Below are 50,166 nucleotides of genomic sequence, written 5' to 3'. Positions count from 1 at the left end.
CCGACACGAAGTGCGGGGGGAGAGGGTAGGGAGAGGGGCGGCCGGGCGTGAGGGTTCACGCCGGGGGTCGGGCGGGGGTCAACGAGGGCGCTGGCGGAAGCGTACGGGTGGCGGGAGCTCGGAGCCGCCCCTCTCCCTACCTCTCCCCCCGGGCTGCGCCTCGGGGGAGAGGAGGGTCTAGACGTCGAAGTCGAGGCCGACGTCGCCGTAGAATTCGCGCTTGTCGGCCCAGCGTTCGTCGACCTGGACGTGCAGGAAGAGGTGGACCGGGCGGTCGAGGATGACGGTGAGCTCCTCGCGGGCCTTCTGGCCAATCCATTTCAGGGTCTGGCCGTTCTTGCCGAGGATGATCGGGCGCTGGCTCTCGCGCTCGACGTAGATGGTCTGCTCGATGCGGAGCGAGCCGTCCTTGCGGTCCTCGAACTTGGTGGTCTCCACGGCCGCCGAATAGGGCAGCTCCTCGTGGACGCGGAGGTAGAGCTTCTCGCGGGTGATCTCGGCGGCCAGCAGGCGGGCCGGCAGGTCGGCGGTCTGGTCCTCGGGGTAGAACCAGGGGTTCTCCGGCATCAGCCCGGCCAGGCGGGCCCGCAGGTCCTCGACGCCGGAGCCGGAGGTCGCGGAGATCATGAAGACCTCGTCGTAGACCCCGGTCTCGAACAGCTTCTGCGACAGGGCCAGCAGGTTCTCGCGCTTCACCTGGTCGATCTTGTTGAGCGCCAGGATCGCCTTGCGGCCGGACTTCTTCAGACCCTCGACGATCGACTCCACGTCCTGGGCGGCCTTGCGGTCGGCGCCCTTGGCCCCCGGCTCGCCGGCGGCGATCTCGGCGGCGGCGTCGACCAGGTGGACGATGACGTCGGCGTCCTCGGCCCCGCCCCAGGCGGCGCGGACCATCGCCCGGTCGAGCCGCCGTCTGGGCTGGAAGATGCCGGGGGTGTCGACGAGCACGATCTGGGCGTCGCCGGCCATGGCCACGCCGCGCACCGGGAAGCGCGTGGTCTGCACCTTCTGGGTGACGATGGAGACCTTGGCGCCCACCAGGCGGTTGGTGAGGGTGGACTTGCCCGCATTGGGCGCGCCGATGATGGCGCAGAAGCCGGCGCGGCTCATTCGTCGTCTACCTGTGGCTCGGGGCCTTCGCGACGCAGCAGCATCTGCTGGGCGGCGGCCTTCTCGGCGTCCTGGCGGGAGCGGCCCTGCGCCTGTTCGGGCGGATAGCCTTCCACCTCTACCGAAACGGTGAAGGAGGGCGCGTGATCCGGGCCCTCGCGGGAAATGATCTCATAGACCGGCAGCGGCAGCCCCTGCCCCTGCGCCCATTCCTGGAGCTGGGTCTTCGGGTCCTTGGAGCGCGGCTCGTCGAGGCGGGCGAACTCCTCCTGCCAGAACTTCAGGAAGAAGGCGCGGGCGCATTCCAGCCCGCCGTCGACGTAGAGGGCGGCGATCAGGGCCTCGCAGGCGTCGCCGAGCACGGCGTCGGACTGGCGCGCGCCGACCTTGGTGGCCGAGGCGCTCATGCGCATGGCTTCCGGCAGGCCCGCCCGCTTCGCCGCCCGGGCGCAGGCGTGGTAGTTCACGAGGGACGCCAGGAGCCGGCTCATCTCGCCCTCGCGGGCGTCGGGGTCGAGCGCCATCAGCCGCTCGGCGGCGCAGAGGTTCAGCACCCGGTCGCCGAGGAACTCCAGCCGCTCGTTATGGCGCACGGTCCTGGCCCCGTCGCCGACGCTGGCGTGGGTCAGCGCCCGCTCCAGCAGGTCGCGGTCGTGGAAGACATAGCCGATGCGCCGTTCGAGCTCGGCGACGGCGGCCTCTCGCGCGTTCATCGACTACTTCAGGGGGTGGAAGAAGCGGCTGGGCCGGGCGTCCATGACCCAGGTCCAGGGCTTGAAGATTGAGGCGCCCGGGTGCCAGGACAGCAGGATGATCTGCGCCTTGCCGACCAGGTTCTCGGCCGGGACGTAGCCGACGCCGCCGACCGCGCCGGAGACGCGGCTGTCCAGGGAGTTGTCCCGGTTGTCGCCCATCATGAAGTAGTGGCCCTCGGGGACCACATAGACTTCGGTGTCGTCGAGGTCGTGCTCGGGCCCGAAGTCGTCGGTCAGGAAGGCGCGGCCGCCGGGCAGGATCTCGCGATAGCGGGTCACGTCGCGCTCGCCGCCGTACTCCGACACGTGCCGGCTGGTCCCCAGGTTCTCGCGCCGCACCTGCTCGCCGTTGAGGTAGAGCAGGCCGTCGCGCATCTGGATGCGGTCGCCCGGCAGGCCGATCAGGCGCTTCACATAGTCGGTGTGGCCGTCGCGGGGCAGCTTGAAGACCACCACGTCGCCGCGCTGCGGCGCGCGGGCCATGATCCGGCCCTCGAAGACCGGCGGGCTGAACGGGATGGAGTGGCGCGAGTAGCCGTAGGCGTACTTCGAGACGATGATGTAGTCGCCCTCGTAGAGGTTCGGCTCCATCGAGGCCGACGGGATGGTGAAGGGCTGGAAGAACAGCACCCGCAGGAAGAGCGCGATCAGGAGCGCGTAGACCACCGTCTTGATGATCTCCACGACCTCGCTCATCGCGCCGGACTTTTCGGGGGTCTGCGCGGCCTGCACGTTCTCGCTCATGGTGGTTCCCGGGTAGGTCCGGCGGCGGACGAAGGCCCGTCGTTACGCGCTGGGCTGCGCCGGGGCAAGTTCGGGCGGCGAACCCCCTCCTCTCCCCCGACATGAAGTGCGGGGGGCAGAGGGTAGGGAGAGGGGCGGCTGGGCGGCCGGGTTCTTGTCGACGAGGGGGCGAGGATCAGCGGGTCGGTGCGTCCTGGCTGAAACGTCGGAGCAACGGGACATCTGAGCCGCCCCTCTCCCTACCCTCTCCCCTCGGGCTGCGCCTCGGGGGAGAGGAGGCTAGCCGAGCGGCTTGGCGATGCGGTCGAGGTTGAGGTTGAGCCAGGTCCAGGGCTTGAGGATCGAGGCGCCCGGCTTCCAGGAGACCAGGACCAGGCGGGCGCGGCCGACGAGGTTCTCCTCAGGGAGGTAGCCCACGCCGCCCGCCCCGACCGGCACCCGGCTGTCGGAGGAGTTGTCGCGGTTGTCGCCCATCATGAAGTAGTGACCCTCGGGGACCACATAGACGTCGGTGTCGTCGAGCCCGCCGTCGGGGCCGTAGTCCTGGGTCAGGTAGCTGCGGCCGCCCGGCAGGGTCTCGCGGTAGATCTCGCCCATGGCGCGCGGGTCGGTGGCCGCGCCGGGGACGGGCATGCGGACCACCCGCTCGCCGTTCAGCCAAAGCTCGCTGTTCCGCACCTGGATACGGTCGCCGGGCAGGCCGATCAGGCGCTTGACGAGGTCGGTTCGGTTGTCGAGCGGGGTCTTGAAGACGATGACGTCGCCGCGCGCCGGCGCCCGGGCCAGCAGCCGGCCCTCGAACAGCGGCGGGCTGAACGGGGCCGAGTGGCGCGAATAGCCGTAGCTCCACTTGGTGACCACGATGTAGTCGCCCTCGTAGAGGTTCGGCTCCATGGAGGCCGAGGGGATGGTGTAGGGCTGGACCAGGACGACCCTCAGCACGAGCGCGATCAAGAGCGCCCAGAACAGGGTCTTGATGATCTCCCAGGTCTCGTTCGCACCCTCGCCGGCGCCCGCGCCCGCCTTCCGCCTGCCCCGAACCAAACCGGCCATCCTCTTCGCTTCGGCGGCGCGCGGGCCGCGATTCAGGTCCCTGATCTACGACAGACTTGGGGCCGGCGCCCATGAACTCCTGCTCATGTGGCGACGCGCCGCCCTCGCCGCGGTGATCGACAAACCGCGCGACCGTGGCCATACCGCGGCGATGACCCGGACCGCCCTCACCCCGCTGCACGCCCTCCTCGCGCTGGCGGTGGTGGCGGTATGGGGGACCAACTTCGTGGTCATCCGCTGGGGCCTGGACGACCTGCCGCCGCTGACCTTCGCGGCGCTCAGGTTCACCTTCGCGGTGCTGCCGGCGGTGTTCTTCCTCAAGCGCCCGGCCGTGCCGCTGTGGAACCTGGCGGCCTACGGCCTGCTGATCGGGGCCGGCCAGTTCGGCGTGCTCTACATCGCCATGACGCAGTGGATCTCGCCCGGGCTGGCCTCGCTGGTGGTGCAGACCCAGGCCTTCTTCACCATCGGCTTCGCCATGCTGCTGACAGGGGAGCGGGTGAAGCGGTTCCAGCTCGTGGCGCTGGCGCTGGCCGCCGCGGGCCTGGCCTGGCTGATGACCCACTCGAACGCCGACGCCCGGCCGCTGGGCATCGCGCTGGTGCTGGTCGCGGCGCTCTCCTGGGCGGCGGGCAACACCGTGGCGCGCACGGCCGGTCCGGTGAACATGCTGGCCTACGTCGTCTGGTCGAGCATCTTCGCCGCCCCGCCGCTGATGATCCTGGCGGTGACGGTCGAGGGCTGGCCGGCGGTGAGCGGGGCGATCGCAAAGGCCGACGCCGGCGCCTGGGCCGCGGTGCTCTGGCAGTCGGTGGGCAACACCATCTTCGGCTACAGCGCCTGGTCGTGGCTGCTGGCCCGCTATCCGACCGCGACGGTGGCGCCGCTGTCGCTGCTGGTGCCGGTGTTCGGCATGGGCGCCTCGGCGATCCTGCTGGCCGAGCCGCTGACGCCGGCCAAGCTGACGGCGGCCGGGCTGGTGCTGGGCGGGCTGGCGCTCAACACCCTGTGGCCGGCCTGGACCCGGCGGACGGCGGCGCAGGCGCAGGAGCCGGCCTGATTTCGGGCCGGGCGGAACCCGGCTTGCCGATGTGAATGCGCGGCGGCGCGCGGGGGCGTAGACCGCCGCCCATGCTGCCGCGCGCGTTCTGCATGGCCAAGGCGCTCGAATGCGAGCTGAACGCGGGTCAGGTCGCGGACCCGACGACTGCGCGCGAGTGGCTGCGGATGGCCAACGAGTGGCGGCTGGCCGCCGTGGGCGCGCCGTCAGCCGCCGACGGGGGCGAGCACGCGCCGGACGTGACGCACGAGATCCAGCGGCAGGAAGGGCTTGGGCAGGACCGTTGAGCCGGCGACGCCGTGGCGCGGCACGTCGGCCTCCGAGTCGCCGGTGACGTAGACCACCGCCAGCCCCTGATGAACCGCCCGGGCCCGCCGGGCGAAGTCGAAACCCCAGCCGCGGACGCCGACGTTCACGTCGGTGATCAGGAGTCCGTAGCTGTCCAGGTCGGCGAGCGCCGCCTCGGCTTCCTCGGCGCACAGGCAGTCGGTCACCGCGAAGCCCGCGTCGACCAGGGTCTCGGCGAGCAGCACGCAGATCGCCGCCTCATCCTCGACGAGCAGGATGCGGGCCACGCCCGTCAGCCCCGCGGCTCGACGGCCGACAGCTCCGCGCCTTCGCGGGCGCGGAAGTCGAGGATGAACAGGGTCCGGCCGGCGTCGTCGGTGACCACCACGCGCCACGCGCCGGAGGACCAGAAATGCGCCGGGTCGTCGTCCAGCAGGCGGCCGGCCAGCCGCACCGCCTCGCGCCGGGCGGACTCCAGGTCGGGCAGCACGGTGCCCTCCGGATCCGGGATGGACTGGCCGTCCTCGACGTTGAAGTGATAGCGGGGCACACGGAGCTCCGAAGGCAGGACCAGGGGGAGCACACGCGGTCTCTCGGTCCCAGGCACCCAGAAGGTCGCCGCCCGGAATATTGATCCATGTAAACCCTCGGCCCCTGCACGCCAAGCGAGGCGCTGGGCCTTTTTCCTGCGTCAGACCGCCGCCGCGGCGCGCAGGTGCAGGTAGTTGGGGTCGAAGTCGGCGAAGGCCGTGAGGCCTTGCTCGTCCAGCACCGTCAGGACGCCGCCCCGCCATTCCAGGAACCCCTCCCCGCGCAGGTGCTGGACCACGCGGTTGACGTGCACGGGGGTGAGCCCGACCGCGTCGGCGAGCTCGGCCTGGGTGAGCGGCAGGTCGAACCGGTCGCCCGGCGCCAGGCCCACGGCGCGCAGCCGCTGGAGGAGCTCGCAGACCAGGTGGGCGACCTGCTGGTCGGCTGAGCGGCGGCCCATGCCAACCAGCCACTCGCGGAGCACCGCCTCGTCCACCAGGGTGGCCCACCAGAAGGCGCGGGTCAGCGCCGGGCTGGTGCGGGTCAGCCGGTCGACCTCCTCCCGCGCGATGGCGGCGATGCGCGAGGGGGCGAGCGCCTCGATGCCATGGTCCATCGTCCCCAGGATGGCCACGTGCAGGTCGCAGAAGTCGCCGGGGACAAGGAAGGCCATGATCTGGCGGCCGCCGTCGGGCAGCATCTTGTAGCGGCAGGCGAAGCCCTCCAGCACGGCGTGCACGTCGTGCGGCCGCTCGCCCTCGGAGATGACGTCCTCGCGCGCGGCGTAGGGGCGAACCACCTTGCAGGCGGCCGCCAGCGCCCGCTCGTCGTCGGGCGACAGGGGGGCGCCGTGGCGGAGCTTCCGGATCACCGGGCTGGTCATGGGCCGCCTTTCGAAATCCCGCGAAAGTTGATCTATGTGTGCGGGGCTTTCCGAAAGAACGCGTAGATGGAACGGGAGGTCCACAAACCAGCCCCGCTCCGGCGTTCGGACGTCCGGCCTCGCGGAGTCCCTGTGACCGCCCCCGACAACCCACCCCAGGAGCTCCGGCTCCTGATCGCCAAGCTGCGCAGCATCGCAGAGCTTCCGGATTCCGCCGAACAGGCGCTGCTGGCCCTGCCGTTCCGCCTGAAGACCTTCGCCGAGAACACCGACATCGTCCGCCAGGGCGACCGGCCGGGAGAGTGCGCCGTGCTGGTGGAGGGCTTCGCCTGCCGCTACAAGCTGCTCGGCGAGGGCCAGAGGCAGATCATGTCCTTCCACATCCCCGGGGACATGCCGGACCTGCAGAGCCTGCACCTGCCGGTGATGGATCACAGCCTGATGGCCCTGACGCGCACCAAGCTCGCCTTCGTGCCGCACCTGGCGCTGAACGAGATCACGCGCACCTATCCGGAGATCACGGTGGCCTTCTGGCGCGACACCCTGATCGACGCGGCGGTGTTCCGCGAATGGCTGGCCGGCGTCGGCCGCCGCACCGCCCACCAGCGGATCGCGCACGTGATCTGCGAGGTCTATGTGCGGATGCGGGCCATGAGGCTGACGGAGAACGGCAGCTTCCAGCTGCCGGTCACCCAGGCGGAACTCGGCGACTCGCTCGGGCTTTCGACCGTGCACGTGAACCGCGTGCTGCAGGACCTGCGGCGCGACCGCCTGATCTCGTCGAAGGGGCGTTTCGTGGTGATCGAGAACTGGGAGCTCTTGCAGGCGGCCGGCGACTTCGACGTCAGCTACCTGCATCTGAAGGACGTCAAGGCGGCGTGAAGCTGGACTTCCAACCCACGCTCGTCGCGAGCGGCGAGGACGGCGAGGGCCAGCTGGTCTACCGCGGCGACTATCTGATCGCCGTGCTGGTGCGGCTGTCGGACGTGCAGGAAGGGCTCGCGGGGCGCTGGTTCCTGGAGAAGGGCTTCGGGCCCCTGGACACGCCAGGGTCGCCGGTGTTCGTTGACCTGGCCGAGGCCGAGGCCTGGATCGCAGCCCGGCTGGCGGACAATTTCGGCGCGCGCTACTGGCCCTGAGCCGTCCGCACGCGGGACATTAACCCAGTTAATTCAGGTTCGGCGCGGGCCGTGGTTTCCCAAGGCGGGATGGCCGGGCGATTCCTCGCAAACCTCGAAAACTACGCGGATTTGACCGACTCCGACCGCCGGGCGGTGACCGCCGTCCTCGGCGCGCGCCGCGCGTTCCGGGCGGGCGCCGACCTGATCGAGGACGGCGAGGACGGCGGGGACGCCGTGCTGGTGCTGCTGGAGGGCCAGGCGTTCCGCCACAAGACCCTGCCCGACGGACGGCGGCAGATCCTGTCCTTCCACGCGCCCGGCGACGTGCTCGACCTGCAGCGGCTGTTCATGGGCGTGGACTACAGCGTGGCCGCCCTGAACGCCGGCGAGGTGGCGGTCGCGCCGCGCGCGGCCCTGCTGCAGGCGATGGCCGACCACCCGCGGGTGGCGCAGGCGCTGTGGAAGCTGAGCCTGGTGGAGGCCGCCATCTACCGCGCCTGGCTGGTGGGCGTCGGGCGGCGCACGGCCCACGCGCGGATCGCCCACCTGCTGTGCGAGGTGTTCACCCGGCTGGCGGCGGCCGGCGAGGCGGACGGCTGGCGCTGCCCCTTCCCGGCCACCCAGACCCACCTGAGCGATTCCCTCGGCCTGTCGGTGGTGCACACCAACCGGGTGCTGGGGGCCCTGGAGCGCGAGGGGCTGGTGAGCGTGCGCCGCCGCGAAATCCGGGTGCGCAACTGGGCCGGCCTGATGGCGGCGGGCGAGTTCGAGCCGGGCTACCTGCAGCTCCCCGCCCGCGCCGCCTGAGGGGTCAGGAGCCGGTGCGGGCCAGGGGCGGCGCCCGCCGGGCGATCAGCCGCGTCCCGCGCCGCAGCTCCGCCTGTCCCTCCGGCAGGGGAAGCGCCTCGAAGCGGCGCAGGGCGGCCTCGGTGTCCTCGCATCGGAGGGTGGCGCCGCAGACGAGCGAGCCGTTCGGATCCGTCACCGTAACCTGGTAGCGCAAGGACGTTCTCCCGTTGCGCCTCCGTGAGGAGGCCAGTCCCGGCACTGTGCCTCGCCGTGCGGACGCGCAAAACAAACCAGGTTAACGCCGGTCACTCTGCCGGCAGGGCCTCGATGATGACGAAGGCCTGGGCATAGGGGTGGTCGTCGGTCAGGGAGAGGTGGATATGCGCCGTCATGCCCGCGGGCGTGATCTCCTCCAGTCGCTTCAGGGCGCCGCCGGTGAGCGCCATGGTGGGCTGGCCCGAGCGCAGGTTGACCACGCCCATGTCGCGCCAGAAGACGCCGCGCCGCATGCCGGTGCCGAGCGCCTTGGCGCAGGCCTCCTTGGCGGCGAAGCGCTTGGCGTAGCTGGAGGCGGCGTCGGCCTTGCGGTCGGAGCGGGTGCGCTCCAGCTCGGTGAACACCCGGTGGCGGAACCGGTCGCCGAAGCGGTCCAGGCTCGCCTGGATGCGGCGGATGTCGGAGAGGTCCGAGCCGATGCCGACGATCACGCGGCCACCTGCGCGCGGGCCTCGTCCATCAGGGCGCGCATCCGCTGGATGGCGGGGCCGAGGCCGATGAAGATCGCCTCGCCGATCAGGAAGTGGCCGATGTTGAGCTCGGCGACCTCGGGGATGGCGGCGACCGGCTTCACCGTCTCGTAGTCGATGCCGTGGCCGGCGTGGACCTCAAGGCCCAGGCCCGCCGCGTGGCGGGCGGCCGCCTTCAGCGCCTCCAGCAGCTCGCCGGCGCGCGGATCGCGGTGGCGCACGGCCTCGCAATAGGCGCCGGTGTGCAGCTCGACCACCTGGGCGCCGGCCGACTTCGCGGCGGCCACCTGGGCGGGATCGGCGTCGATGAAGCAGGAGACGCGGATGCCGGCGGCGGAAAGCCGGCCGACCACCGGGGCGATGGCGTTGTGGCCCTTCACGACGTCGAGGCCGCCCTCGGTGGTGACCTCCTCGCGGCGCTCGGGCACCAGGCAGGCGGCGTGCGGCAGGTGGGCCAGCGCGATGGCCTCCATCTCCGGCGTCACGGCGCATTCGAAGTTCAGCGGCCGGCCGCGGCGGCGGCAGATGACGGCGAGCTGGTCGATGTCGGCGTCGGAGATGTGCCGGCGGTCCTCGCGCAGGTGGGCGGTGATCCCGTCGGCGCCGGCGGCCAGGGCCATCTCGGCGGCGCGCACGGGGTCGGGATAGCTCTCGCCGCGGGCGTTCCGGACGGTGGCGACATGGTCGATGTTGACGCCGAGGCGGAGGGAGGACGCGGGCCTGAGCGTCATGACTTCAGCCTCTTGGATCCCGGCTCCTCGGCCGGCAGGGCGGCGAGCTCGGGGGGGATCTCGTCGGGGGCGTAGGAGGGCACGTCGACGGTGGCGAGCGCGACCAGCGGGAAGCCGACGTCGGCCCTGCCGCCCGAGCGGTCGACGATGCAGGCGCAGCAGAGCACCTCGCCGCCCGCGGCGGCGATCGGCTCCACGGCCTCGCGGAACGAGCCGCCCGTGGTGATCACGTCCTCGACCACCACGACCTTGGCGCCCGGCGGGATCTGGAAGGCGCGGCGCAGGCGGAACTTGCCGTCCTCGCGCTCGACGAACATCGAGGGTACGCCGAGCGCGCGGCCGACCTCGTAGCCCGGGATGATCGCACCCACGGCCGGCGACACCACGAGGTCCGGCTTGCCGAACTGCGCGACGATCTTCTCGGCGAGCGCCTTGCAGAGCCGCTCGGTGCGGTCGGCGTACTGGAAGACCAGGTTCTTCTGCAGGAACATCGGGCTGTGGCGGCCCGAGGCGAGGATGAAGTGGCCTTCGCGCAGGGCGCCGGCGCCGCGGAACTCGTTGAGGACGTCTTCGGTGTTCATGGGGCCGAGATAATCCCGTTCGGGCGGGAGCGGAAGACGAGGCCGCCACGGGGCCGCCACGGGCGCGCGATGGCGCCATCGGGAGTTGTGGGCTATGGCGGAGCTCGTGCGTGCCAGCGTCCTCCTGCGTCAGCTCCCGGCCCTGCTGGCCGTCGTGGCCCTGGCCTGCGTGCTGGGCTTCTACCTGAACCGCGTCTTCGCGCCCCTGCCCCTCTATGCGGGCGACGAAGGGGCCTACCTGATCCGGGCGCTCTATCCGCCGGAGGCGGCGGCGAAGGACCCGGCCGTGCCGGAGCTGGCCAACGGCTTCTACTTCCTGGTCGCGCGCCTGGTCCGCGCGCTGAGCTTCCATTACCTGCCGTGGCTGCGCCTGATCGGGCTCGTGGCCTATATCGGCGGCGTCCTGCTGGTCTGGCGGGCGACGACGCCGGCGCTGCCCCGGCCCGAGCGGCTCACCTTCCTGCTGCTGGCGCTGGCCTTCCCCTACTACCGCTTCGTGGTCACCGCCCTGCCCGAGGGGCTCTATGTGCTGCTGCTGGCGCTGCTGGCCTGGGCGACGGCGGGCCTCTACCGGCGCCGGCCGCTGGTCCATGCGGGGCTGGCCGGCGCCCTGTGCGCGGCCCTGGTGCTGACCAAGCCGCACGGCCTGGCGGTGGTGGCGGGACTGGCGGCGCTGATCGTGCTGGAGGGACTGTCGGCGCGGCGGCCGGGCCTCGCCGGCCTGCGGCTGGCGGTGAGCGGCGCGGTCTTCCTGGCCGCCGGCAACGCCATCCAGGCGCTGGCGCACCAGCCGGTGGCCTCGCCGCTGCGGTTCTTCGTGGGCCCGTTCTACGACGCGGCGCTGAGCGGCGCGCCGGCGCCCGGCGCCTTCGGCCTGGCGGCGCTGGCGGCGGCGGGCATGGCCGCGACCGTCGCCCTGTTCGCGGGCCCGCCCATCGTCGCAGGCGTGCTGGACATCGCCCAGCGGCGAAGGGCCGGCCAGCGGGAGGCGGAAGGGACCGACCTGGTCTTCGTCCTGCTCCTGCTGTCGCTGGCCGCGACGGTGGCCATGGTGACGGTGTTCGCCTTCAAGATCTCGGTCTCGCCCGGGGAGACGAAGCGGATCTGGGGCCGCTACTTCGAGTTCTTCGTCCCCCTGCTGTGGCTGGCCGCGGCGCCGTCGTTCGCCAGGCTGGCCGGCCGGCGGCCCGTGGGGCTGGCCTCGGCCGGGGTGATGCTGGCGGGGCTGGCCGGCCTCTACGCCTGCTTCGCGGCCGGGGTGGTGCTCTACGCCTGGGACGGCGGGGCGCTCACCGCCTTCTTCAAGCCCCACCCGGAGCGGGCGCTGATCACAGTGCGCCTGCCCTATCGCGAGATCGCCACCGCCCTGACGCTGGCGGCGGCCGCGGCCCTCGCCCTGAAGATGCGGCCCGGGCGGGTGGGCGCGGCCTACGTCCTGGCGCTGGCGGTGGTCTCCACCCAGCTCGACGACTTCTGGATCGGTCCCATGGCCGGGACCCGGGCCGAGTTCGCCGCCGAGGTGCGGGGGGCCGGGGCGCTGCTGTCGCAGGGCGCGGGGCGCGGGGCGATCTTCGTGAAGGACAACAACGACGCCCACCTGAGCTTCCTGGCGCTCGACGGCCAGGTGCAGATCGCCATGGCGCCGCCGGAGGGCGTGGACGCGGCGGCGGCGGCGCCCTACGGCCGCATCGTGACGGTGCGCGACCTGCCGGGCCCGCCCGGCTGGCGGCCGATCTACCAGGGCTGGCAGCTCAAGGTCTGGGAGAAGGGGTCCTAGGCGCGGCAGCGGCCAAAAGCCCTCCTCCTCGATGGAGGAGGGTTGGGTGGTGGTGTGTCCCCCGAGGCCGCCGCGGTGGGCGCGTGAGGGCGCCGAGCCCAAGAGCGCCTCCCACCGCACCGCCCAGCGATCACCACCATCCCTACCCTTCCTCCATCGAGGAGGAAGGAGCGTCTGCGGCCAAGCTGAGCCCTCACCCCTTCACGCGGTCGACGGTCTCGACGGAGGGGTTGGCGCGCAGGGCGGCGGCGATGTGGGTCAGGTGGCGCGCGTCGTTGACGTCGACGTCGAAGTCCACGTCGAAGAAGTCCGACTGCCGGTGGTGCATGCGCAGGCCGACGATGTTGCCGCCGGCCTCTCCGATGATGGTGCAGGCCTGGCCGAGCACGCCCGGCGCGTTGCGGATGGTGGCGGTGAGCCGGGCGCGGGCGATGGAGTTGCGCTCGGCCTCCGGCGTCCACTGCAGGTCGCGCCAGAGTTCCTCGCGGTCCTCGAAGGCCTCCAGCCGCTCGCAGTCGATGGTGTGGACGGTGAGGCCGCGCCCGTCGCTCTCCAGGATGCCGACGATGCGGTCCCCGGGCACCGGCGAGCAGCACTCGCCGAAGTGCAGGGTGACGCCGGGGGTGAGGCCGCCGCCGCGGACGTAGAGCTTGGCGGCGCGGCCGTCCTCGATGCGCCGGCGCGCGGACGCCGCCTCGCGCTCGGTGGGCTTCAGGCCCGGGAAGACGGTCTCCAGAACCTGGGGCGGGGAGACGCGGCCGCGGCCGACGGCCTCGAACAGCTCGTCCTCGCTGGCCACGGCGAAGCGGTCGAGGGCCGGCCGCAGGGAGACCTCCTTGCGGGCCTTGCCGGCGGCCTCGAAGGTCTGGTCGACGGTGGCGCGGCCGAGGCGGAGGAACTCCTCCTTCTCGGTCTGGCGGATGTGGCGGCGGATGGCGGAGCGGGCGCGGCCGGTGACGGTCAGGCTGCGCCAGTCGGGCGGCACCACCGGCTTGCCGCCGCGGATCACCTCCACCACGTCGCCGTTGGAGAGCACGGTGCGCAGCGGCTTCAGCTCGCCGTTGATCTTCACCCCGATGGTGGTGTCGCCGATGTCGGTGTGGACGGCGTAGGCGAAGTCGAGCGGCATGGCCCCGCGCGGCAGGCTGACCAGCTGCCCCTTCGGCGTGAACACGAACACCTGGTCGAGGAACATCTCGAGCTTGGCGTGCTCGACCAGCTCCTCGGCGTCGCCGCCGTGCTCCAGCACCTGGACGAGGTGGCGCAGGTTGACCAGCGGGTCGCGGCCGCCGGCCTCCTTCTGGGCGTCGGCGTCGAAGCCGTAGGACTGGTCCTTGTAGCGCCAGTGGGCGGCCACGCCCTCCTCCGCCACCCGGTCCATGGCCTCGGTGCGGATCTGCATCTCGATGCGCATGCCCTTGGGCCCGACCACGGTGGTGTGCAGCGAGCGGTAGTTGTTGCGCTTGGGCGTGGAGATGAAGTCCTTGAACCGCTCGGGCACGCTAGGCCAGGCGCGGTGGATGACGCCCAGCGCCCGGTAGCAGTCGTCCTCGGTGTCGACGATCACCCGGAAGGCGTAGATGTCGGAGAGCTGGGAGAAGCCGATCGACTTCCTCTGGAGCTTCCGCCAGATCGAATAGGGGTGCTTCTCGCGGCCGAAGACGCGGGCCGGGATGCCGCCGTGCTCCAGCTTGGACGCCACCTCCTGGCTGACCAGGGCGACCGCCCCGCCCTGCTCGTGGCGCAGCACGTCCAGCCGGCGGTAGATGGCGTCGCGGGCCACCGGGTTGAGGTGCTCGAAGGCGAGCTCCTCGAGTTCGGTGCAGATGCGGTGGACGCCGATCGAGCGGGCCAGCGGCGCGTAGATGTCCAGGGTCTCGCGCGCGATCCGCTCCCGCTTGGCCGGGCTCTTGATGAAGTGGAGCGTGCGCATGTTGTGCAGCCGGTCGGCCAGCTTCACCAGGAGGACGCGGACGTCCTTGGAGATGGCCAGGATGAACTTGCGCAGGTTCTCCGCCTGGCGGAGGTGCTCGGAGGAGAGCTCCAGCTTGGACAGCTTGGTGACGCCCTCGACCAGTTCGGCGATCTCGGAGCCGAACAGCTCCTCGATCTCCTTGCGGGTGACCGGTGTGTCCTCGATCACGTCGTGCAGCAGGGCGGTGACGATGGTCTCGGTGTCGAGCCGGTAGTCGGTGAGGATGCCCGCCACCTCGATGGGGTGGGCGAAGTAGGGGTCGCCGGACGCCCGCTTCTGCGCGCCATGCATGCGCATGGCGTAGACGTAGGCGCGGTTGAGCAGCGCCTCGTCGGCGGTGGGGTCGTAGGAGCGGACCTTCTCGATCAGCTCGAACTGGCGGAGGAACTTGGGGCGCTTCGCGCCGGCCGGGGCCGCCGCCTGGGCTGCAGGCGGCGGAGGGGCGTCCTTGGGCGTTGCGGCGGCGTCGGACGCCGCCGGGAGAGTGAGCGGGTCTGCGCCTTCGGGGCTCAGTACCGCTCCTCCTGACCGCCGTCGCGGTCGCTCTGCAGGGCGCGAACGAGCTCAAGCTCGCTCATCTGCATGTGGGTGGGATCGGCCAGCAGGGCCAGGGTCTCGGCCTCTTCCTCGGCTTCCGAGCGCTCGTCGACGCGCTGCAGGGAGGCGATCACGCTCTCGCGCAGCTCCTCGCCGTCCACCACGTCGTCGGCGATCTCGCGCAGGGCCACGACCGGGTTCTTGTCGTTGTCGCGGTCGACCAGCAGTTGCGAACCGGCCGAGATGGCGCGGGCGCGATGGGCCGACAGCAGCACGAGGGCGAAACGGTTCGGGACCTTTTCGATGCAGTCTTCGACGGTGACGCGGGCCATGGAGTCTCTCTGGGGGAGGATAGAACCGGCGAAAATAGAGCGTCGGGCTCCATTGTGCAACGCCGCATAACGCGCAGGCGCGCTATCCGCCGCCGCCGCCCTGCCCCGCGGGACGCCGGCGCGCCCCGCGGGATGGGCCCTCGCGGCCTCAGGCCGCCCTGACCAGCCGCTGGTCGCGCGGCAGGTCGAAGCGGTCGGCGTTCATCACCTTGGCCCAGGCCCTGACGAACTGGCGCACGAACATCCCGCCCGCATCGTCGGCGGCGTAGACCTCCGACAGCGCCCGCAGCTGGGAGTTGGAGCCGAAGGCCAGGTCGGTGCGGGTGGCCGTCCACTTCTCCTCGCCGGAGTTGCGGCAGGTCCCGACGAAGACCTCGTCGCCGCGGTCGTCCACCTGCTTCCAGGCCGTGCCCATGTCGAGCAGGTTGCGGAAGAAGTCGTTGGTCAGCTGGCCCGGCCGGTCGGTGAAGACCCCGTGGGTCGCGCCGCCGTGGTTGGCCCCCAGCACCCGCAGCCCGCCCACCAGCACGGTCATCTCCGGGGCGGTGAGGCCGAGCAGCTGGGCGCGGTCGACCAGCAGCTCCTCGGTGGGCACGCTGAACCGGGTCTGCAGGTAGTTGCGGACGCCGTCGACCTTGGGCTCCAGCACCTCGAAGCCCGCGACGTCGGTCTGGTCCTGCGATGCGTCCGTGCGGCCCGGCGTGAACGGGACCTCGACGTCGTGGCCGGCGTCCCGCGCCGCCTTCTCCACCCCGACGCAGCCCGCCAGGACGATGAGGTCGGCCAGGGAGACCGTGCGACCGCCGGACGCCTGGCCGTCGAAGTCGGCCCTGATGCGCTCCAGCACGCCCAGCACGCGGGCCAGGCTCTCCGGCTCGTTGACCGCCCAGCTGCGCTGCGGCTCCAGGCGGATGCGCGCGCCGTTGGCGCCGCCGCGCTTGTCCGAGCCGCGGAAGGTGGAGGCCGAGGCCCAGGCGGTCTTGACCATCTCGGCCACGCTGAGGTCGGCGGCGAGGATCGCCTGCTTCAGCCGCGCGATGTCGGCGGCGTCGACCGGGGGATGGTCGGCGGGCGGGATCGGGTCCTGCCAGATCAGGTCCTCGGCCGGGACCTCGGGACCGAGGTAGCGGGCCTTGGGCCCCATGTCGCGGTGGGTGAGCTTGAACCAGGCCCGGGCGAAGGCGTCGGCGAAGGCGTCGGGATCGGCGTAGAGCCGCTCGGCGATCTTCCGGTACTCGGGGTCGACCTTGAAGGCCATGTCGGCGGTGGTCATCATGGTCGGCAGGCGGCGGTGGGGGCTGTGGGCGCCCGGCGCCATGTCCTCGGGCTTCTGGTCGACCGGCTGCCACTGCCAGGCCCCGGCGGGGCTCTTCACCAGCTCGTAGTCGTAGTCGAGCAGCATGTGGAAGTAGTTCATCGTCCAGCGGGTGGGCGTCGGCGTCCAGGCGCCCTCCAGGCCGCTGGTGATGGTGTGGTCGCCCATGCCGGTCTCATGGCCGCTCTGCCAGCCGAGGCCCTGCTGGGCGATGTCGGCGCCCTCGGGCTCGGTCCCGACCTTCTTGGCGTCGCCGGCGCCGTGGCACTTGCCGAAGGTGTGGCCGCCGGCGGTGAGCGCGAGGGTCTCCTCGTCGTTCATCCCCATGCGGGCGAAGGTCTGGCGGATGTCGCGGGCCGACTGCATCGGGTCGGGCTTGCCGCCGGGGCCCTCCGGATTGACGTAGATGAGGCCCATCTGGATCGCGGCCAGCGGGTTCTCCAGCGCCCGGCCGGACTCCTCGTCGATGCGGGTGGCGCCCAGCCACTCCTCCTCGGTGCCCCAGTAGATGTCGCGGTCGGGCTCCCAGATGTCGGCGCGGCCGCCGCCGAAGCCGAACACCGGCCCGCCCATGGACTCGATGGCCACGTTGCCGGCCATGATCATCAGGTCGGCCCAGGAGAGCTTCGCGCCGTACTTCTGCTTGATCGGCCAGAGCAGGCGGCGGGCCTTGTCGAGGTTGGCGTTGTCGGGCCAGCTGTTCAGCGGCGCGAAGCGCTGGCCGCCGGACGAGGCGCCGCCGCGGCCGTCGCCGGTGCGGTAGGTGCCGGCGCTGTGCCAGGCCATGCGGATGAAGAACGGGCCGTAGTGGCCGTAGTCGGCCGACCACCAGGGCTGGCTGTCGGTCATCAGGGCGGTGAGGTCGCGCTTCACGGCGGCGTAGTCGAGCGAGCTGAACGCCTCGCCGTAGTCGAAGTCGTCGCCCATCGGATTTCCGTGGCGGCCGTGCTGGTGGAGAATGTCCAGCGAGAGCTGGTTGGGCCACCAGTCGCGGTTGGTGCGGCCCAGGAGGGACCGGAGCGCGGCGGGTTCCTTCCTCGGATCGGACAGGGGGCTGGCGTCGTCCATGGGGTGTCTCCTTGTGGAGCCATTAGGCGACCTCGCGGCGGGACGAAGCAAAGCGATAATTCCGATCCGGAACATCGGAGAATTCAATGAGCTGAGCCGTTGGCGCCCGGCGGTTTCGACCCTATCGTCAAAACATGGGGAGACCTGGCGCGCCCGCCCGAGGACGCGCCGAGCGCAAAGGACGACGCCCATGAGAGCGGTCCAGATCGCCGAGGCCCTGGTCGCGTCGGAGGGCGCCGCCGCCCTCACCGACCTGTGCGGCTCCGGCCGCAAGGGCGACGCCGCCCCGCTGCGGGTGGTGATGCTGAGGATGTTCCCGCAGGCCAGCTACGACGACCTGGAGGCGGGCCTGCAGCTGGCGCTGACCATCGCGCAGCTCGACCGGGCCGAGCGGGACGCGATGCGCCACTGAGCCCGCGGCTTGCTCCGGCACCGTCGGGGGCGGCAGAGGACGTGACATGCAACAGCAGATCGCCGTCATCACCCTGGGCGTCCGCGACCTGGCGGCCTCGAAGCGGTTCTACGCCGAGGGCTTCGGCTGGCGGCCGGTGTTCGAGAACGAGGAGATCGTCTTCTACCAGATGAACGGCCTCGTCCTGGGGACCTGGCTGAAGCCGCAGCTCGAGGCCGACATGCAGCGGAGCAACCCGGAGGGCTCCGGCGCCGTGGCCCTGGCGCACAACGTGAGCGGCGCGGACGAGGTGGTCGCGGTCATGGAGGCGCTGGTCGCGGCGGGCGGGCGGCGGCTCAGGGCCGCCGACGCCCCGCCGCACGGCGGCTTCCGCGGCTACGTCGCCGACCCGGACGGCCACGCCTGGGAGATCGCCTGGAACGCCGCCTGGACGATCGACGCGCAGGGCCACGTCACCTTCGGCCTGTGAGCCCCTCAGGCGCCGCCGGACGCCCCCTGCCCGCGCGGCCGGCGGCGGGTGAAGGCCCAGCGGACCACCGCGCCCGCGGCGGCGCCGGCCAGCAGCAGCGGCCAGGCGATCGCGCCCAGCCGCATCGCCCCGGAGAGCGCCCCCTGCAGGACGCCCGAGGGCGCGGCCGCCCCGCCGCCCTCCAGCCGCCCCACGAGGAACGAGGCGGCCAGCGCCAGCAGGAACCAGGAGGCCGCGGCGGCGATGACGCCGACGCTGAAGCCCATGCGGCCGAACCGCCCCGCGAGCCAGGCCAGCGCCAGGGCCTCGGCCACGAGGACGAGCTGGATCCAGAGCGGGGCGGTGAGCAGGGTCATGCGGTCTCGTTCGTCTTGCCGCCCAGGCCGATGCGGTCGTGCTGGGCCTTCAGCTCGTCGTCGAAGACGTCGCCGAAGTCCTCGACCTCATAGAACTCGCGGACCTCCAGTTCCACCTCGCCGCCGGCGTCGAGCGGCGGCCAGCCGCGCAGCCAGTCGAGGACGTGCTGCAGCGAGGGCGCCTCGACCAGGGTGTAGCCGGCGATCAGCTCCTTGGTCTCGGCGAAGGGCCCGTCGATGATCATGGGCTTGCCGCCCCGGAACTTCACCTTGGCGCCGCGGGCGGTGGGCTTCAGGCCCGCGCCATCGAGGATCCTCAGGTGCGGGCCGGTGGCCTCGTGGAAGGCCATCATGGCGGCGGCGAGCTCGCGGGTCGGCATGGTCCCGGCCTCGGTCTCGGCGTCGCCCTTGCGGATGATCATGAAGCGCATGGCGTCATCTCCTGTCGTCGGCCCCCGGCATGGCGGCCCCGCGCGGAGGACGCGGCCGCGGCGGCGGCGCCGACATTTTGGTCAGGCCGGCCGCGCATCGAGCCCCACCACAGCCTCGGCCGCAAGGTCGCGGGCGGTGCGGCCCAGCACGGGATGGCGCCAGTCGGGCAGGACCTCGGCCAGCGGCCCCATGACGAACAGCCGCTCGTGGGCGCGCGGGTGCGGCAGGGTCAGGCCGGGCGTCCGGATCACCTGGCGGCCGTAGGCGATCAGGTCGAGGTCGAGGGTGCGGGGGGCGTTTCTTGCGCCGCGTTCGCGCCCGAGGTCGGCTTCGATGCGCAAAAGGGCGTCCAGCACGGCCTGCGGTCCCGCGTGCGCCTCGACAATCGCGATTCCGTTGCGATACTCAGGCGCAGAGGGGTCGGGCCAGGCGGCGGAGCGCCACCAGGACGATCTCGCGACGACAGGCAATTCCGCCTGGGGGAACCGCGCCAGAGCCGCTTCGAGCAGCGCCTCGCACGAGGCGTAGTCGCCCGCCAGGTTGCCGCCGAGCGCCACGATCACGGCCTCGTCCGGCCCGACTTTCAGGATATCTTCTTCTATGACCTTCTACCCCACGGACCGGCTGGCGCTCTTCATCGACGGGGCCAACCTCTACTCGGCCGCCAAGGGCCTGGGCTTCGACATCGACTACCGCAAGCTGCTGGAGGAGTTCCGCAAGCGGGGCGTCCTCGTGCGCGCCTACTACTACACCGCGCTGGTGGAGGATCAGGAGTATTCGCCGATCCGGCCGCTGGTCGACTGGCTGGACTACAACGGCTACCGGCTCGTGACGAAGGCGGCGCGGGAATACACGGACGCGCAAGGGCGCAAGCGCTGGCGCGGCGACATGGACGTCGAAATCGCCGTCGACATGATGGAGATGGCCGGCGCCGCCGACCACCTGGTGCTGTTCTCCGGCGACGGGGACTTCCGCTGCCTGGTGGAGGCCGTGCAGCGCAAGGGGGCGCGGGTGACGGTGGTCTCGACGGTGAAGTCGCAGCCGCCGATGGCCTCCGACGACCTGCGCCGGCAGGCGGACACCTTCGTGGACCTGGCGGACCTGGCGGACATCATCGGCCGGCCCTCGCGGCTGCCCAGGTTCATCCAGGAGACCCGCGAGCGCGAGCGGCTGCACGCGGACGAACCGGACATCGATGCCGAGGCTTGAGGCGGACGCGGTCCTGGTCGGACCCGAGGCGCCGCGCGACTGCCCGATCTGCCCGAGGCTGGTGGCCTACCGGGCGGCGAACGCGGCCGGCAATCCGGACTGGTTCAACGGCGCCGTGCCCTCCTTCGGCGACGAGAACGCGCGGCTGCTGGTGGCCGGCCTCGCCCCCGGGCGAACGGGGGCGAACCGCACGGGGCGGCCATTCACCGGCGACCACGCGGGCTACCTGCTCTACGCCACCCTGCAGAAGACCGGCTTCGCCGTGGGGACCTTCGACAAGGACGGCCACGACGACCTGCGGCTGGTGGACTGCATGATCACCAACGCCGTGCGCTGCGCCCCGCCGGGCAACAAGCCCGAGACGATCGAGGAGGCCAGCTGCCGGCCGTTCCTGCAGGCGAGGCTCTCCGCCCTGCCCCGCCTGAAGGTGATCGTGACCCTGGGCGACGTCTCGCGGCGCAACGTGCTGCGGGCGCTGGGCCTGAAGGCCTCGGCGGGCATCGCCGGCCACGGGACCGAGTTCCAGGCCGGGCCCTACACGGTGCTGAACAGCTACCACTGCTCGCGGCTGAACACGAACACCGGCCGGCTGACGCCTGAGATGTTTGAGGCCGTGTTCGAGCGCGCGCGGGCGCTGATCGGGGAATAGAACCACGGAATACACGGAAGGCACGGAAGGCGTCCGTGTCGTCCGTGGTTTCCTGAAGGCGCGCTCCGCGCAGACGCGGCGGAACCGCCGCTTGTCTGCCCACGAGCCCTGCGGCGGTCGCCTCAGGAACGGGCGCCGGGCATCGGTTCGCCTACGGGGACTAGCGCCGCCGTGGGTTGGCGGCGTAGCGTCCCGGCGCGTCTCAAGTCGGGGAGTTCCAAGCGTTGCGTCTCATGAAGTCGGCCGCCGTCGCGGCCCTGATCGTCGCCGTCGCCATGCCGGCGCTGGCCAAGCCCGATGCGGCGGCCCACGCCGAGGCGCTGGAGATCCTCACCCGGGGAATCGCGTTCCGCACGGTGACCGGCCACCAGGACCAGACCGTGGCCTATGCGGAATACCTGAAGGGCGTGCTGGTGAAGGCGGGCTTCGATCCCGCGGACATCAAGATCACGCCGTCCGACGGCACGGCCTACATGACCGCCCGCTACCGCGGCCGCGACGCCAGGAAGAAGCCCATCGTCATCCTCGGCCACATGGACGTGGTGGAGGCCAAGCGCGAGGACTGGACGCGCGACCCGTTCACCCCGGTGGTGGAGAACGGCTACGTGTTCGGCCGCGGCGCGGTGGACAACAAGTTCGACGTCTCCATGGCGGTGGCGACGCTCGCCCGCCTGAAACGCGAGGGCTGGACGCCCGGCCGCGACGTGATCCTGGCGCTGTCGGGCGACGAGGAGACGTCCATGGCCACGACCCAGAAGCTCGCCGCCGAGCTGAAGGGGGCGGAGATGGCGCTGAACGCCGACGGCGGCGGCGGTCTGCTGGACGAGGCCGGCCAGCCGGTGGTCTACGGCCTGCAGGCCGGCGAGAAGACCTACGCCGACTTCACCCTCACCGTCACCGATCCGGGCGGCCACTCCAGCCGCCCCGGAAAGACCAATGCGATCAACACCGTGGCCCAGGCTCTTACGAAGGTGGGCGCCTACCAGTTCCCGGTGATGCGCTCTGAGCTGACCGACGCCTACTTCCGGGCCAGCGCGTCCAAGACCGGCGGCGCCACCGGCGAGGCGATGAAGCGCTACGTGGCCAATCCGGAGGACAGGGAAGCGGTGGCGATCCTGGCGGCCGACCCGGAATATGTGGGCCAGCTCAGGACCACCTGCGTCTCGACCCTGGTCTCCGGCGGGCACGCGGTGAACGCCCTGCCCCAGCGCGCCACGGCCAACATCAACTGCCGCATCTTCCCCGGCACACCGTCGGAGAGCGTGCGCCAGGAGCTGGTGCGGGTGATCGCAGACCCGTCGATCACCGTGGAGCGGGTGAAGGGCGACGGGGCCATCGACAGCCCCGCCTCGCCGCTACGCGCCGACGTGATGGCGGCGGTGAAGAAGGCGGTGAACGCGCGCTATCCGAACGTGACCATCGTGCCGTCGATGTCGGCGGGGGCGACGGATTCCATGCACTTCCGCGCGGCCGGCGTCCCGAGCTACGGGGTGGCGGGCCTGTTCATGAAGTCGTCCGACGACTTCTCCCACGGGCTCAACGAGCGCGCGCCGGTGGCGGCCATCGACGGCTCGCTGGCGCACTGGGAGAGCCTGCTGAAGGACCTCGCCAAGTAGGCGCGGAGATCGGACGCGGCGTCCGGTCCAAGCTGGACCGCCGCGCGCCGCGCGCTATCTCAGGACGGATGACCGACCGCCACCCGCTCGACCGGCCGATCTGGGCCGCCCTCTCCGGCCGCCAGGCGCCGTTCGCCCTGGGCGACGGCCCCGCGCGCCGGATCGCCACCGACGTCGGGGTGTTCGTGGCCGCGCAGGACGATTCGCCGGAGAGCCTGGCGGCGCTCGCCGAACTGGTGCGAGCCCACGGCGAGTCCTGGCGCATGGAGGTGGGCGCCGCCCCCGTGCCCGGGACCGAGACGATCAGCGAGGCGCTCGGCGTGCAGATGGTCGCCGAGGCGCTGACCGACGCGCCGCCGCTGGCCTTCGCCTTCGAGCCCCTGAGCGAGGCGGACGCGCCGGCGATGCTGGCGCTCGCGACCCTGACCAGGCCGGGGCCGTTCGCGGCGCGCACGCACCAGCTCGGCGACTTCGTGGGCGTGAAGCGGGGCGGCGAGCTGATCGCCATGGCCGGCGAGCGGCTGAAGCCCGAGGGGTTCACCGAGGTGAGCGGCGTCTGCACCCACCCCGACCACCGCGGCAAGGGCTACGCGGCGGGCCTGATGCGCCACGTGGCCGGGAAGATCCTGGCGCGGGGCGAGACGCCCTTCCTGCACGCCTATGCGACCAACACCGGGGCCATCCGGCTCTACGAGACGCTGGGGTTCCGCATCCGGACGCAGGTGACGGTGACGGCGCTGAAGCCAGCCTGAGGGCTCAGCGCCAGTAGCCGTAGCGCCAGACGGGCTGGAAGCCGGCCTTGCGGTAGAGGCTGCGGGCCGGGTTGGGCTCTTCCACCTGCAGGAAGACACGCGTGATCCCACGGGCTGCGGCGAGGCGGCCGAAGGCGGCGAGTATGCGGCCGGCGTGGCCCCGGCCCCGATGGTCGGCCGCGGTGCGCATGCCGTGGACGCCCATCCAGCCGTGGCCGAAGCTGGCGACGCCGACGGCCACGGCGCGGCCCGCATCGCGCACCACGCCATAGGCGGCGCCGGGCGAGCGGCTCAGCACCTTCACCCGGTGCGCGCCATCCACAGGATCGAAGCCGGGTCCGAGGAAGACCTCCCCCCAGGCGGCGTCCGGCGCCTCCAGGATCTCGGCGCCGCCGTCCGCGAATGCGGCGAGCCGGGCGGCGTCGCCGGTCTTCACGAGGGTCGGCTGGCCTGCCGCGAGGCCGGCGGCGGCCAGCGCCGCCCGGACCGGCGCCAGCGACTCCGTGTCGGGAATGCGGAAGGCCGCCGGAAGCCCGCGGGCGGCGTAGGCGTCGAGGATGGCCGGAACCGCCCCCGCCGAGATCTCGTGACGCAACGGGACGGCCGATTTCGCCCGGCCGATGGTCCCATTGTCGAAGGCGACGAGCCAGCCATCGATCTCGAGCACCTCGGGCGGGGCGACGGCGGCGACCGTGGCGCGCTCCAGGCTCTCGACGAGGCCGGCCTCCACCTCAGCCCTTCTCCCTCATGAGCCGGGCCTTGTCGCGCTGCCAGTCGCGGGCGGCGACGGTCTCGCGCTTGTCGTGCTCCTTCTTGCCCTTGGCCAGGGCGACCTCGAGCTTCGCGAGGCCCTTGTCGTTCCAGTAGAGCTTCGTCGGGATGATCGTGCGGCCCTCGCGCTGGACGGCGCCGATGAGCTTGTCGATCTGCTTGCGCTTGAGGAGCAGCTTCCGGTGGCGGCGGGGCTCGTGGTTGAAATGCGGGCCGGCCTGGGCGTAGGGCGGGATGTCGGCGTTCACCAGCATGATCTGGTCGCCCTCCACCGCCGCATAGCTTTCGGCGATGTTGGCCTTGCCGTTGCGCAGGGACTTCACCTCGGACCCGGTGAGCGCGATGCCGGCCTCGAAGGTCTCCTCGAGGAAATAGTCGAACCGCGCGCGGCGGTTCTCCGCGATGAGCTTTCCAGCCATCGCTAAACCCGCTCATTCCCGCGGAAGCGGGAACCCAGGTGTTTTTGCGGTGAGCCCGGGCCGAACAGGAAAAAGCCTGGGCCCCCGCCTTCGCGGGGGTGAGCGGAAAGAGGGAGGCACATCAGACAACACCCGCTTCCCGCATGGCTTCCAGCACCTCGCGGCGGGAGGCTTCCGAGGCGGGGACGATGGGCAGCCGCACGTCCTCGGCGCAGAGGCCGAGGTGGGCGAGCGCGTACTTGGTGGGCGCGGGCGAGGCGTCGGAGAACAGCGCCTTGTGCAGGCGCACGAGGCGGTCCTGGCCCTGCAGGGCGCCGGCCCAGTCGCCGCCCAGGGCGGCGTCGTAGAAGGCGGCGCACTGCTCGGGCGCGACATTGGCGGTGACCGAGATGCAGCCGTGGCCGCCGTGGGCCATGTAGCCGAGCGCGGTGGGATCGTCCCCGGAGAGCATCACCCAGTCCTCGCCGCAGGCCAGCCGCTGGAGGCTGGCGCGGGCCAGGTCGCCGGTGGCGTCCTTGATCCCCACGATGTTCGGCAGCTTCGCGAGCCGGGCGAGGACCTCGTTGGAGATGTCCACGCTGGTGCGGCCGGGCACGTTGTAGACCAGCACCGGCAGCTGCACGGCCTCGTCGATCGCCGCGTAGTGGGCGTAGAGCCCCTCCTGGCTGGGCCGGTTGTAGTAGGGCGTGACCACCAGGGCCGCGTCGGCGCCCACGGTCTTGGCGTGGCGGACGAGCTCGATCGCCTCGGCGGTGGAGTTGGAGCCCGCGCCGGCCACCACGGGCACGCGGCCCCGGGCGGTCTTCACGCACAGCTCCACCACGCGGCGGTGCTCCTCGTGGCTGAGGGTCGCGGTCTCGCCGGTCGTGCCGACAGGGACGAGGCCGTGGACGCCGCCGGCGATCTGGCGCTCCACGAGGGCCACGAAGGCGTCTTCGTCCACCGCTCCGTCGCGGAAGGGCGTCACAAGCGCGGGGAGGACGCCCCGGAACAGAGGGTCGGTCATGGTCTGCAAAAAGCCGTGAATAGAGCGCTTGTTAAGCGTCGTTCAGAATTTCCGCGACATTATCGGGTTGCGGGTCGCGCCCGCAATCTCGATGTCAGCGTTTCAACCCCGGGGGGCGAGAGTTGCACGCCAAGGTCCGTAAAGCGCTTCTCCTGTCCGGCGTCGTCCTGATGGCCGGCACCCTGGCGCGCGCGCAGTCGCCGGATCCCCTAGGCGACCTGATCGCCAACACCCCCGCCCCCGAGGCGCCGGCCCCCGTCACCCAGCACCAGACGGTGCGCCGGCCGCTGTCGGACGCCGACGCCGCCAACTTCCGCCGCGCGGTCGATTCGGCCCGGCGAGCCGACGTGACCGGCGCGCGCACGGCGATCGCGGGCATCGACAATCCGCTGGCCCGCAAGGCCGCCACCTGGGCCCTGGTGGACGCCAACTCCGAACAGCTCAGCTTCTTCGAGGTGGACAATGCGCGGCGCGAGCTGAAGGGCTGGCCGCGGGAGAGCCGGCGGACCAACGCCGCCGAGAAGCTGCTGGAGACCTCCGGCAAGAGCCCGCACCAGATCGTCGAATGGTTCGGCGGCCGCGAGCCGCAGACCGCCCATGGCGCCCTGGCGCTGGCCTCCGCCCACCGGGCGCAGGGGCGGAACGCCGAGGCCGCCGCCCTGGTCCGTCGATGGTGGCGGGACCGGAGCTTCGAGGCCGACGTCCAGCGCAGCATGCTGGCCCGGTTCGGCGACGTCCTGACCATGGACGACCACGCCCGGCGGGCCGACATCCTGCTCTACGGGCCGCAGGGCCCGGCGACGCGCGACATCGTGGCCCTGCTGCCGGCCGACCAGCAGGCGGCGGCGCAGGCGCGGATCGCGCTGCGCGCCGGCGCCGGCAACGCCAACGACCTGCTGAACGCCCTGCCCCCCGGCGTCGCCCAGAGCCCGGGCGTGGCCTTCGAGCGCGCGGCCTTCCTGCGCCGCGGCGGGATGGACACCCTGGCCGCCGCCCAGCTTCCCTATTTCCCGAAGGAGGTCGTGACCTCCGACCAGGCCGACAAAATCTGGGACGAACGCCACCGGCTGGTGCTGGCGGCGCTGCGCAACGGCGACGCCCGCGCCGCCTACGCCGCCGCGGCCGACAGCGGCCTGCGCGAGGGGGGCGACGCGGCCGACGCGGAGTTCTACGCCGGCTGGATCGCGCTGACGAAGCTGAAGGACGCCGACCGGGCGGCCCGCCACTTCGCCGCCATCGAGCGCATCGGCTCCTCGCCGATCACCCGGGCGCGGGCCTACTACTGGCAGGGCCGCGCCGCCGAGGCCAAGGGCGACCACGCCGCGGCCCAGGAGTTCTACGCGCAAGGGGCGCAGCACTACGCCACCTTCTACGGCCAGCTCTCGGGCGAGAAGCTCGGGATGCAGCTGGTGCTGGGCCGCGACCCGCAGCTGACGCCGGCCCACCGCGCCCGCTTCGAGGGCCGCGACGAGGTGCAGGCCATGCGGCTGTTCTTCGACCAGGGCTACCGCGACCTGTTCCGGGCCTTCGCGCTGGCGCTGGACGACAGCCTGCCGACCGTCGAGGACCAGGCCCTGCTGGTGGACGCCGCCCGCGGCTACGGCGACCAGGACACCTCCATGAAGGTGGTCCGGGCGGCGGCGCAGCGCGGCATGCTGCTGCCCGAGCGGGGCTATCCGTTCCGCACCCCGCCCGCGGTGTCCAACGCGCCGGAGCCGGCGCTGGTGCTGGCCATCACCCGCCAGGAGAGCGGCTTCGACCCGCTGGTCCGCTCCGGCGTCGGGGCGCGCGGGATGATGCAGCTGATGCCGGCCACCGCCCAGATCGTGGCGCGGCGGATCGGCGTCGGCTACTCGCCCGGCATGCTGGACGAGCCGGACTACAACATGCGCCTGGGCTCCAGCTACCTGGGCCAGGTGATCGGCCAGTTCTCCGGGTCCTATGTCATGGCGACGGCCGGCTACAACGCCGGTCCCGGGCGGCCGACGCAGTGGTCGGGTTTCTGCGGCGACCCGCGCGGCGGGACCACCGACCCGATCGACTTCATCGAATGCATCCCGTTCTCGGAGACCCGCAACTACGTGATGCGGGTGATGGAGGGGATGCAGGTCTACCGGGCCAAGCTGCACGGCGGCGCCGTGCCGATCACGCTCTCGAACGACCTGAAGCGCGGCGGCTACGGCTATCCGCCGCCGGCCCAGACGCAGGTGACCAGCGCGCGGTGAGCTAGGCCGGGCGCGTCCTGAGCCAGGCCAGGACGAACAGGACGGCGAGCGCGAGGTCGACGGTGGCGAAGACGACCACCGGGGCCTCCACCTCGCCGCGGGCGTAGAGCCACCAGACCGGCAGGCCGAAGGCGAGCTTCTCGACGACCGAGGGCAGCATCAGCGGGCGATGGCGCGCGGGATCCCGGCCGATCACCAGGAAGACCAGCTGGAAGGCCAGCGCCGTGCCGACGAAGCCGTAGAAGTTCTCCGGATAGGCCATCGGGCCGCCCTGGGCCTCGATAACGTCGCGCAGGAACAGCATCGGCGTCAGGGTGATGACGCCGTAGACGCCGGCCAGCGTGAACACCCACTTCGCGAAGCTCATGGCGGCGCCCTCCCCGCCACCAGCATGGGACCGTGGGGCGAGTCCGCCAAGCCGCCGTCCAGGCGGAAGGCGCGGCGCAGGATCTCCGGCGCGAGCGCCTCGGCCGGCGGGCCATCGGCGATCACCTTGCCCTCGTGCAGGACGACGAGGCGGTCGCAGGCGCGGGCGGCGAGGCCCAGGTCGTGCAGGGTGAGGACCACGCCGGCCCCGCCCTGCGCCTCCTCGCGCAGCAGGGCCAGCGCCAGGAGCTGGGCGTCGGGGTCGAGGCCGGCGACCGGCTCGTCGGCGACCAGCAGGGGCGCGCCGGCGACCAGCAGGCGGGCGAGCAGCGCCCGGGCCCGCTCGCCGCCGGACATGTCGAGGACGCCGCGGGTCTCCAGGCCCTGCAGGCCGACGCGTGCGAGGGCGGCGAAGGCGCGGTCGCGGGCCTCCTTCGGGGGACGGTGGAAGGCGCCGAGGCTGGCCACCCGCCAGGCCGGCAGGTTCCAGCCCACCCGCCGCTCCTGGGGCAGGTAGGCGCAGAGCGCGGCGCGCTCGGCCTCGGAGAGCTGGCGGACGGGCCTGCCGCCCAGCTCCGCCCGGCCTTCGTCGAGGTGGGCGAGGCCGAGGGCGGCGCGCAGCAGGGTGGTCTTGCCGGCCCCGTTGGCCCCTACAACGCCCACCAGCTCGCCGGCCGCGACGGCGAGATCGGCGTGGTCGAGGACCACGCGCGACCCACGGCGGACCACGGCGCCGGAGAGGCTGAGCGCCGTCATCCGCGCCAGCTCCGGGCGGCGCGCCAGGCGATCAGGGCGAACAGCGGCCCGCCGAACAGGGCGGTGACGACGCCGAGCTTGAGCTCCAGGTCGGTGGGGATCAGTCGGGCGGCGAGGTCGGCGGCGACCAGCAGGCCGGCGCCGGCGAGCGCGGACGGCACGAGCACGCGGCCGGGGTCGGCCCCCGCGCCGGCGCGGACCAGGTGCGGTGCGGCGAGGCCCACGAAGCCGACGATGCCGGCCATGGCCACCGCGGCGCCGGTCAGCAGCGACGCGCCGGCCACCGCGGCGGTGCGCAGGCGCGCCATGGGCAGGCCAGACAGTGCGGCGGTCTCCTCGCCGAGCGTCAGCATGACGAGGCCGCGGGCGGCGTAGGCGCACAGCCCCGCGCCGACCGCCATGGGGACGAGCTCGCGGCCGATGTCGTCCCAGTCGCGGTTCTCCACCGAGCCGAGCAGCCAGGAGAACACCTCCTGCAGGGTGACGGGCGACGGCGAGAAGTTGAACACGAGCGAGGTGAGCGCCCCGGCGAAGGCCGACAGCGCCACGCCGAACAGGATCAGGGTCTCGGGCTCGCGGAAGCGGGCGGCGACGGCGGTGAGCAGCAGGCCGGCGGCCAGCGCCGCCGCCAGCGAGGCGGCCTCCACCGCGCCGGGCATGGCCGCGAAGCCCAGGGAGATGGCGAGCGCCGCGCCCAGCCCTGCCCCGCCCGCCACGCCCAGCACGCCGGGGTCGGCCAGGGGGTTGCGCAGCAGGCCCTGCAGGACCGCGCCGGAGAGGCCGAGCGCCGCGCCGACCACGGCGGCGGCGACGGTGCGCGGCAGGCGGATGGCGAACAGCACCTCGTGCGGGCCCGAGCCCGGCTCGGCGAACGCCTGGGCGAGCTGGGCGGCGGTGAGCTGGGTCTCGCCGAGCAGCAGGCCGGCGGCCAGGAGCGCCAGCAGGCCCGCCGCGAGCCCGATGTTGAGGCGCACGTCCCTCACCGGGGCGCCTTGGACGCCAGCAGCTCGACGGCGTCGCCGGCGCCCCAGTCGGGACAGGCGAGCATGGAGCCCGGCACGCTGGCGATGGCGCGCTCGGCGGCGACGCGGCGGAGCACCCGGTGGCGGCCGGGGCCCCAGCTGTCGCCGGCGAGCTGGAAGGTGTCGAAGAAGCCCAGCACCACGCGCTCCGGCGGATCGAGGACGAGCGCCTCCAGGGAGACGGTGTGGTAGCCGGGCCGGGTCTCGGCGTTGGCGAGGCCGGCGGCGCGCAGGACGGCGTCCACCAGGGCGCCCGGACCGGCGGTGACGCCGCTGGGGGTCAGGTAGAGGACGCGGGTCCCGTTCCACGCGCCGGCGGCGCGGGCGAGCTGGGCGTCGAGGCGGGCGACCAGGGCCTCGCCGCGGGCGGGCTGCTGCAGGGCGGCGGCGACCTTGCGGATGTTGGCGCGCAGGCCGGGGAAGTCCGTCGCCTCGTCGATCGTCACGACGCGGACCCCGCGGTCCTCGAGCCGGCGGATCAGGCGCGGGTCGCCGCCCCAGTAGCGGACGACGACGTCCGGCCGGGCGGCGAGCGCGGTCTCCAGGTCCACCCGGCGGCGCGGCAGGCCGGCGGCCAGGCTCCGCAGGCGGGAATCGGCGTCGTCGGCGCGGGTGGAGAGGCCGGCGATGGCCGCGCGCGGGCTGAGCGCCAGGACGTACTGGTCGGCGCACTGGTCGAAGGCGAGGACCCGGGGCGCGGCCTGGGCGGCTGGCGCGGCGGCGAGGCCGAGCGCCAGGGCGAGCAGGCTCAGTCGACGACGAGGCCGTGCAGCAGGCCGTCCAGGGTGACCTGCATCAGCGCCTGGTGGTCGCACCAGCCGAAGTTCGGCCGCGCGGCGAGCAGGGCCACGACCCCATGGCACGACATCCACAGGGCCTGGGCCGCGGAGTCGGCCGTCCCCGTGCGGAGCCTGCCGGACGCCGCGATCTCGCGGACCACGCCTGAGAAGATCTCGTAGCATTGTGTGGAGAGGTCGACCGTGTCCTCGGGCCAGAGCCCTGCCGATAGCGGACGCGGCGCGGCATACACAAGCTGATAGGCGTTCGGATGCTCCAGGCCCCAGCGCATGTAGGCCTCGAGCATCATCTTCACCCGCACCACCGCGTCGAGCGGTTTGCCGGCGATCTCGGAGTTGCGCTCCAGGAGCTGGCGCAGGGTGCGCTCGCAGATCTCCAGCAGGATGCAGCCCTTGTCGGGGAAGTGCATGTAGAGGGCGGTGGAGGAGACCCCGACCTCGTCGGCGATCTTGCGGATGGTGGCGCCTTCGTAGCCCTCGGCGACGAAGATGCGCTCCGCCGCCTCCAGGATCTCGGCGCGGCGCAGGTGGCCGTCGCCCTTGGCCTTGCGCGCCGAACGGCGGGCGGTGGCGGCTGAAGCAGACAAAGCGTTTCCCCCAGGTACTTTCTTTGGGGCGTAGCGGACCCCAAAACCCGGAATGTTACAACCCCGCGACACAACCGGAGCGACGCGGGGCCGCGGCCCCGCACTGGACGGAGGCGGCGCGAACCGCGTAAGGCGCGCAGCCATGAGCGCGCGCGATCCCCTGGTGGCGGAGGCGCCCGGCGTGATGCGCACGCAGGGCTGGGCCGACTACGCCCTGGTCGATTCGGGCGGCGGCCGGAAGCTGGAGCGCTACGGCCCCTACCGGGTGGTGCGGCCCGAGCCGCAGTGCCTGTGGTCGCCCAGCCTGCCGGAGAGCGCCTGGGCGGAGGCCGACGCGGTGTTCGACCCCACGAACGAGGACGAGGACGCCGGCCGCTGGCGGTTCCGCGGCAAGCCGGCCGAGGCCTGGCCGCTGGCCTGGGGCGAGGCGAGGTTCCTGGCGAGGTTCACGGCCTTCCGGCACCTGGCCTTCTTCCCGGAGCAGGCGGCGAACTGGGCCTGGCTGGACGAGCGGATCCGCGGCCACGGCGGCCAGCCCAGGGTGCTCAACCTGTTCGGCTACACCGGCGTCGCCAGCCTCGTCATGGCGGCGGCCGGCGCGCACGTGACCCATGTGGACGCGTCCAAGAAGGCGGTGGCGATGGCCCGGGAGAACGCCGAGCTCTCGGGGCTGGCCGACCGGCCGATCCGCTGGATCACCGAGGACGCGCGCAAGTACGTCGCCCGGGAGGCCCGCCGCGGCTCGCAGTACGACGGCATCATCCTGGACCCGCCGAAATACGGCCGCGGCCCCACGGGCGAGGTCTGGCGGCTGTTCGAGGACCTGCCGGAGCTCGCCGGCCTCTGCGCTGGACTGCTTTCGGAAAACGCGTCGTTCCTGATCCTCAACGCCTATGCCGAGCGGATCTCCGGGGCGGCGCTGGCGGGCCTCCTGTCGGAGAAGCTGAAGGGCCGCGGCGGCTCGATCGAATGGGGCGAGCTGGCGCTGGTCCAGGACGGCGGCGCGCGCGAGATCGGCATGAGCTTCTACGCGAGATGGGCGTCTTGAGCGCCCGGGCCATCAGTTCGCTGCAGAACCCGACGGTGAAGGCCGTGCGCGCCCTGCACATGCGCAAGGAACGCGACGACACCGGCCTGTTCGTCGCCGAGGGGCTGAAGAACGTCATCGAGGGGGTCGACACCGGGCACGCGCCCAGGATCCTGATGCACGGCCCGGACGCTGCGGCCCATCCGATGATGCGCAAGGCGGTGCAGGCGACGCAGGCCGCCGGCGGCGAGGTCATCGAGGTGACCCACGACATCCTGGCCAAGGTCTCCCGGCGGGAGAACCCGCAGGCGGTGGTGGGCGTCTTCCCGCAGGTGTTCCGGCCGCTCGTCGAGGTGGAAGCGGGGCCTGCGCAGTGCGTGGTCGCCCTGCACCGGGTGCGCGACCCCGGCAACCTCGGGACCATCGTCCGCACGGCGGACGCGGCCGGCTGCGGCGGGGTGATCCTGGTGGGGGAGTGCTGCGACCCCTATTCGGTGGAGGCGGTGCGCGCGACCATGGGCTCGGTCTTCGCCGTGCCGCTGACGCGCGCCAGCGAGGACGAGTTCGCCGCCTGGCGGACGGGCTGGACCGGCTCGGTGGTGGGCACCCTGCTCTCGGCGAGCGCCAGCCACGCCGAGGCCACCTACCGCAAGCCGGCCCTGATCCTGATGGGCAACGAGCAGCAGGGACTGACCCCCGACATGGCCGCCCTGCCCGACCTGAACGTGAAGATCCCCATGCGCGGCCGCGCCGACAGCCTGAACCTGTCGGTGGCCACGGGGATCATGATCTACGCCGCCACGGCCTAGACGCGCGCGCCGACCCGGCCGATGGTTCCGCCGGGGGTCCGTCCAGGGGTGGGCGGACGAGATCGGGGGCCACATGGACACCACGCACCGCTTCAGCCTGCTCCTTTGCCTGGCGGGATCGCTCGGCGCCTGCAGCCAGGCGCCCGAGCCGGAAGCGCCGCCGCCGCCGCCGCAGGGCCGGGTTCAGCTCGTGGCCTCCGGCGTCAGCGAGAGCCGGTTCCTGGCGCTGGACGACCTGAAGGCCGGCGACGGCGCCGCCCAGGCCACCGTGCTGATCCTCGGGGCGAGCCCGACCTCGGTGAACAAGACCTACGCGCTGGCCGTGAAGCGCGAGACCATCGACTGCGAGATCGGGCGCACCACCGCCGAGACCGCGGCCTACCACGACGCCGCCGGCAAGCTGATGCACCAGGAGGTGATCAACACCGGGCGCAGGGGCCGGCCGCTGGAGCCCACCGAGGTGGAGGCGAACGTCGCGTGCGGGGCGGCCAAGGGCGGGCGCGTCTTCGCCGGCTGGCGCTCGGCCCAGCGCGAGGTGCAGAGCCCGCCGGACGCGGTGAAGACCTCCGCCGACGCCGCCGACTTCCACACCCAGGCCTGGAAGTGCGCCGCGACGGTGCGCGGCCGCCTGCGGCCGCCGCAGCCGGAGAGCTGCGACCGGGCGGTGGCGCTGGACGGCGCGGACCTGAACGTGCGCCTCGACCACGGCTACCTCGCCCTGGTGACCGACGACCTGGCCGGGGCCAAGGCCGATTTCGACGCTGTGACCGCGGCCGATCCGAAGAACGCCGCCGCCTTCTTCGGCCGCAGCCTGATTCCGGCGATCCGGGGCAATCCCGCCGGCGGACGGGCCGACCGGGAGGCGGCGCTCGCCCTCGACCCGAAGATCTCCCAATGGGTGGAGGCCACGTACAAGGTGCAGGTGGGCGACGCCTATCGATGAGCCGCCGCCTCCCGTCGCAGGCGGCTTGAAACCGTCCGTGGTCGCCAGGATCATCACCGCCTCGCCGCCGGAGCGGCCCCATGAAGGAACCCCCATGCCGACGCGCCGACGCCTGATGGAATATGCCGCCCTGGCCGCGCCGGGCCTGGCGCTGGGCGGCGCCGCGCTCGCCCAGCCCGCCCGCAGGCCGCTGCGCATCCTGATCCTCGGCGGCACCGGCTTCATGGGACCGCACCAGGTCCGCTACGCCCTGGCCCGCGGGCACAAGCTGACCCTGTTCAACCGCGGGCGGCGGCCGCAGGACTGGCCGGCCGAGGTGGAGGAGCTGACCGGCGACCGCAACACGGGCGACCTGAAGGCGCTCGAGGGCCGCGAGTGGGACGTCTGCATCGACAACCCCACCACCCTGCCCTTCTGGGTGCGCGACGCCGGGCAGGCGCTGAAAGGCAAGGTGAAGCACTACGTCTTCTTCTCGACCATCTCGGTCTATGCCTCGAACGACAGGCCGGGCGACGAGACCGCGCCGCTGGCGCCCTATCCCGGCAAGGACCCGCTGGCCGAGACCGCCGAGACCTTCCGGGCGAACGGCGCGCTGTACGGTCCGCTGAAGGCGGCCAGCGAGCAGGAGGCGAAGCGCCAGTTCGGCGAGGCCGCGGTGACCATCGTGCGGCCCGGGCTGATCGTCGGGCCGGGCGACGAGACCGACCGCTTCACCTACTGGCCCGTGCGGCTGGCGAAGGGCGGCGAGGTCGCCGCGCCGGGAGACGGCCGCGACCCCGTGCAGTTCGTGGACGCCCGCGACCTGGCCGAATGGATCGTCCGGCTGGCGGAGACGCGGACCACCGGGACCTTCAACGGCACGGGGCCGAAGCGGCCGATCCCCATGGCCGAGATGCTGGACGTGGTCGGCAAGGCGGTGAGGTCGGACGCGAAGCTGACCTGGATCCCGGCCGACTTCCTCGCGGCGCAGAACGTGCGGATGTGGAGCGACATGCCGGTGTGGATCCCCGAACAGGGCGAGACCGCGGGCTTCCACCACCGCGACGTCAGCCGCGCGCAGGCGGCCGGGCTGACCTACCGACCGCTGGCCACGACCGCCTCCGACACCCTGGCCTGGTTCCGGACCCTGCCGGCCGAGCGGCAGGCGAAGCTGCGCGCGGGACTGACGCCGGAGCGCGAGGCGGCCCTGCTGGCGGCCTGGAAGGCGAAGGCCTAGGCGGCCGCTCCGATAGCCCTCCTCCTCGATGGAGGAGGGTTGGGTGGTGGTGTGCCCGTCGAGCTGACGGAAGTGGCGCGTATGGCGCCGAGCCCCCGAGCTCCCATCCTCGTGGCGGCCTGCGACCACCACCATCCCTACCCTTCCTCCATCGAGGAGGAAGGGGCGCGAGCCTGCGGAGGCCGCTGATCCGCCTCACGTCCCGCGGGGCTTGGCGCGGGTGGTGGGGTCGGCGCTGGCGGGGTCCTCGGGCCAGACGTGCTTGGGATAGCGGCCGCGCATGTCGGTGCGGACGTCCTTCCAGGAGCCCTTCCAGAAGCCCGGCAGGTCCTTGGTCGTCTGGATCGGCCGGTGGGCCGGCGAGAGCAGCGACAGGGTGAGCGGGACGCCGCCGACCGCGGGGTGCTCGGCGAGGCCGTAGACCTCCTGCACGCGCACCTCGACCTTCGGCCCGCCCTCGGCGGCGTAGTCGATGGCGAAGCTGCTGCCGGTGGGCGCGGTCCAGCGGGCCGGCGCCTCGGCCTCCAGCCGCCGCTGCAGGTCCCAGGGCACGAGGGTGCGGAGCGCACCGTCGAGGACGTCCGGCCGAAGGTCGGAGAGCCTGCGGACGCCGGTCAGCAGGGGCGTGAGCCACTCGTCCAGGCGGCCGGCCAGGGCGGTGTCGGAGAGGTCCGGCCAGGCGTCGTCGCGGGCCCGCAGGAAGGCGATGCGCTCGCGGAGCGACTGGGCGGCGGCGCCCCAGGGCAGGAGCTTCACGCCCTCGGCGCGGACGCGGTCGGCGAGCGCGCGGGCGATGAGCGCCGGGTCGGGACTGTCGTCCACCTGCTCCCGGACCACCAGGCGGCCGAGCCGGGTGAGTCGCTTGGCGCGGAGCCGCCCGCCGCCGCTCTCCTCCAGGCGGTCCTCGGTCGTGAGCTGGTCTGAGAAGGCCTCGAGCAGCTCGGCCTCGTCCAGGGGCGCGGCGAGCAGGATGCGGTCGCGGCGCTCGCCGCCGCCCAGTTCGGCGACGGCCAGCCAGGTCTCGCGCGCCAGCGCGTCGGTGGTCTCCAGGAAGGCGCCGCGGCCGCTGACCAGCTGGAACTCGCCCTGCGGACCGCGGGCCCGGGCGATGCGCTCCGGATAGGCGAAGGCCAGCAGCAGGCCGTCGGAGAGCGGCTCGCCCTTCCCGGCCCGGCCGGCCATGGAGGCCCAGCGGTCGGCGAGCGCCCGGGCGTCGCGGGCCCGGGGGCTGCGGTCGCGCTCCAGGCCCTCCAGGCGGGGGCGGAGGTCGGCGTCGCGGCCGCCCAGGCTCCGTTCGGTGACGAGGGCGGCGATGCGCGCGGCGCGGGCCGCCTGGCCGGTTTCGGCGGCCTTCAGGACCATGTGCGCCAGGCGGGGCGGCAGCGGGACCTCGGCCAGCGCCTGGCCGTGCGGCGTGAGCACGCCGTCGGGGGTCAGCGCCTCCAGCCGGACCAGCAGGGCGCGGGCCTCGGCGAAGGCGGCGGCGGGCGGCGGGTCGAGGAAGGCGAGGTCCGCGGCGTCCCTGGCGCCCCAGCGGGCGAGGTCGAGGGCGAGGCCCGAGAGGTCGGCGTCGAGGATCTCCGGGTCGGCGTAGGCCGGCAGGGCGCGGGTCTCGGCCTCCTCCCACAGCCGGTAGCAGACGCCGGGCTCGGTGCGGCCGGCGCGGCCGCGGCGCTGGTCGGCGGCGGCGCGGGAGACGCGGACTGTGGCCAGCCGGGTGAGGCCGGACGCGGGATCGAAGCGCGGCACGCGGGCCAGCCCGCAGTCGACCACCACGCGGACGCCCTCGATGGTCAGGCTGGTCTCGGCGATGGAGGTGGCGAGCACCACCTTGCGCCGCCCGGCCGGCGCCGGGCTGATGGCGCGGTCCTGCTCGGCGGGGCCGAGCGCGCCGTAGAGCGGGTCGATGTCCACGTCCGGGCGGCGCACGCGCTCGGCCAGACGCTCCGCGGTGCGCAGGATCTCCCCCTGCCCCGGCAGGAAGACGAGGATCGAGCCGGTCTCCTCGGCCAGCGCCTTCTCCACGGCGCGGACCACGCAGTCCTCCAGGCGCAGGCGCTCGTCGCGCCCGAGGTAGCGGGTCTCGACCGGATGGGCGCGGCCCTGGCTCTCCACCACGGGCGCGTCGCCCAGCAGGCGGGCCACGGCGGCGCCGTCGAGGGTGGCGGACATCACCAGCAGCTTGAGGTCCTCGCGCAGCAGCCCCTGGGCGTCGCGGGCCAGCGCCAGGCCGAGGTCGGCGTCGAGGCTGCGCTCGTGGAACTCGTCGAAGACCACGCAAGACACGCCCGCCAGCTCCGGGTCGGCCAGGACCATGCGGGTGAAGACGCCCTCGGTGACCACCTCGATGCGGGTGGCGGCCGAGACCTTGGACTGCATGCGCACGCGGAAGCCGACCGTGCGGCCCACCGGCTCGCCGAGCGTCCTGGCCATCCGCTCGGCGGCGGCGCGGGCGGCGAGGCGCCGCGGCTCCAGCACGATGATCTTGCCCTGCCCCATCCAGGGCTCGCCCAGCAGCTCCAGCGGGACGACCGTGGTCTTGCCCGCGCCGGGCGGCGCGACCAGCACGGCCGCCGCCCTTTCGCGCAGCCGCGACTTCAGTTCAGGCAGGATCTCGTGGACGGGGAGCATATTTTCCCCGCCATAGCCGTGGTTGGGGGTGAGGTCACGCGCGGGGCGTTGCCTAGAGGGGCGTGCCTCACTAACGTCCGCGCCAACAGTCAACCGGCGGGCGCCCCAACTTGCGCCGCGCCCAGGGGGAACGACCACATGAGCGTAGACGCCGCACCCCGCGGAAACAGGCTCCTCATCCGAAAATCCATCGAACAGGTCCAAAGGGAATCGCAGACCCACGGGCTGAAGCGCACGCTCGGCGCCTGGAACCTGGTGCTGCTGGGCATCGGCTGCATCATCGGCGCGGGCATCTACGTCATGACCGGCAACGCCGCGGCCAACTTCGCCGGCCCGGCCGTCGTCCTGTCGTTCATCGTCGCCTTCTTCGCCTGCGTCTTCGCGGGCCTCTGCTATGCGGAGCTGGCGTCCACCATGCCGGTGGCGGGCTCGGCCTACACCTATTCCTACACCACGCTCGGCGAGGTCTTCGCCTGGGTGATGGGCTGGCTGCTGGTGCTGGAGTACGGCGTCGCGGCGGCCACCGTGGCCGCCGGCTGGTCCGGCAACGTGGTCTCGCTGCTCAAGGACTTCGGGGTGGTGATTCCCACCGAGTTCACCGACAGCTTCATCCGCGCGGTCCAGCTGCCCCAGGGCGGCTTCACCTTCGAGAGCGGCGGCAGCTTCAACCTGCTGGGCGCGGCCGGCATCCTGGCCATCACCGTCCTGCTGGTGATCGGCATCTCGGAGTCGGCGACGGTCAACAACGTGATCGTCTTCATCAAGGTGGGCGTGCTGCTGCTGTTCATCGGCATGGGCGTCGCCTTCATCAACATCGACAACTGGACGCCGTTCATCCCGCCGAACGAGGGCGGCTTCACCTACGGGGTGCCCGGCATCTTCCGGGCGGCGTCGGTGATCTTCTTCGCCTATGTGGGCTTCGAGGCGGTCTCCACGGCCGCGGCGGAGGCCAAGAACCCGCAGCGCGACATCCCCATCGGGGTGCTGGGCTCGCTGATCGTCTGCACGATCATCTACATGCTGGTGGCCGCCGTGCTGACCGGCGTGGTGCCGTTCCGCCAGCTGGGCGTGTCGGCCCCGATCGCCCTGGCCGTGGACGTCATGGGCATGACCTGGTTCTCGCTGCTGATCAAAATCGGCGCGGTGGCCGGCCTCACCTCGGTGATGCTGATCCTGACCTACGGCCAGAGCCGGATCTTCTTCGCCATGGCCAAGGACGGGCTGCTGCCGCGGTTCTTCTCGGTCCTGCACGAGAAGTTCCGCACGCCCTGGATCGGCACCATCGTGCTGGGCGTGATCATCGCGTTCGCGGCCTCCATGCTGCCGATCCAGATCCTCGGCGACCTGGTGAGCCTGGGCACCGCGACGGCCTTCGCCATCGTCTGCATCAGCGTGCTGTGGCTGCGGAAGAACCGTCCGGACCTGCACCGGCCGTTCCGCGCCCCGCTCGGCGTGTTCACCCCGATCGCGGGCATCTTCTTCGCCCTGATCATGATCGCCCCGCTGGTGATGGACATCTTCGCCAAGGCGGCGTCGGGCGACCCGATCCCGGCGATCCTGCTGGGCAGCTACTTCGCCATCGGGGCGGCGCTCTACGCCTTCTACGGCTACCGCAACTCGCGGCTGGGCAACGGCCTGCCGCAGGTGGACGCCGACCAGGACGCCGGCACCGGCCCCGAGCAGGCCATCCTGCACGGGATCGAGGACGGCAAGGCCTAGGCTCCAGGCCGATGGCGACAAGGAAGGGCGGGGCCTCGGCTCCGCCCTTTTTCGTTCCGGCCCGCCAACCCTTCCAATTTGGCCGGTGAATCCCGATCATAGGGGCGACATGAACGCCACGCCCCCGCCCGAACCGCCGATCCGCGCCGTGATCGCGCCGGTGACCCCGCTGCAGCAGAACTGCACCATCGTCTGGTGCTCGAAGACCCGGAAGGCCGCGATCATCGATCCCGGCGGCGAGGTCGACCGGCTGCTGGCGGCGCTGAAGCAGTACGACCTGACGCTCGAGAAGATCTGGATCACCCACGGCCACCTCGACCACGCCGGCGGCACGGCGGCGCTGAAGGCGGCGACGGGGGTCCCCATCGAGGGGCCGCACCCGGACGACGCCTTCTGGATCGACGACATCGAACAGTCCGGCGCCCGCTGGGGCATGCCGGAGGCGCGCAGCTTCACGCCGGACCGCTGGCTGCACGACGGCGACCGGGTGAGCCTCGGCGAGACGGAGTTCGAGGTCTACCACTGCCCCGGCCACACGCCTGGCCACGTGATCTTCTTCCACCCGGAGACCAAGTTCGCCCAGGTGGGCGACGTGCTGTTCCAGGGCTCCATCGGGCGGACCGACTTCCCGCGCGGCAACCACGCCGACCTGATCAAGGCCATCACCACCAAGCTCTGGCCCTTGGGCGACGACGTGCGCTTCGTGCCGGGCCACGGGCCGATGTCGACCTTCGGCCAGGAGCGGCGGACCAACCCCTTCGTCGCCGACGCGGTGCTGGCGGAATCGTGATTTCAGGGACGAAATCCGACTGTTACGGCCCGGCCCGACAATGCCGGCCATGGAGCTGCACGAAGACATGAGCCAGGCCGGCGCCCGCATCCTGATGGTGGACGACGATCCGGGCATCCGCGACGTGGTCTCCGACTTCCTGGGGCGCCACGGCTACAAGGTCGAGACCGCCGGCGACGCGCGGGAGATGGAGCAGGCGCTGGAGCGCGGGCCCGTCGACCTGATCGTGCTCGACGTCATGCTGCCGGGCGAGGACGGGCTGGCCGTCTGCCGCCGCCTGACCACCGGCGACGCCTCGCCGCCGATCATCATGCTCTCGGCCATGGGCGAGGACACCGACCGGATCGTGGGCCTGGAGCTGGGCGCCGACGACTATCTGGCCAAGCCGTGCAATCCGCGCGAGCTGCTGGCCCGGGTGCGCGCGGTGCTGCGCCGGGCCGAGCAGCGCTCGGCGGGGGCGGGCGTGGGCGCGGGCTGCGAGTTCGCCGGCTGGCGGCTGGACCTGGTGCGCCGCGAGCTGCGCTCGCCGCAGGGCGTGGTGGTGAACCTGTCCTCGGGCGAGTTCTCCCTGCTGCGCGCCTTCGTGGAGCGGCCGCAGCGAGTGCTGACCCGCGACCAGCTGCTGGAGTTCGCCCGCGGACCGGACAGCGACGCCTTCGACCGGGCCATAGACGTGCAGATCAGCCGGCTGCGCCGCAAGCTCGACGACGGCGGCGGCCAGGACCTGATCCGCACGATCCGCAACGAGGGCTACATGTTCACCCCGAAGGTGAAGCGGGGATGAGCCGCTTCAGCCGCGGGCGCCCGACCGCCTCGCTGTTCGGCCAACTGCTGACCCTCACCGGCCTGACGCTGGTGACGGCGAACATCATCAGCGTCCTGCTGATCTTCAACCTGCCGCCGCCGACGCCGGACTTCTACCGGCTGTCGGAGATCGTCCAGGCGTTCCGCGGGACCCCGCCGGCCTTCACCGAACGGCGGCCGCTGGAGCTGGTCACCCGCAACGAGCCGCCGGGGCCGGTCATGGAAGGCCGCATGGCGCCGGAGATCCGCCTGCGGCTCTCCGAGGAGCTGGGCGTGCCGGTGACGCGGATCATGATCGCGGGCGACCGGGGGCCGTTCTCCGACCGCCGGGTGTTCCGCATCCTGCGCAACCGGATGGCGCGCGACGGGGGGCCCCGGGACGAGCACTTTCTGGTGGAGCCCTTCCAGGTGGCGGTGGCCCAGGCGGACGGCCGCTGGCTGGTGGTGCGGCCGCAGGCGGGCCTGGGGCTGAACCCCTGGCAGCAGCGGATCGCCCTGTGGTTCGTGCTGTCGGCCCTGGTGATGGCGCCGATCGCCTACGTCTTCGCCCGCCGGCTGTCGGCCCCGATCAAGCTGTTCGCCGACGCCGCCGAGCGGCTGGGCCGCGACCCGCGCGCGCCGCCGCTGGCCGTCCGCGGCTCGGCCGAGATCGTCGTCGCCGCCCAGGCCTTCAACGACATGCAGGGCCGCCTGCGCCGCTACGTCGAGGACCGCACGGCGATGATGGGCGCCATCGCCCACGACCTGCGCACGCCGCTGACCCGCCTGCGCTTCCGCATCGAGACCCTGCCCGACGACGAGCAGAAGGCGAAGATCTCCGCCGACATCGACCAGATGGAGGAGATGATCTCGGCCGCCCTGACCTTCGTGCGCGACACCACGCGGCCGGGCGAGCGCACGCCGCTGGAGCTCTCGTCGCTGCTGGAGAGCCTGTGCGACGAGATGGCCGAGACCGGCGCGCAGACGGAGGTCGAGTTCGGCGAGAAGGTGGTGCTGGAGGGCGACCCGATGGCGCTCAGGCGGCTGTTCTCCAACCTGCTGGAGAACGCCGTGAAGTTCGGCGGGCGGGCGCGGGCGCGGGTGTTCCGCGAGGGCGCCAACGCGGTCGTGGAAATCGACGACGACGGCCCGGGCATCCCCGCGCAGGAGACCGAGCGGGTGTTCGAGCCCTTCTACCGCCGCGAGCCCTCGCGCAGCCGCCAGACCGGCGGGATCGGGCTGGGGCTGGCCGTGGTGCGCTCCATCGCCCGCGGGCACGGCGGGGACGTGGCGCTGGTCAACCGGCCGGGCGGCGGGCTGACGGCGCGGGTGTCGCTGCCGATCTAGCCCGTGTTGCGGCGTCGCAAGGACGCGGGCGGGCCTGAAATCGTTTCGCCTCGGCAAGACACGGCAGGGCCGTGAAATCGCCGTGCAACGGCGCTCTGGTCAGACAAAGGCCTCCGCCGCCCATCCGAGACCCCATGGCCCCTCCCCCCTCCGCCCGCCGCAGGCTGCGCCTCTCCCGGCCGCTGATCATCGGACTGGGCCTCCTGGCGCTCGTGATCGCCGCGGTGGCGGCCTTCGCCCTGCGGCCCAAGGAGCCCAAGGATCCCTACCGCACGGGCGCCGTGGAGCGCGGAGCGATCACGCGGTCGGTCTCGGCCTCGGGCGCCCTGCAGGCCCTGGAGCAGGTGGAAGTGGGCTCGCAGATCTCCGGCCTCGTGCAGCGGGTGCTGGTGGACTTCAACGATCCCGTCCGGCGCGGCCAGACCCTGGCGGTGATCGATCCGCAGACCTACCAGTCGCGCGTCGCCCAGAGCCAGGCGGACATCGACGCCGGCGTGGCGGCGCTCAGGCAGGCGGAGGCGACCCTGGCCAACGCCGAGGCCGACTACCGCCGCAAGAAGGAGCTGGTGGACAAGGGCTACTACGCCCCCTCGGTGCTCGACCAGGCGACGGCGGCGCTGCGCAGCGCCCGGGCCGGCGTCACCGCCGCGCGGGCGCGGATCGCCCAGGGCCAGGCGCAGCTGCGCAGCCAGCAGGTGGACCTCGGCCGCACCACCATCGTCTCGCCCATCGACGGCATAGTCATCGACCGCAAGATCGAGCCCGGCCAGACGGTGGCGGCCAGCTTCCAGGCGCCGGTGCTGTTCACCATCGCTCGCGACCTGTCGCGGCTGGAGGTGAAGATCAGCGTCGACGAGGCCGACATCGGCCAGGTGCAGGAAGGCCAGGCGGTGCGCTTCACCGTCGACGCCTTCCCGGAGGACACCTTCCGCGGGATCGTCACCGAGGTGCGCAAGCAGCCGACCACCGAGCAGAACGTGGTCGCCTATACGGTGATCGCCGAGGCGGACAATCCGCGCGGCCGGCTGCTGCCCGGGATGACCGCCAACGCCGACATCGTCATCGAGACCCGGCCCAACGTCGTGAAGGTCCCCGCCGCGGCCCTGCGCTGGACCCCGCCGCAGGACGGCGCCCAGGCCCCTTCCGGCGGCCCGCCGGGCATGGGCGGCGGGGCGATGGTGGGCGGCGGTCCCGGCTTCCGCCAGGGCGGCGGAGGCCAGGGCAATGGCCAGCGGCTGGCGATGGGCGCGCAGGTGGCCGACCAGCTCGACCTCAACGCCGCCCAGCGCAAGCAATGGGAGACGATCTCCACGGACATGCGCGAGAAGATCCGCGCCGCCATGGCCTCGTCCGGCGGCGACCGGGCCGCGGCGCGGGAGACCCTGGCGCGCATCCGCAACGAGGCCTTCGCGAAGATCGAGCCGTCGCTGAACGCGGAGCAGAAGGCGAAGCTGGCGGCGCTCAGGGCCACGCTGGCGGCCGGCGGCGGCGCGGGCGGGATGCGGACCGGCGTGGTCTACGTCCTGAAGGACGGCAAGCCCTCGGCCGTGCCGGTGCGCGTGGGCGCCACCGACGGCACGTCCACCGAGGTGGCGAGCCCGCAGCTGAAGGTGGGCGACCAGGTGATCGTGGGCGGCGGCCCCAAGGCCAAGGTCCAGGCGCGCACCCCGCTCAGCGGCGGCGGCGGCCAGACCCGCGGGCGCATGTAGCGCGGCCATGATCGAGGTCCGCAACCTTCGCAAGGTCTACACCATGGGCGAGGAGGAGCTGGCGGCGCTGGCCGGCGTCGACCTCGACGTGGGCCGCGGCGAGTACGTGGCGGTGATCGGGCCCTCCGGCTCGGGCAAGTCGACCCTGATGAACATCCTGGGCGGCCTCGACCGGCCCACCTCCGGCGACTACCGGTTCGAGGGCGAGGACGTGGCCCACTTCACCGACGACGAGCTGGCCGACTTCCGCAGGCGGCGGATCGGCTTCGTCTTCCAGTCCTTCCAGCTCCTGCCCAGGCTGAGCGCCCTGCAGAACGTCGAGCTGCCGATGATCTACGCCGGCCTGCCTCGCGACGAGCGCAGGGCGCGCGCCGCCGAGCTCCTGGAGCGGGTGGGCCTGGGCGGCCGGATGGGCCACCGGCCGACCCAGCTTTCCGGCGGCCAGCAGCAGCGGGTGGCGGTCGCCCGCTCGCTGGCCAACCGGCCCGACCTGCTGCTCGCGGACGAGCCCACCGGCGCGCTGGACACCCAGACCAGCCGCGACGTGCTGAAGCTGTTCGACGAGCTGAACGCCGACGGCCTCACCTTGATGGTGGTCACGCACGACCCCGAGGTGGCCGCCGAGGCGCGGCGGCGGATCTCCTTCCGCGACGGGCTGATCGTCTCGGACGAGCGGGCGGAGCAGCCGGCATGAGGTTCTACGAACTCGTCCGCTTCGCCATGGGGGCCATCGTCGCCCACCCGATGCGCAGCGCCCTGACGTCCCTGGGCGTGGTGATCGGCACCGCCGCGGTGGTGATGATGACCTCGATCGGCCTAGGGGCCCAGCAGCGGGTGACCGACGCCATCGCGGGCCTTGGCTCGAACCTGATCATCGTCACCCCGAACTTCCAGCGGGGTCCGGTGGCCCAGGCGGCCGGCGGCGGGCTGTCGCTGACCGACGGCGACGTGGAGGCGATCGGCAAGCAGGTGGAGAACGTGGCCGCCGTGGCCCCCGTGGTCCGCAGCCAGGGCCAGCTCGCGGCGGATGGCGCCAACTGGAACACCCGCATCGAGGGAGTGACGCCGGAGTACCTGACCGCGCGCGACCTGACGATCGCCTCGGGGCGGATGTTCGACGAGCGGGAGGCGCGCCAGGGCCGCAAGGTGCTGGTGGTGGGGCCCACCGTCGCCCGCGAGCTCTGGGGCGAACAGGACCCGGTGGGCAAGCGGGTGCGGGTGCGCAGCGTGCCCTTCGAGGTGATCGGGGTGCTGGAGAGCAAGGGCCAGTCCGGCTTCGGCCAGGACCAGGACGACCTGGTGCTGGGGCCGCTGACGGCCGTGCGCTCGCGCCTGGTGGGCCGGCGCGTCCGTGGGGACGCGGTGCAGACCATCTATGTGAAGGCGGCCTCGGAGGACACCATCGACCGGGTGCAGGAGGACGTCACCAACCTGCTGCGCGACCAGCACCGCATCCGGCCCGGCGAGGACGACGACTTCCAGACCCAGAACATGGCCTCGATCCTGGCGGCCGGACAGGCGGCGGTGGCCACTTTCACCGTGCTGCTGGCGGCGGTGGCGGCGGTGTCGCTGGTCGTGGGCGGCGTCGGCATCATGAACATCATGCTGGTGGCCGTGACCGAACGGACGCGGGAGATCGGGCTGCGGATGGCGGTGGGCGCCCGCCGCGCCGACGTGCTGATCCAGTTCGCGCTGGAGTCTGTCACGCTTTCGTTAGCCGGCGGGGTTATCGGCCTGACCATCGGCGTGCTGGGCGCCATCGGCATCGCCAAGATCGGCGACTGGCCAGCCGCGGTCCCCCCGTGGGCGGGGCCGCTCGCGCTGGGTTTCTCGGTCTTCGTGGGACTGGTCTTCGGCGCCTACCCGTCGTGGCGGGCGTCGCGCCTCGACCCGATCGAGGCGCTGCGACGGGAATAAAACCGTCATTTCCTAACGCAACCTCTGCCGCGTCTCGATGGTTAGCCAGACCGCAACCCAAGACGAGACGCCATGTCCGAGCTGGAAAAACCCCACCAAGACACCCCCCAGCCGGACCGCGGACGGACGCAGGACGCGTCGCCCGACGAGGCAGGCCAGGCCGACGACAAGCCCGTTCCTGCCGGCGCCACGCCAGACCTACCCCTGTCGTCGCCCGATTGAGGAGAGCAGTACTGATGGCCAGCGTTGACACTGGAAAGCCGCGAGCCCGCCGAGGCTTCGCCGCCATGAACCCCGAACGCCGTCGCGAGATCGCCCGCAAGGGCGGGGCCTCCGTGCCCGGCGAGAAGCGCAGCTTCGCTAAGGACCGCGACCTCGCGGCCTCCGCCGGCCGCAAGGGCGGTGAGGCCAGCCGCGGCGGCGGCCGCTCCCGCGGCCGCGAGAGCTAGGCTCTAAGCAGGACGACGGCGAAGGCGGGAGCGGGGCTCACCCACTCCCGCTCGAGCCGCCAGCCCGCCGACGCCGCCAGGCGGGCGAAGCCTTCCACCGTGAACTTGCACGAGTTCTCGGTGTGGAGGGTCTCCCCGGCGGCGAACTGGAAGGCCCGGCCCGCCACATGGACGGTCTGGGCCTTTCGGCTTTCCAGGTGCATCTCGATGCGGCTGTCCGCCTCGTTCCAGACGGCGCGGTGGTCGAAGGCGTCCAGGTCGAAGTCGCCGCCGAGCTCGCGGTTGATCCGCGCCAGCAGGTTCCTGTTGAACGCCGCCGTCACCCCCAGCGCATCGTCGTAGGCCGCCGTGAGCGTGGCGGCGTCCTTCACCAGGTCGATGCCGACGATGAAGGCCGCCCCCTCCCCCAGCAGCCGACGCGCGCCCTCCAGGAAGGCGCGGGCCTCGTGCGGCGTGAAGTTCCCGATGGTCGAGCCCGGGAAGAAGCCCACCACGGGCCGACCGGCCGCCTGGGCCGGCAGGGTGAGCGCGCGCGTGAAGTCCTCGGCCAGCGGGGCCACGGTGAGCGTGGGATAGTCGCGACCGATGTCGTGGGCGGCCGCGGCGAGGGCCTCGGGGCTGATGTCGACCGGGGCGTAGACGGCGAGCTGCGGCGCGGCGTCGAGCAGGATGCGGGTCTTCACGCTGGCGCCGGAGCCGAACTCCACCAGCGCCGCGCCCTTCGGGATCGCCTGGGCGATCTCGGCGGCCCTGGCGCGCAGAAGCGCCGTCTCGGTGCGGGTGGGATAGTATTCCGGAAGCTCGCAGATCGCCTCGAACAGCCGGGAACCCTCGGCGTCGTAGAAATACTTGGGCGGCACGGACTTCCGGGCCTTGCCGAGCCCCTCCACGACGTCGTCCTCGAACGACGGGACCCGGGCGCGCGGGCCGGCGGCGTCGCGGGCCAGGCGCACGCCGGAGAACATCCAGCGCTGCTGGGGATAGAAGAAGTTGCGGTAGCTCGCCCGCACGTGGCCCTCCGGGGTGACGCAGGCCCCGCCGCGCAGGACGAACTGGCTGGCCATGAACTTGCCGTTGTACTCGCCCACGGCGCCCGGCGCGGGCCGGAAGCCGGGATAGGGCGCGTAGGCGCTGCGGGTCCACTCCCAGAGGTCGCCGTAGAGCTGCTTCAGGCCCCGCCCGTCGGGCGCCGGGGCGGGCTCCAGCCGGCCGGAGCCCAGGAGATTGCCCTCCGGCGGGAAGGCGGCGGCGGCGTGCTCCCATTCGGCCTCCGTGGGCAGGCGCGCGCCGGCCCAGGCGGCGTAGGCTTCGGCCTCGTAGAAGCTGACGTGGGCGACGGGCTGGGCGGGATCGACGGGGCGCAGGCCGCGCAGCGTCATCACCTGCCAGCCGTCCGGCCCCTCCTGCCAATAGAGCGGCGCGCGCCAGTCCTCGGCGCGGGCGCGCGCCCAGCCCTCGGAGAGCCAGAACTCGGGGCGGGCGTAGCCGCCGTCGGCCATGAACCCCAGCCACTCGCCATTGGTCACCAGCCGGTCCGCCAGGGCGAACGGCTCGAGCCAGACCTTGTGGCGCGGACCCTCGTTGTCGAAGGCGAAGCCGGATCCGTCGTGGCCGATCTCCACCACCCCGCCTTCGAAGTCGACGAAGCCCAGCGGCGGGGCTGCGCCGCCCGGCGCGCGGCGCGGCGGAGCGTAGGCGGGGTTCAGGGGCGAGGCGGCGAACAGGTGGAGGATGTCCATCAGGATCAGTTCCTGATGCTGCTCCTCGTGGGCGAGGCCCAGGTCGAGGAGGTCGGCGAAGCCGTCCGTCCCGCCGGCCAGCAGCCTCGCCATCCCGGCGTCCACGTGCTCCCGGTAGGCGACGACGTCGGCGAGCGAGGGCCGGGTGAGCAGGCCGCGCTCGGGCCTGGGCTGCCGGGGCCCCACGGCCTCGTAGTAGGAGTTGAAGAGGTAGCCGAACCGCGGGTCGAAGGCCTTGTAGCCGGCGAGCCTCGGGGTCAGCAGGAAGGTCTCGAAGAACCAGCTGGTATGCGCCAGGTGCCACTTGGTGGGGCTGGCGTCCGGCATGGACTGGGCCTGCTGGTCCTCGGGCGTGAGGCTGCGGGTGAGCGCCAGGGTCGCCTGGCGCACGGCCCGGTAGCGGCGCAGCGCCGCCGGCTCGGTCAGCCAACCATGCGCGCGCAGGCGGGCCTCGTCCTCAGGTTGCGCCATGGGGCCCTCCGCGTGCTGCCGCTTCATCAGATAGGAAGCCGGCGCCGCCGCCTCAATTGTGAAGCTGACGCCCTTGTTCCGGCCAACGGCAGGCCTGGCGCGAAGTTCCCGAAATACGGGCGTTTTCTCCCTCCGCTCAACCGGAACAGATGCCATGGGGCTGCGTTCAACCCGCGCCAAATCGGCAGAGCGACGAGAAGAGCCCCGGGTTGGGCCGACGAGAGGGCGCCATGACCGCGACGACCAGCTGGCGGGACCAAGTGGTCGGATTGATTCCGGCTCTGCGCGCCTTCGCCTGGTCCCTGAGCCACAACGGCTCGGACGCCGACGACCTCGTGCAGGACACCCTGATCAAGGCCTGGACCAATCGCGACAAGTTCGAGCCCGGCACCAACCTTCGCGCCTGGCTCTTCACCATCCTGCGCAACACCTACTACACCAACGTCCTGCGCCGCCGGCGCGAGGTGCGCGACGAGACCGGCGAATACGCCGCGACGCTCAAGTCCGCGCCGACCCAGGACTGGAGCGTGGCGATGCGCTCGCTGCAGAACGCCCTGCAGCAGCTTCCCGACGAGCACCGCGAGGCGCTGATCCTGGTGGGGGCCGCCGGCCTCTCCTACGAGGAGGCGGCGGACATCTGCGGCTGTGCGCTTGGCACCATCAAGAGCCGGGTGAACCGCGCCCGCGCCCGCCTTCTGAAGATCATGGACGCCGACGACGCCACCGACGTGATGGCCATCGACCACATGGTCGCCGCGCGGGCCTAGCCGCGCTTCTTCACGGGTTCGATCACCGGCTCGTCGAGTTGGTCGACGATCGAGCGCACCCGGTCGGGAACCGGCCGGTCCTCCAGCGCACGGAACATGTCGCGCAGGCCCTTGTCCAAGGCTGCGGCGAGATCCCGGTCGGCGGTCTTGCGAGGCATGGAGCGCCTTTCACCCACGGCTTTCGGCCTGCGATGTCGGGCGCCCGGCGCCCCAAAGCAAGCGGAGCCGGAGCGCCTGCGACAATGCGGAACAGCGCCTGCGCCTCGCCGGTTGAGCCGCCACGACACTTGCCGAGGAAGGAAGCAGCAATGGCCAACCGGGACGACTATCGAGGCTACGGCGGCGACCGCGGGCGGGACCGCTGGCGCCAGGACGACGACCAGCGGCGGGCCGGCGGCCGCCAGGGCGGAGACCAGGAGCGGCGCAGCTTCGGCGACCAGGGCCGGTTCAACTCCGACCAGGCCCGCTATGGCGAAGGCTGGCGCGGCGGCTCCGGCGAAGGCGAGCGCGAGCCCTGGCGGCGCGACCGCTACGGCTCCCGCTTCGACCAGGACCGCACGGGTTACGGCTCGGGCTACGACCGCGACACCGGCGGCTACGGCCGCGGCC

Annotated in this window: 54 protein-coding genes (1 of these 54 only partly in view); 26 read left to right on the top strand and 28 right to left on the bottom strand. The window is 72.4% G+C overall.

Features of this window, described 5'->3' with window-relative positions:
* Nucleotides 1–177 precede the first annotated feature (177 nt).
* The 4 genes from era to lepB (VM685_RS01975) all read right to left on the bottom strand — a co-directional run bounded on the left by era (nt 178) and on the right by lepB (VM685_RS01975) (nt 3,662).
* Nucleotides 178–1,110 (bottom strand): GTPase Era, encoded by a 933-nt coding sequence (gene era, locus VM685_RS01990; RefSeq protein WP_325458429.1) that lies wholly within the window; start codon nt 1,108–1,110, stop codon nt 178–180.
* Nucleotides 1,107–1,823 (bottom strand): ribonuclease III, encoded by a 717-nt coding sequence (gene rnc, locus VM685_RS01985; protein WP_325458428.1) that lies wholly within the window; start codon nt 1,821–1,823, stop codon nt 1,107–1,109. Before rnc ends, era begins: the two co-directional genes overlap by 4 nt.
* A 3-nt stretch (nt 1,824–1,826) precedes the next feature.
* Nucleotides 1,827–2,609 carry a signal peptidase I gene (gene lepB / locus VM685_RS01980; protein WP_325458427.1) on the bottom strand — a complete coding sequence of 261 codons (783 nt, stop codon included), beginning with the start codon at nt 2,607–2,609 and terminating at the stop codon, nt 1,827–1,829.
* A 279-nt stretch (nt 2,610–2,888) separates the two neighbouring features.
* The gene (gene lepB, locus VM685_RS01975; protein ID WP_325458426.1) at nt 2,889–3,662 is read right to left on the bottom strand and encodes a signal peptidase I; all 774 of its coding nucleotides are present in this window, start codon (nt 3,660–3,662) and stop codon (nt 2,889–2,891) included.
* Nucleotides 3,663–3,813: 151 nt separating this feature from the next.
* Here lepB (VM685_RS01975) and VM685_RS01970 point away from each other — a divergent pair, with 151 nt between their 5' ends.
* Nucleotides 3,814–4,722: an EamA family transporter gene (locus tag VM685_RS01970; protein ID WP_325458433.1), complete on the top strand. Its 909-nt coding sequence runs from the start codon at nt 3,814–3,816 to the stop codon at nt 4,720–4,722.
* 206 nt (nt 4,723–4,928) lie between these two features.
* Here VM685_RS01970 and VM685_RS01965 read toward each other — a convergent pair whose 3' ends face one another.
* From VM685_RS01965 to VM685_RS01955, 3 genes are all read right to left on the bottom strand, one after another.
* Nucleotides 4,929–5,297 carry a response regulator gene (locus VM685_RS01965; RefSeq protein WP_325458425.1) on the bottom strand — a complete coding sequence of 123 codons (369 nt, stop codon included), beginning with the start codon at nt 5,295–5,297 and terminating at the stop codon, nt 4,929–4,931.
* A 5-nt stretch (nt 5,298–5,302) separates the two neighbouring features.
* The gene (locus tag VM685_RS01960) at nt 5,303–5,560 is read right to left on the bottom strand and encodes a DUF6894 family protein (protein ID WP_325458424.1); all 258 of its coding nucleotides are present in this window, start codon (nt 5,558–5,560) and stop codon (nt 5,303–5,305) included.
* Between the two features lie 141 nt (nt 5,561–5,701).
* Nucleotides 5,702–6,424 (bottom strand): Crp/Fnr family transcriptional regulator, encoded by a 723-nt coding sequence (locus VM685_RS01955; protein ID WP_325458423.1) that lies wholly within the window; start codon nt 6,422–6,424, stop codon nt 5,702–5,704.
* Nucleotides 6,425–6,556: 132 nt separating this feature from the next.
* Here VM685_RS01955 and VM685_RS01950 point away from each other — a divergent pair, with 132 nt between their 5' ends.
* The 3 genes from VM685_RS01950 to VM685_RS01940 all read left to right on the top strand — a co-directional run bounded on the left by VM685_RS01950 (nt 6,557) and on the right by VM685_RS01940 (nt 8,352).
* Nucleotides 6,557–7,306, top strand: coding sequence for a Crp/Fnr family transcriptional regulator (locus tag VM685_RS01950; protein ID WP_325458422.1), 750 nt, complete (start codon nt 6,557–6,559; stop codon nt 7,304–7,306).
* Nucleotides 7,303–7,563, top strand: a complete 261-nt coding sequence (locus VM685_RS01945) for a hypothetical protein (RefSeq protein ID WP_325458421.1) — start codon at nt 7,303–7,305, stop codon at nt 7,561–7,563. The genes VM685_RS01950 and VM685_RS01945 overlap by 4 nt, the downstream gene beginning before the upstream one ends.
* Before the next feature lie 111 nt (nt 7,564–7,674).
* Complete coding sequence (locus VM685_RS01940) at nt 7,675–8,352, top strand: Crp/Fnr family transcriptional regulator (RefSeq protein ID WP_325458420.1); 678 nt, start codon at nt 7,675–7,677, stop codon at nt 8,350–8,352.
* Between the two features lie 4 nt (nt 8,353–8,356).
* Here VM685_RS01940 and VM685_RS01935 read toward each other — a convergent pair whose 3' ends face one another.
* The 4 genes from VM685_RS01935 to pyrE form a co-directional block, all read right to left on the bottom strand.
* Nucleotides 8,357–8,548: a hypothetical protein gene (locus VM685_RS01935; RefSeq protein ID WP_325458419.1), complete on the bottom strand. Its 192-nt coding sequence runs from the start codon at nt 8,546–8,548 to the stop codon at nt 8,357–8,359.
* 91 nt (nt 8,549–8,639) lie between these two features.
* Nucleotides 8,640–9,041, bottom strand: a complete 402-nt coding sequence (acpS, locus tag VM685_RS01930) for a holo-ACP synthase (protein ID WP_325458418.1) — start codon at nt 9,039–9,041, stop codon at nt 8,640–8,642.
* Nucleotides 9,038–9,811, bottom strand: a complete 774-nt coding sequence (locus VM685_RS01925) for a pyridoxine 5'-phosphate synthase (protein WP_325458417.1) — start codon at nt 9,809–9,811, stop codon at nt 9,038–9,040. The genes acpS and VM685_RS01925 overlap by 4 nt, the downstream gene beginning before the upstream one ends.
* Complete coding sequence (gene pyrE, locus VM685_RS01920; protein WP_325458416.1) at nt 9,808–10,392, bottom strand: orotate phosphoribosyltransferase; 585 nt, start codon at nt 10,390–10,392, stop codon at nt 9,808–9,810. Before pyrE ends, VM685_RS01925 begins: the two co-directional genes overlap by 4 nt.
* 94 nt (nt 10,393–10,486) lie before the next feature.
* Between pyrE and VM685_RS01915 the strand changes: the two genes are divergently transcribed.
* Entirely contained in the window at nt 10,487–12,169 is a 1,683-nt protein-coding gene (locus VM685_RS01915) for a hypothetical protein (RefSeq protein ID WP_325458415.1), read from the top strand.
* A 193-nt stretch (nt 12,170–12,362) separates the two neighbouring features.
* On the opposite strand, the gene VM685_RS01910 is transcribed toward VM685_RS01915, so the two are convergent.
* From VM685_RS01910 to katG, 3 genes are all read right to left on the bottom strand, one after another.
* Entirely contained in the window at nt 12,363–14,513 is a 2,151-nt protein-coding gene (locus VM685_RS01910; protein WP_325458432.1) for a bifunctional (p)ppGpp synthetase/guanosine-3',5'-bis(diphosphate) 3'-pyrophosphohydrolase, read from the bottom strand.
* Nucleotides 14,514–14,653: 140 nt separating this feature from the next.
* Nucleotides 14,654–15,013 (bottom strand): DNA-directed RNA polymerase subunit omega, encoded by a 360-nt coding sequence (rpoZ, locus tag VM685_RS01905; protein WP_325458414.1) that lies wholly within the window; start codon nt 15,011–15,013, stop codon nt 14,654–14,656.
* A 148-nt stretch (nt 15,014–15,161) separates the two neighbouring features.
* Nucleotides 15,162–17,396, bottom strand: coding sequence for a catalase/peroxidase HPI (gene katG, locus VM685_RS01900; RefSeq protein WP_325458413.1), 2,235 nt, complete (start codon nt 17,394–17,396; stop codon nt 15,162–15,164).
* Nucleotides 17,397–17,586: 190 nt separating this feature from the next.
* On the opposite strand from katG, the gene VM685_RS01895 reads away from it, so the two are divergent.
* The gene (locus VM685_RS01895) at nt 17,587–17,808 is read left to right on the top strand and encodes a hypothetical protein (protein WP_325458412.1); all 222 of its coding nucleotides are present in this window, start codon (nt 17,587–17,589) and stop codon (nt 17,806–17,808) included.
* Between the two features lie 46 nt (nt 17,809–17,854).
* Nucleotides 17,855–18,277 carry a VOC family protein gene (locus tag VM685_RS01890; protein WP_325458411.1) on the top strand — a complete coding sequence of 141 codons (423 nt, stop codon included), beginning with the start codon at nt 17,855–17,857 and terminating at the stop codon, nt 18,275–18,277.
* Between the two features lie 5 nt (nt 18,278–18,282).
* Here VM685_RS01890 and VM685_RS01885 read toward each other — a convergent pair whose 3' ends face one another.
* The 3 genes from VM685_RS01885 to folK form a co-directional block, all read right to left on the bottom strand.
* Nucleotides 18,283–18,633 carry a hypothetical protein gene (locus tag VM685_RS01885; RefSeq protein WP_325458410.1) on the bottom strand — a complete coding sequence of 117 codons (351 nt, stop codon included), beginning with the start codon at nt 18,631–18,633 and terminating at the stop codon, nt 18,283–18,285.
* Nucleotides 18,630–19,064, bottom strand: a complete 435-nt coding sequence (locus VM685_RS01880; protein ID WP_325458409.1) for a YciI family protein — start codon at nt 19,062–19,064, stop codon at nt 18,630–18,632. The genes VM685_RS01885 and VM685_RS01880 overlap by 4 nt, the downstream gene beginning before the upstream one ends.
* 81 nt (nt 19,065–19,145) lie before the next feature.
* Nucleotides 19,146–19,628 (bottom strand): 2-amino-4-hydroxy-6-hydroxymethyldihydropteridine diphosphokinase, encoded by a 483-nt coding sequence (gene folK, locus VM685_RS01875; RefSeq protein ID WP_325458408.1) that lies wholly within the window; start codon nt 19,626–19,628, stop codon nt 19,146–19,148.
* A gap of 37 nt (nt 19,629–19,665) precedes the next feature.
* Between folK and VM685_RS01870 the strand changes: the two genes are divergently transcribed.
* From VM685_RS01870 to VM685_RS01855, 4 genes are all read left to right on the top strand, one after another.
* Nucleotides 19,666–20,274, top strand: coding sequence for an NYN domain-containing protein (locus tag VM685_RS01870; protein WP_325458407.1), 609 nt, complete (start codon nt 19,666–19,668; stop codon nt 20,272–20,274).
* Complete coding sequence (locus VM685_RS01865; protein WP_325458406.1) at nt 20,261–20,923, top strand: uracil-DNA glycosylase; 663 nt, start codon at nt 20,261–20,263, stop codon at nt 20,921–20,923. The genes VM685_RS01870 and VM685_RS01865 overlap by 14 nt, the downstream gene beginning before the upstream one ends.
* Before the next feature lie 233 nt (nt 20,924–21,156).
* On the top strand, nt 21,157–22,539 hold the full coding sequence (locus tag VM685_RS01860; protein WP_325458405.1) for a M20/M25/M40 family metallo-hydrolase: 1,383 nt from the start codon (nt 21,157–21,159) through the stop codon (nt 22,537–22,539).
* Nucleotides 22,540–22,607: 68 nt separating this feature from the next.
* Nucleotides 22,608–23,291: a GNAT family N-acetyltransferase gene (locus VM685_RS01855; RefSeq protein ID WP_325458404.1), complete on the top strand. Its 684-nt coding sequence runs from the start codon at nt 22,608–22,610 to the stop codon at nt 23,289–23,291.
* A gap of 4 nt (nt 23,292–23,295) precedes the next feature.
* Here VM685_RS01855 and VM685_RS01850 read toward each other — a convergent pair whose 3' ends face one another.
* The 3 genes from VM685_RS01850 to dapA form a co-directional block, all read right to left on the bottom strand.
* On the bottom strand, nt 23,296–24,021 hold the full coding sequence (locus tag VM685_RS01850) for a GNAT family N-acetyltransferase (RefSeq protein WP_325458403.1): 726 nt from the start codon (nt 24,019–24,021) through the stop codon (nt 23,296–23,298).
* A 1-nt stretch (nt 24,022) separates the two neighbouring features.
* Nucleotides 24,023–24,481 carry an SsrA-binding protein SmpB gene (smpB, locus tag VM685_RS01845; RefSeq protein ID WP_325458402.1) on the bottom strand — a complete coding sequence of 153 codons (459 nt, stop codon included), beginning with the start codon at nt 24,479–24,481 and terminating at the stop codon, nt 24,023–24,025.
* Between the two features lie 121 nt (nt 24,482–24,602).
* Entirely contained in the window at nt 24,603–25,487 is an 885-nt protein-coding gene (gene dapA / locus VM685_RS01840) for a 4-hydroxy-tetrahydrodipicolinate synthase (protein WP_325458401.1), read from the bottom strand.
* 170 nt (nt 25,488–25,657) lie between these two features.
* Between dapA and VM685_RS01835 the strand changes: the two genes are divergently transcribed.
* Nucleotides 25,658–27,712 carry a lytic transglycosylase domain-containing protein gene (locus tag VM685_RS01835; protein WP_325458400.1) on the top strand — a complete coding sequence of 685 codons (2,055 nt, stop codon included), beginning with the start codon at nt 25,658–25,660 and terminating at the stop codon, nt 27,710–27,712.
* Between the two features lies 1 nt (nt 27,713).
* Here VM685_RS01835 and VM685_RS01830 read toward each other — a convergent pair whose 3' ends face one another.
* Genes VM685_RS01830 through VM685_RS01810 form a run of 5 tightly spaced genes read right to left on the bottom strand, consistent with a single transcriptional unit; the run spans nt 27,714 to nt 31,240 of the window.
* Nucleotides 27,714–28,079 (bottom strand): hypothetical protein, encoded by a 366-nt coding sequence (locus VM685_RS01830; protein WP_325458399.1) that lies wholly within the window; start codon nt 28,077–28,079, stop codon nt 27,714–27,716.
* Nucleotides 28,076–28,834, bottom strand: a complete 759-nt coding sequence (locus VM685_RS01825) for an ABC transporter ATP-binding protein (protein WP_325458398.1) — start codon at nt 28,832–28,834, stop codon at nt 28,076–28,078. The genes VM685_RS01830 and VM685_RS01825 overlap by 4 nt, the downstream gene beginning before the upstream one ends.
* Nucleotides 28,831–29,808: an iron ABC transporter permease gene (locus VM685_RS01820; RefSeq protein ID WP_325458431.1), complete on the bottom strand. Its 978-nt coding sequence runs from the start codon at nt 29,806–29,808 to the stop codon at nt 28,831–28,833. Before VM685_RS01820 ends, VM685_RS01825 begins: the two co-directional genes overlap by 4 nt.
* A gap of 5 nt (nt 29,809–29,813) precedes the next feature.
* Nucleotides 29,814–30,671: an ABC transporter substrate-binding protein gene (locus tag VM685_RS01815; protein ID WP_325458397.1), complete on the bottom strand. Its 858-nt coding sequence runs from the start codon at nt 30,669–30,671 to the stop codon at nt 29,814–29,816.
* Nucleotides 30,605–31,240: a TetR/AcrR family transcriptional regulator gene (locus VM685_RS01810; protein ID WP_325458396.1), complete on the bottom strand. Its 636-nt coding sequence runs from the start codon at nt 31,238–31,240 to the stop codon at nt 30,605–30,607. Before VM685_RS01810 ends, VM685_RS01815 begins: the two co-directional genes overlap by 67 nt.
* 142 nt (nt 31,241–31,382) lie before the next feature.
* Here VM685_RS01810 and VM685_RS01805 point away from each other — a divergent pair, with 142 nt between their 5' ends.
* From VM685_RS01805 to VM685_RS01790, 4 genes are all read left to right on the top strand, one after another.
* Nucleotides 31,383–32,288, top strand: a complete 906-nt coding sequence (locus tag VM685_RS01805; RefSeq protein WP_325458395.1) for a class I SAM-dependent methyltransferase — start codon at nt 31,383–31,385, stop codon at nt 32,286–32,288.
* Nucleotides 32,276–33,076 (top strand): TrmH family RNA methyltransferase, encoded by an 801-nt coding sequence (locus VM685_RS01800; protein WP_414693332.1) that lies wholly within the window; start codon nt 32,276–32,278, stop codon nt 33,074–33,076. Before VM685_RS01805 ends, VM685_RS01800 begins: the two co-directional genes overlap by 13 nt.
* 73 nt (nt 33,077–33,149) lie before the next feature.
* On the top strand, nt 33,150–34,019 hold the full coding sequence (locus VM685_RS01795; protein ID WP_325458393.1) for a hypothetical protein: 870 nt from the start codon (nt 33,150–33,152) through the stop codon (nt 34,017–34,019).
* Between the two features lie 94 nt (nt 34,020–34,113).
* Nucleotides 34,114–35,235: an NAD-dependent epimerase/dehydratase family protein gene (locus VM685_RS01790; RefSeq protein ID WP_325458392.1), complete on the top strand. Its 1,122-nt coding sequence runs from the start codon at nt 34,114–34,116 to the stop codon at nt 35,233–35,235.
* A gap of 195 nt (nt 35,236–35,430) precedes the next feature.
* On the opposite strand, the gene hrpB is transcribed toward VM685_RS01790, so the two are convergent.
* The gene (gene hrpB / locus VM685_RS01785) at nt 35,431–37,866 is read right to left on the bottom strand and encodes an ATP-dependent helicase HrpB (RefSeq protein ID WP_325458391.1); all 2,436 of its coding nucleotides are present in this window, start codon (nt 37,864–37,866) and stop codon (nt 35,431–35,433) included.
* 138 nt (nt 37,867–38,004) lie between these two features.
* Between hrpB and VM685_RS01780 the strand changes: the two genes are divergently transcribed.
* The 8 genes from VM685_RS01780 to VM685_RS01745 all read left to right on the top strand — a co-directional run bounded on the left by VM685_RS01780 (nt 38,005) and on the right by VM685_RS01745 (nt 46,580).
* Entirely contained in the window at nt 38,005–39,585 is a 1,581-nt protein-coding gene (locus VM685_RS01780; protein WP_325458390.1) for an amino acid permease, read from the top strand.
* A gap of 109 nt (nt 39,586–39,694) precedes the next feature.
* Nucleotides 39,695–40,375 (top strand): MBL fold metallo-hydrolase, encoded by a 681-nt coding sequence (locus VM685_RS01775; RefSeq protein ID WP_325458389.1) that lies wholly within the window; start codon nt 39,695–39,697, stop codon nt 40,373–40,375.
* 40 nt (nt 40,376–40,415) lie between these two features.
* Nucleotides 40,416–41,159, top strand: coding sequence for a response regulator (locus VM685_RS01770; RefSeq protein WP_325458388.1), 744 nt, complete (start codon nt 40,416–40,418; stop codon nt 41,157–41,159).
* Nucleotides 41,156–42,505, top strand: a complete 1,350-nt coding sequence (locus tag VM685_RS01765) for an ATP-binding protein (protein ID WP_325458387.1) — start codon at nt 41,156–41,158, stop codon at nt 42,503–42,505. Before VM685_RS01770 ends, VM685_RS01765 begins: the two co-directional genes overlap by 4 nt.
* Nucleotides 42,506–42,639: 134 nt before the next feature.
* Entirely contained in the window at nt 42,640–44,214 is a 1,575-nt protein-coding gene (locus tag VM685_RS01760) for an efflux RND transporter periplasmic adaptor subunit (RefSeq protein ID WP_325458386.1), read from the top strand.
* Nucleotides 44,215–44,221: 7 nt separating this feature from the next.
* Nucleotides 44,222–44,908 (top strand): ABC transporter ATP-binding protein, encoded by a 687-nt coding sequence (locus VM685_RS01755; RefSeq protein ID WP_325458385.1) that lies wholly within the window; start codon nt 44,222–44,224, stop codon nt 44,906–44,908.
* Nucleotides 44,905–46,131, top strand: coding sequence for an ABC transporter permease (locus VM685_RS01750; protein ID WP_325458384.1), 1,227 nt, complete (start codon nt 44,905–44,907; stop codon nt 46,129–46,131). Before VM685_RS01755 ends, VM685_RS01750 begins: the two co-directional genes overlap by 4 nt.
* Before the next feature lie 236 nt (nt 46,132–46,367).
* On the top strand, nt 46,368–46,580 hold the full coding sequence (locus VM685_RS01745; protein WP_325458383.1) for a general stress protein: 213 nt from the start codon (nt 46,368–46,370) through the stop codon (nt 46,578–46,580).
* Here the strand turns inward: VM685_RS01745 and egtB are convergent.
* Nucleotides 46,577–48,790 (bottom strand): ergothioneine biosynthesis protein EgtB, encoded by a 2,214-nt coding sequence (egtB, locus tag VM685_RS01740; protein WP_325458382.1) that lies wholly within the window; start codon nt 48,788–48,790, stop codon nt 46,577–46,579. The genes VM685_RS01745 and egtB overlap by 4 nt on opposite strands.
* A 230-nt stretch (nt 48,791–49,020) precedes the next feature.
* Here egtB and VM685_RS01735 point away from each other — a divergent pair, with 230 nt between their 5' ends.
* Entirely contained in the window at nt 49,021–49,557 is a 537-nt protein-coding gene (locus VM685_RS01735; protein WP_325458381.1) for a sigma-70 family RNA polymerase sigma factor, read from the top strand.
* On the opposite strand, the gene VM685_RS01730 is transcribed toward VM685_RS01735, so the two are convergent.
* Nucleotides 49,554–49,715 (bottom strand): hypothetical protein, encoded by a 162-nt coding sequence (locus VM685_RS01730; RefSeq protein ID WP_325458380.1) that lies wholly within the window; start codon nt 49,713–49,715, stop codon nt 49,554–49,556. The two genes, VM685_RS01735 and VM685_RS01730, sit on opposite strands and share 4 nt — an antisense overlap.
* 150 nt (nt 49,716–49,865) lie before the next feature.
* On the opposite strand from VM685_RS01730, the gene VM685_RS01725 reads away from it, so the two are divergent.
* Nucleotides 49,866–50,166 carry the start of a hypothetical protein gene (locus tag VM685_RS01725; protein ID WP_325458379.1) on the top strand. 722 nt of this gene lie beyond the right edge of the window, so 301 of the gene's 1,023 nt are visible here — the first part of the coding sequence; it begins with the start codon at nt 49,866–49,868; its stop codon lies beyond the right edge, outside the window.

Source organism: Phenylobacterium sp. (genome assembly GCF_035539035.1).
In the GTDB taxonomy this organism is placed as follows: domain Bacteria; phylum Pseudomonadota; class Alphaproteobacteria; order Caulobacterales; family Caulobacteraceae; genus Phenylobacterium.
The sequence above is the reverse complement of the archived record's forward strand: the minus strand, read 5'-3'. Positions and strand labels throughout refer to the sequence as shown.

Excerpts from the sequence above, each read along its gene's own strand:
- era (WP_325458429.1), bottom strand. The coding sequence starts at position 1,110 with ATGAGCCGCGCCGGCTTCTGCGCCATCATCGGCGCGCCCAATGCGGGC.
- rnc (WP_325458428.1), bottom strand. The coding sequence starts at position 1,823 with ATGAACGCGCGAGAGGCCGCCGTCGCCGAGCTCGAACGGCGCATCGGC.
- lepB (WP_325458427.1), bottom strand. The coding sequence starts at position 2,609 with ATGAGCGAGAACGTGCAGGCCGCGCAGACCCCCGAAAAGTCCGGCGCG.
- lepB (WP_325458426.1), bottom strand. The coding sequence starts at position 3,662 with ATGGCCGGTTTGGTTCGGGGCAGGCGGAAGGCGGGCGCGGGCGCCGGC.
- VM685_RS01970 (WP_325458433.1), top strand. The coding sequence starts at position 3,814 with ATGACCCGGACCGCCCTCACCCCGCTGCACGCCCTCCTCGCGCTGGCG.
- VM685_RS01955 (WP_325458423.1), bottom strand. The coding sequence starts at position 6,424 with ATGACCAGCCCGGTGATCCGGAAGCTCCGCCACGGCGCCCCCCTGTCG.
- VM685_RS01925 (WP_325458417.1), bottom strand. The coding sequence starts at position 9,811 with ATGACGCTCAGGCCCGCGTCCTCCCTCCGCCTCGGCGTCAACATCGAC.
- pyrE (WP_325458416.1), bottom strand. The coding sequence starts at position 10,392 with ATGAACACCGAAGACGTCCTCAACGAGTTCCGCGGCGCCGGCGCCCTG.
- VM685_RS01915 (WP_325458415.1), top strand. The coding sequence starts at position 10,487 with ATGGCGGAGCTCGTGCGTGCCAGCGTCCTCCTGCGTCAGCTCCCGGCC.
- rpoZ (WP_325458414.1), bottom strand. The coding sequence starts at position 15,013 with ATGGCCCGCGTCACCGTCGAAGACTGCATCGAAAAGGTCCCGAACCGT.
- katG (WP_325458413.1), bottom strand. The coding sequence starts at position 17,396 with ATGGACGACGCCAGCCCCCTGTCCGATCCGAGGAAGGAACCCGCCGCG.
- VM685_RS01895 (WP_325458412.1), top strand. The coding sequence starts at position 17,587 with ATGAGAGCGGTCCAGATCGCCGAGGCCCTGGTCGCGTCGGAGGGCGCC.
- VM685_RS01890 (WP_325458411.1), top strand. The coding sequence starts at position 17,855 with ATGCAACAGCAGATCGCCGTCATCACCCTGGGCGTCCGCGACCTGGCG.
- VM685_RS01885 (WP_325458410.1), bottom strand. The coding sequence starts at position 18,633 with ATGACCCTGCTCACCGCCCCGCTCTGGATCCAGCTCGTCCTCGTGGCC.
- VM685_RS01880 (WP_325458409.1), bottom strand. The coding sequence starts at position 19,064 with ATGCGCTTCATGATCATCCGCAAGGGCGACGCCGAGACCGAGGCCGGG.
- VM685_RS01870 (WP_325458407.1), top strand. The coding sequence starts at position 19,666 with ATGACCTTCTACCCCACGGACCGGCTGGCGCTCTTCATCGACGGGGCC.
- VM685_RS01865 (WP_325458406.1), top strand. The coding sequence starts at position 20,261 with ATGCCGAGGCTTGAGGCGGACGCGGTCCTGGTCGGACCCGAGGCGCCG.
- VM685_RS01860 (WP_325458405.1), top strand. The coding sequence starts at position 21,157 with ATGAAGTCGGCCGCCGTCGCGGCCCTGATCGTCGCCGTCGCCATGCCG.
- VM685_RS01855 (WP_325458404.1), top strand. The coding sequence starts at position 22,608 with ATGACCGACCGCCACCCGCTCGACCGGCCGATCTGGGCCGCCCTCTCC.
- smpB (WP_325458402.1), bottom strand. The coding sequence starts at position 24,481 with ATGGCTGGAAAGCTCATCGCGGAGAACCGCCGCGCGCGGTTCGACTAT.
- dapA (WP_325458401.1), bottom strand. The coding sequence starts at position 25,487 with ATGACCGACCCTCTGTTCCGGGGCGTCCTCCCCGCGCTTGTGACGCCC.
- VM685_RS01835 (WP_325458400.1), top strand. The coding sequence starts at position 25,658 with ATGGCCGGCACCCTGGCGCGCGCGCAGTCGCCGGATCCCCTAGGCGAC.
- VM685_RS01830 (WP_325458399.1), bottom strand. The coding sequence starts at position 28,079 with ATGAGCTTCGCGAAGTGGGTGTTCACGCTGGCCGGCGTCTACGGCGTC.
- VM685_RS01825 (WP_325458398.1), bottom strand. The coding sequence starts at position 28,834 with ATGACGGCGCTCAGCCTCTCCGGCGCCGTGGTCCGCCGTGGGTCGCGC.
- VM685_RS01805 (WP_325458395.1), top strand. The coding sequence starts at position 31,383 with ATGAGCGCGCGCGATCCCCTGGTGGCGGAGGCGCCCGGCGTGATGCGC.
- VM685_RS01800 (WP_414693332.1), top strand. The coding sequence starts at position 32,276 with ATGGGCGTCTTGAGCGCCCGGGCCATCAGTTCGCTGCAGAACCCGACG.
- VM685_RS01795 (WP_325458393.1), top strand. The coding sequence starts at position 33,150 with ATGGACACCACGCACCGCTTCAGCCTGCTCCTTTGCCTGGCGGGATCG.
- VM685_RS01790 (WP_325458392.1), top strand. The coding sequence starts at position 34,114 with ATGCCGACGCGCCGACGCCTGATGGAATATGCCGCCCTGGCCGCGCCG.
- hrpB (WP_325458391.1), bottom strand. The coding sequence starts at position 37,866 with ATGCTCCCCGTCCACGAGATCCTGCCTGAACTGAAGTCGCGGCTGCGC.
- VM685_RS01780 (WP_325458390.1), top strand. The coding sequence starts at position 38,005 with ATGAGCGTAGACGCCGCACCCCGCGGAAACAGGCTCCTCATCCGAAAA.
- VM685_RS01775 (WP_325458389.1), top strand. The coding sequence starts at position 39,695 with ATGAACGCCACGCCCCCGCCCGAACCGCCGATCCGCGCCGTGATCGCG.
- VM685_RS01770 (WP_325458388.1), top strand. The coding sequence starts at position 40,416 with ATGCCGGCCATGGAGCTGCACGAAGACATGAGCCAGGCCGGCGCCCGC.
- VM685_RS01765 (WP_325458387.1), top strand. The coding sequence starts at position 41,156 with ATGAGCCGCTTCAGCCGCGGGCGCCCGACCGCCTCGCTGTTCGGCCAA.
- VM685_RS01760 (WP_325458386.1), top strand. The coding sequence starts at position 42,640 with ATGGCCCCTCCCCCCTCCGCCCGCCGCAGGCTGCGCCTCTCCCGGCCG.
- VM685_RS01755 (WP_325458385.1), top strand. The coding sequence starts at position 44,222 with ATGATCGAGGTCCGCAACCTTCGCAAGGTCTACACCATGGGCGAGGAG.
- VM685_RS01750 (WP_325458384.1), top strand. The coding sequence starts at position 44,905 with ATGAGGTTCTACGAACTCGTCCGCTTCGCCATGGGGGCCATCGTCGCC.
- VM685_RS01745 (WP_325458383.1), top strand. The coding sequence starts at position 46,368 with ATGGCCAGCGTTGACACTGGAAAGCCGCGAGCCCGCCGAGGCTTCGCC.
- egtB (WP_325458382.1), bottom strand. The coding sequence starts at position 48,790 with ATGGCGCAACCTGAGGACGAGGCCCGCCTGCGCGCGCATGGTTGGCTG.
- VM685_RS01735 (WP_325458381.1), top strand. The coding sequence starts at position 49,021 with ATGACCGCGACGACCAGCTGGCGGGACCAAGTGGTCGGATTGATTCCG.
- VM685_RS01730 (WP_325458380.1), bottom strand. The coding sequence starts at position 49,715 with ATGCCTCGCAAGACCGCCGACCGGGATCTCGCCGCAGCCTTGGACAAG.